The 57671-nt window shown below is 73.7% G+C and carries 48 protein-coding genes and 2 pseudogenes (1 of these 50 running past the window's edge); 19 read left to right on the top strand and 31 right to left on the bottom strand.

Annotated features, from left to right (window positions below; genetic code table 11):
• Nucleotides 1-549 precede the first annotated feature (549 nt).
• Complete coding sequence (locus FF36_RS09645) at nt 550-2031, top strand: P-loop ATPase, Sll1717 family (protein ID WP_044884677.1); 1482 nt, start codon at nt 550-552, stop codon at nt 2029-2031.
• A 200-nt stretch (nt 2032-2231) separates the two neighbouring features.
• The gene (locus FF36_RS09650) at nt 2232-2870 is read left to right on the top strand and encodes a hypothetical protein (protein ID WP_044884678.1); all 639 of its coding nucleotides are present in this window, start codon (nt 2232-2234) and stop codon (nt 2868-2870) included.
• Here the strand turns inward: FF36_RS09650 and FF36_RS09655 are convergent.
• The 8 genes from FF36_RS09655 to FF36_RS09690 all read right to left on the bottom strand — a co-directional run bounded on the left by FF36_RS09655 (nt 2831) and on the right by FF36_RS09690 (nt 11208).
• Nucleotides 2831-3166, bottom strand: coding sequence for a hypothetical protein (locus FF36_RS09655; RefSeq protein WP_044884765.1), 336 nt, complete (start codon nt 3164-3166; stop codon nt 2831-2833). The genes FF36_RS09650 and FF36_RS09655 overlap by 40 nt on opposite strands.
• Nucleotides 3167-3465: 299 nt before the next feature.
• Nucleotides 3466-4860 (bottom strand): alpha/beta hydrolase family protein, encoded by a 1395-nt coding sequence (locus FF36_RS09660; RefSeq protein ID WP_242418514.1) that lies wholly within the window; start codon nt 4858-4860, stop codon nt 3466-3468.
• Nucleotides 4861-5088: 228 nt separating this feature from the next.
• Nucleotides 5089-5283: a (2Fe-2S)-binding protein gene (locus FF36_RS09665; protein ID WP_044884679.1), complete on the bottom strand. Its 195-nt coding sequence runs from the start codon at nt 5281-5283 to the stop codon at nt 5089-5091.
• A 270-nt stretch (nt 5284-5553) separates the two neighbouring features.
• The gene (locus FF36_RS09670; protein ID WP_044884680.1) at nt 5554-6372 is read right to left on the bottom strand and encodes a family 1 encapsulin nanocompartment shell protein; all 819 of its coding nucleotides are present in this window, start codon (nt 6370-6372) and stop codon (nt 5554-5556) included.
• A complete protein-coding gene (locus FF36_RS09675) occupies nt 6369-6779 on the bottom strand; it encodes an encapsulin-associated ferritin-like protein (protein ID WP_044884681.1) in 411 nt (136 codons plus the stop codon). The genes FF36_RS09670 and FF36_RS09675 overlap by 4 nt, the downstream gene beginning before the upstream one ends.
• A 71-nt stretch (nt 6780-6850) precedes the next feature.
• Nucleotides 6851-8032, bottom strand: a complete 1182-nt coding sequence (locus FF36_RS09680; RefSeq protein ID WP_044884682.1) for an OmpA family protein — start codon at nt 8030-8032, stop codon at nt 6851-6853.
• Nucleotides 8033-8301: 269 nt separating this feature from the next.
• Nucleotides 8302-9489 carry a phosphatase PAP2 family protein gene (locus FF36_RS09685; RefSeq protein WP_044884683.1) on the bottom strand — a complete coding sequence of 396 codons (1188 nt, stop codon included), beginning with the start codon at nt 9487-9489 and terminating at the stop codon, nt 8302-8304.
• Nucleotides 9490-10011: 522 nt separating this feature from the next.
• Nucleotides 10012-11208, bottom strand: coding sequence for a L,D-transpeptidase (locus FF36_RS09690; RefSeq protein ID WP_044884767.1), 1197 nt, complete (start codon nt 11206-11208; stop codon nt 10012-10014).
• A 1030-nt stretch (nt 11209-12238) separates the two neighbouring features.
• On the opposite strand from FF36_RS09690, the gene pucL reads away from it, so the two are divergent.
• Complete coding sequence (gene pucL / locus FF36_RS09695) at nt 12239-13132, top strand: factor-independent urate hydroxylase (protein ID WP_044884684.1); 894 nt, start codon at nt 12239-12241, stop codon at nt 13130-13132.
• Between the two features lie 86 nt (nt 13133-13218).
• Here the strand turns inward: pucL and FF36_RS09700 are convergent, their stop codons facing one another.
• Both FF36_RS09700 and FF36_RS09705 read right to left on the bottom strand, forming a co-directional pair.
• Nucleotides 13219-14061 carry an SAM hydrolase/SAM-dependent halogenase family protein gene (locus FF36_RS09700; RefSeq protein ID WP_044884685.1) on the bottom strand — a complete coding sequence of 281 codons (843 nt, stop codon included), beginning with the start codon at nt 14059-14061 and terminating at the stop codon, nt 13219-13221.
• On the bottom strand, nt 14058-14612 hold the full coding sequence (locus tag FF36_RS09705; protein ID WP_044884686.1) for a DUF3099 domain-containing protein: 555 nt from the start codon (nt 14610-14612) through the stop codon (nt 14058-14060). Before FF36_RS09705 ends, FF36_RS09700 begins: the two co-directional genes overlap by 4 nt.
• Before the next feature lie 286 nt (nt 14613-14898).
• On the opposite strand from FF36_RS09705, the gene FF36_RS09710 reads away from it, so the two are divergent.
• Genes FF36_RS09710 through FF36_RS09725 form a run of 4 tightly spaced genes read left to right on the top strand, consistent with a single transcriptional unit; the run spans nt 14899 to nt 19190 of the window.
• Complete coding sequence (locus FF36_RS09710; protein WP_199865364.1) at nt 14899-16314, top strand: glycosyltransferase family 4 protein; 1416 nt, start codon at nt 14899-14901, stop codon at nt 16312-16314.
• Nucleotides 16311-17504 (top strand): glycosyltransferase, encoded by a 1194-nt coding sequence (locus FF36_RS09715; RefSeq protein ID WP_044884769.1) that lies wholly within the window; start codon nt 16311-16313, stop codon nt 17502-17504. Before FF36_RS09710 ends, FF36_RS09715 begins: the two co-directional genes overlap by 4 nt.
• 13 nt (nt 17505-17517) lie before the next feature.
• Nucleotides 17518-18366: an SGNH/GDSL hydrolase family protein gene (locus tag FF36_RS09720; protein ID WP_044884687.1), complete on the top strand. Its 849-nt coding sequence runs from the start codon at nt 17518-17520 to the stop codon at nt 18364-18366.
• 29 nt (nt 18367-18395) lie between these two features.
• Nucleotides 18396-19190, top strand: coding sequence for a hypothetical protein (locus tag FF36_RS09725; RefSeq protein ID WP_173667302.1), 795 nt, complete (start codon nt 18396-18398; stop codon nt 19188-19190).
• A gap of 115 nt (nt 19191-19305) precedes the next feature.
• Here the strand turns inward: FF36_RS09725 and FF36_RS09730 are convergent, their stop codons facing one another.
• The 4 genes from FF36_RS09730 to fabG form a co-directional block, all read right to left on the bottom strand.
• On the bottom strand, nt 19306-19821 hold the full coding sequence (locus FF36_RS09730) for a DUF3090 domain-containing protein (RefSeq protein WP_011605634.1): 516 nt from the start codon (nt 19819-19821) through the stop codon (nt 19306-19308).
• Nucleotides 19822-19837: 16 nt separating this feature from the next.
• Nucleotides 19838-21013, bottom strand: a complete 1176-nt coding sequence (locus FF36_RS09735) for a ferrochelatase (protein ID WP_044884688.1) — start codon at nt 21011-21013, stop codon at nt 19838-19840.
• Nucleotides 21010-21315 carry a hypothetical protein gene (locus FF36_RS09740; protein ID WP_044884689.1) on the bottom strand — a complete coding sequence of 102 codons (306 nt, stop codon included), beginning with the start codon at nt 21313-21315 and terminating at the stop codon, nt 21010-21012. Before FF36_RS09740 ends, FF36_RS09735 begins: the two co-directional genes overlap by 4 nt.
• Before the next feature lie 377 nt (nt 21316-21692).
• On the bottom strand, nt 21693-22409 hold the full coding sequence (gene fabG, locus FF36_RS09745) for a 3-oxoacyl-ACP reductase FabG (protein ID WP_035920461.1): 717 nt from the start codon (nt 22407-22409) through the stop codon (nt 21693-21695).
• 238 nt (nt 22410-22647) lie between these two features.
• On the opposite strand from fabG, the gene FF36_RS09750 reads away from it, so the two are divergent.
• Both FF36_RS09750 and FF36_RS09755 read left to right on the top strand, forming a co-directional pair.
• Complete coding sequence (locus tag FF36_RS09750; protein WP_044884690.1) at nt 22648-22974, top strand: DUF167 domain-containing protein; 327 nt, start codon at nt 22648-22650, stop codon at nt 22972-22974.
• Between the two features lie 262 nt (nt 22975-23236).
• Entirely contained in the window at nt 23237-26128 is a 2892-nt protein-coding gene (locus FF36_RS09755) for a pyruvate dehydrogenase (protein WP_422615082.1), read from the top strand.
• 98 nt (nt 26129-26226) lie between these two features.
• Here FF36_RS09755 and fabI read toward each other — a convergent pair whose 3' ends face one another.
• The 3 genes from fabI to FF36_RS09770 form a co-directional block, all read right to left on the bottom strand.
• Entirely contained in the window at nt 26227-27000 is a 774-nt protein-coding gene (gene fabI, locus FF36_RS09760) for an enoyl-ACP reductase FabI (protein ID WP_044884692.1), read from the bottom strand.
• 178 nt (nt 27001-27178) lie between these two features.
• Entirely contained in the window at nt 27179-28360 is a 1182-nt protein-coding gene (locus FF36_RS09765) for a cation:proton antiporter (protein ID WP_044884693.1), read from the bottom strand.
• A gap of 21 nt (nt 28361-28381) precedes the next feature.
• A complete protein-coding gene (locus tag FF36_RS09770; protein ID WP_044884694.1) occupies nt 28382-28864 on the bottom strand; it encodes a cation:proton antiporter regulatory subunit in 483 nt (160 codons plus the stop codon).
• A 359-nt stretch (nt 28865-29223) separates the two neighbouring features.
• Between FF36_RS09770 and FF36_RS09775 the strand changes: the two genes are divergently transcribed.
• From FF36_RS09775 to FF36_RS09805, 6 genes are all read left to right on the top strand, one after another.
• The gene (locus FF36_RS09775; RefSeq protein WP_044884695.1) at nt 29224-29742 is read left to right on the top strand and encodes a PGPGW domain-containing protein; all 519 of its coding nucleotides are present in this window, start codon (nt 29224-29226) and stop codon (nt 29740-29742) included.
• Between the two features lie 746 nt (nt 29743-30488).
• Complete coding sequence (locus FF36_RS09785) at nt 30489-32375, top strand: glycoside hydrolase family 15 protein (RefSeq protein WP_044884697.1); 1887 nt, start codon at nt 30489-30491, stop codon at nt 32373-32375.
• Nucleotides 32376-32589: 214 nt separating this feature from the next.
• On the top strand, nt 32590-33873 hold the full coding sequence (gene lhgO / locus FF36_RS09790) for an L-2-hydroxyglutarate oxidase (RefSeq protein ID WP_044884698.1): 1284 nt from the start codon (nt 32590-32592) through the stop codon (nt 33871-33873).
• A 68-nt stretch (nt 33874-33941) separates the two neighbouring features.
• Entirely contained in the window at nt 33942-35111 is a 1170-nt protein-coding gene (locus FF36_RS09795; protein ID WP_052681029.1) for an aminotransferase class V-fold PLP-dependent enzyme, read from the top strand.
• A gap of 103 nt (nt 35112-35214) precedes the next feature.
• Nucleotides 35215-36363 carry a DUF5685 family protein gene (locus FF36_RS09800; RefSeq protein ID WP_044884700.1) on the top strand — a complete coding sequence of 383 codons (1149 nt, stop codon included), beginning with the start codon at nt 35215-35217 and terminating at the stop codon, nt 36361-36363.
• 213 nt (nt 36364-36576) lie between these two features.
• Nucleotides 36577-37257 carry a response regulator transcription factor gene (locus FF36_RS09805; protein WP_044884701.1) on the top strand — a complete coding sequence of 227 codons (681 nt, stop codon included), beginning with the start codon at nt 36577-36579 and terminating at the stop codon, nt 37255-37257.
• A gap of 416 nt (nt 37258-37673) precedes the next feature.
• Here FF36_RS09805 and FF36_RS09810 read toward each other — a convergent pair whose 3' ends face one another.
• The 3 genes from FF36_RS09810 to pyk form a co-directional block, all read right to left on the bottom strand.
• Nucleotides 37674-38489 (bottom strand): hypothetical protein, encoded by an 816-nt coding sequence (locus FF36_RS09810; RefSeq protein WP_052681030.1) that lies wholly within the window; start codon nt 38487-38489, stop codon nt 37674-37676.
• A 169-nt stretch (nt 38490-38658) separates the two neighbouring features.
• The gene (locus FF36_RS09815) at nt 38659-39636 is read right to left on the bottom strand and encodes a hypothetical protein (protein ID WP_242422407.1); all 978 of its coding nucleotides are present in this window, start codon (nt 39634-39636) and stop codon (nt 38659-38661) included.
• Nucleotides 39637-42311: 2675 nt separating this feature from the next.
• Nucleotides 42312-43727, bottom strand: coding sequence for a pyruvate kinase (pyk, locus tag FF36_RS09820; RefSeq protein ID WP_044884703.1), 1416 nt, complete (start codon nt 43725-43727; stop codon nt 42312-42314).
• Nucleotides 43728-43998: 271 nt separating this feature from the next.
• On the opposite strand from pyk, the gene FF36_RS09825 reads away from it, so the two are divergent.
• Nucleotides 43999-44178 carry a hypothetical protein gene (locus FF36_RS09825; protein ID WP_044884704.1) on the top strand — a complete coding sequence of 60 codons (180 nt, stop codon included), beginning with the start codon at nt 43999-44001 and terminating at the stop codon, nt 44176-44178.
• A gap of 74 nt (nt 44179-44252) precedes the next feature.
• On the opposite strand, the gene FF36_RS37585 is transcribed toward FF36_RS09825, so the two are convergent.
• From FF36_RS37585 to FF36_RS09840, 4 genes and pseudogenes are all read right to left on the bottom strand, one after another.
• The coding region (locus tag FF36_RS37585) for an ABC transporter ATP-binding protein (protein ID WP_242422409.1) at nt 44253-45417 on the bottom strand (1165 nt) is incomplete at its 5' end.
• 1 nt (nt 45418) lies between these two features.
• Nucleotides 45419-46184: pseudogene (locus tag FF36_RS37590) on the bottom strand (ABC transporter transmembrane domain-containing protein); the annotation flags it as partial.
• A 226-nt stretch (nt 46185-46410) separates the two neighbouring features.
• A complete protein-coding gene (locus FF36_RS09835; protein ID WP_044884706.1) occupies nt 46411-47259 on the bottom strand; it encodes an enoyl-CoA hydratase/isomerase family protein in 849 nt (282 codons plus the stop codon).
• Between the two features lie 2 nt (nt 47260-47261).
• Nucleotides 47262-47480, bottom strand: coding sequence for a helix-turn-helix domain-containing protein (locus tag FF36_RS09840; protein ID WP_009399485.1), 219 nt, complete (start codon nt 47478-47480; stop codon nt 47262-47264).
• A gap of 638 nt (nt 47481-48118) precedes the next feature.
• On the opposite strand from FF36_RS09840, the gene FF36_RS09845 reads away from it, so the two are divergent.
• Nucleotides 48119-49705, top strand: a complete 1587-nt coding sequence (locus FF36_RS09845; protein ID WP_044884707.1) for a hypothetical protein — start codon at nt 48119-48121, stop codon at nt 49703-49705.
• A gap of 56 nt (nt 49706-49761) precedes the next feature.
• Here the strand turns inward: FF36_RS09845 and FF36_RS09850 are convergent, their stop codons facing one another.
• From FF36_RS09850 to FF36_RS09870, 7 genes and pseudogenes are all read right to left on the bottom strand, one after another.
• Nucleotides 49762-50727, bottom strand: a complete 966-nt coding sequence (locus FF36_RS09850) for a cation diffusion facilitator family transporter (RefSeq protein WP_044884708.1) — start codon at nt 50725-50727, stop codon at nt 49762-49764.
• Nucleotides 50728-50907: 180 nt separating this feature from the next.
• On the bottom strand, nt 50908-51378 hold a 471-nt coding region (locus tag FF36_RS37595; RefSeq protein ID WP_242422411.1), incomplete at its 5' end, for an ATP-binding cassette domain-containing protein.
• 1 nt (nt 51379) lies between these two features.
• Nucleotides 51380-52521 (bottom strand): annotated as a pseudogene (locus tag FF36_RS09855) (ABC-F family ATP-binding cassette domain-containing protein); the annotation flags it as partial.
• 187 nt (nt 52522-52708) lie between these two features.
• Nucleotides 52709-53554, bottom strand: a complete 846-nt coding sequence (locus FF36_RS09860) for a transglutaminase family protein (protein WP_044884772.1) — start codon at nt 53552-53554, stop codon at nt 52709-52711.
• Complete coding sequence (locus FF36_RS34860) at nt 53551-53736, bottom strand: hypothetical protein (protein WP_128423287.1); 186 nt, start codon at nt 53734-53736, stop codon at nt 53551-53553. Before FF36_RS34860 ends, FF36_RS09860 begins: the two co-directional genes overlap by 4 nt.
• Nucleotides 53733-54680 carry an alpha-E domain-containing protein gene (locus FF36_RS09865; protein WP_044884710.1) on the bottom strand — a complete coding sequence of 316 codons (948 nt, stop codon included), beginning with the start codon at nt 54678-54680 and terminating at the stop codon, nt 53733-53735. Before FF36_RS09865 ends, FF36_RS34860 begins: the two co-directional genes overlap by 4 nt.
• On the bottom strand, nt 54674-56272 hold the full coding sequence (locus FF36_RS09870) for a circularly permuted type 2 ATP-grasp protein (RefSeq protein ID WP_044884711.1): 1599 nt from the start codon (nt 56270-56272) through the stop codon (nt 54674-54676). Before FF36_RS09870 ends, FF36_RS09865 begins: the two co-directional genes overlap by 7 nt.
• Before the next feature lie 240 nt (nt 56273-56512).
• Between FF36_RS09870 and rfbB the strand changes: the two genes are divergently transcribed.
• A complete protein-coding gene (gene rfbB / locus FF36_RS09875) occupies nt 56513-57517 on the top strand; it encodes a dTDP-glucose 4,6-dehydratase (RefSeq protein ID WP_044884712.1) in 1005 nt (334 codons plus the stop codon).
• Nucleotides 57518-57639: 122 nt separating this feature from the next.
• Nucleotides 57640-57671 carry the 5' end (the start) of a hypothetical protein gene (locus FF36_RS09880; RefSeq protein WP_044884713.1) on the top strand. Its footprint extends 886 nt past the window's final position, so the window shows 32 of its 918 coding nt (coding positions 1-32); its start codon is at nt 57640-57642; its stop codon lies off the right edge, out of view.

The raw sequence follows: 57671 nt of genomic DNA on the forward strand, positions 1-57671 counted from the left end.
ACCCACCACCCCCCTCGACCTCCTCGGCGACTAGACCCCACACCGAGTCACCCACAGTCACCGAGCCACCCGGACATCGAGGCACCCGGACATCGAGGCACCCGGACATCGAGGCACCCGCGGATCACGTGCCGGTCCCGCGGGGCTCGGCCAGGCCTGGGGAGGCCGTGACCGACCCGGCCGGCCGGGTCGGCCGGGTCGCCGTGACCGGCCCGACATTCCCGGCGCGCGAAACCGCAGGCCCGAAGCACGCGGGAGTCTCGGGCCGGACGTCGTCGTCAATGCGGACTTTTTTGCAGATTCCGGGAGCGGCCGCCGACTGCTCCGGCCGCCTTCCCGTAGCCGGCGGAGGCAATCCCGCACCGGATCGACCCGGCCCGCCGGGGCTCCGACCTGCATGAACGCCGACCGGATCGGTGGAACCACGCAGTGGTGGGGACGTCAAACGCGTATACGAGAGAAATTCGCCCGCAATGCGACGGTGTTCGCGGTATCGTCGTGAGCGTTCAGACTCGGACCATGCGTCGGCGTTCGGCCGAAAGGGTTCTGATGGTCGATCTTGCCCGGCTCAGCTTCGGCGCGGCCGCCGCGGAACGAGACATCCGTCGGGGGCTCGACTCCTATTTCATCGAGTCCTCCGCATACAACCAGGTGAACTCGGGGACGAAGACGATCCTGGTCGCGAACCGGGGCGCCGGCAAAAGTGCGATCTTCAAGACCATGGCGCATCGACAGCGGGACGCGGGCCGCTCGGTGATCGAGCTGGCCCCGGAGGATTACTCCTACGAGTTCCTCAGCTCCGCCATGACCCGGGAGCTGGACGGCGCGTGGGCGAAGCTGGGCGCCTATGCGACGGCCTGGAAGTACCTGATCCTCATACTGATCATGAAGGAGCTGACCCGTCGCCACGGCCGGCTGCGCCGTGGCGCGGAGAGCCAGATCCACACCTACCTGCGGGACCATCACGCGGGCGGCACGACAAGCGCCTTCGATGCCTTCGTCTCCTATCTTCGCCGGATCGAGTCGGTGAAGATAGGCCGGTACGAGGCGGGTGTGCGCACCCGGGAGCTGCAGTACCTGTACAAGCTCCAGGAGATCGAACATCTACTGCCCCCGCTGGTCCGCCTGTGCGAACGCAGCCGGGTGACGGTGCTCGTCGACGAGCTGGACCGCGGCTGGGACGCCTCCGAGGACGCCCAGGCGTTCGTCGCCGGCCTGTTCCAGGCCTGCATGTCGATCAATGATCTCTCGCCGCACCTGCGGATCTGCATGTCGCTGCGACAGGAACTCTACGACAGCATTCCCGCGATCTACGACGATGCCCAGAAGTTCCGCGATCTCATCGAGGTGATCTCCTGGGATGAGGAAGGGCTCTGGAAGATGATAGCCGGCCGCATCCGGCATACGGTCCCCGACATGAGGAGCCGCACCGACAATGACTGCTGGGGCGCGGTCTTCACTCGGCCACTGTGGTCCTTCCGGTACATGACAGACCGTTCACTGTGTCGCCCCCGGGAAATCATTCAGTACTGCAGCCACGCGCTCGACCACGCCCGTACCCACAGCCCCCGCAAGTCGGTCAGAATCACCCCGCGGGACATCCAGGCAGTCGAATCGACGTATTCGGCCGAACGGTCGCGCGACATCGCGGCCGAATACCGGTTCCAGCATCCCGGCCTGCTCGGCGTCTTCCAGACGTTCCGCGCCGGGCCGCCCGTCTGGGGCCGGGCGGACCTGGAACTGTTCCTGCTGGACCTGGCCACCGGGGCGGTCCACACGGCCCCGGAGGCCCGCTCCTGGGTCGACAGCCGAGAACCGGAGGTGATCCTCGAGGTGCTGTGGAACGTCGGTTTCCTCGTCCCCGTCGGGGACACCGCCGCCGATCCCGAGCGGGTGCCGGTCGGCGCCGCGCCCCAGCCGGCGGCCGGGACTGGCGAGGTCCGCCGGCCCCGGCGTCCGCGGCCCGCCCTGCACAGCGTCACCGAGTTCACGATCCACCCGATGTTCCACCGCTACGTCGTCGATCGGTGAGTCGATCGGTGAGTCGATCGGTGAGTCGATCGGTGAGTCGATCGGTGAAAAGTCGGCGTCCGCGAATGGGCGTGCATGACGGCGAGATGACGGTGCCGGATGCCGACGGGAAGAAAGGGCCGGGGCGGCCGCACAACCATTTTCACACCGTGCAGCCAACACCCTGGTTTAGCCTTGTTACTGGGGTTACCGTGGGCCGCATGCCATCGGCGGGTCTGGCCTGGCAGACCCTTTCCGACCCCGGGGCGCTCGCGCTCGTCGACGCCGACTCCGGCCGAGCTGCCGCGCTGGCCCGACCCCATCCCGCCGACCTGCCGATGGTCCAGATCGTCGACATCGAACGCCTCGCCTGGGGCTGGTTGGCGCCGGCGAGCCGGCCACAGTCCGAGCGGCATCTGTCCGAGCAGGTCGCCGCCGATCCGCTGAACACGATGCGCGGGCTGTGCTGGCTGATGGCGATGTGGGTCGTGGCCGTGCATCTACGCACCGGCCGCCAGCCGACCGTCCTCGTTGCGGAACTGCGCGTGCCGGGGATCTGGCAGGGACCCGAGACGCCGGCGAGCACGGCGGTCTGGGAGGACCTGGAGGATCGCATCAGGCTCGGCATCCTCGCCGCGCTCACCAGCGACGCCGACGCCGACACGCGGTTTGTGGAGACCCTTCGCCATCCCGCGGGCATCGCGCCCGTGCTGCTCGGCTACGCGCTGCGCATGCTCACGGATCTACACCGGCAGATGCTGGACCACGGCATCGATCCGCGGGAGATGGCGGGCACCCTGGCGCTCTACACCGTCGATCCTCAGGACCGCGCGACCGCCTGCTTCCGTCCGTTGACCTGACCTCCCGCCCGGCAGGCCGGGCCGAGAGGGTCCGGCGGCGTCACCGTGGAGCGCGCAGGAGGAGCCTGGTCGGCCGCGTCGATGTAGACCACCCGGGTCGTCCCACCGTGCCCGTGGATGGCGAGCAGGGTCTCCATCGTCGGATAGATCGCGATGGAGTCGTGCTCGGAGTCCCACCACAGCACGCAGGTGCCGTCGGGCGCCTGCGCCCCAAATGCCACCGCGCCCGTCCCGGACACCCCCGAGACGTCGACCTCACGCTCCAGCTCGAACCGCCGCACCTGGCGAGCAGACATCGCCACGACCTCCTTGCGGGGCACCGCACCGTACCCGTAGGCATCGCCCGTGATCCGGTTCGGCGGGCGACTCGGGCACCGGGTCCGGGTGAGGCGCCGACGCGATCGGATCAACCGGCCGACGCTGCGCATCGTGACGCCCGCCGGCCGGTTGGCCAACGGTAGCCGCTGATGTCGGGGTGGGTCACCTGTATGCCTTCATAGCACCGTCCGGGTAGCCCGACCGGGGTAGTACCTCCGGGGAAGGCCACCGGCCGGGCCTGCACCCGGCGACGCCGACCGCCTCCCCCGCGCGACGGTCAGGGACTCGAGCGGACGGTCGCCAGCCGCGCGTCCCCTGCCTCCGGGGACGTGAGGTAGCGCGCGTAGCCGGGTTCTCCCCGCAGGTGCAGCGCGAGGAAGGCCACGGTGTAGCGGTCCGCGAGCCGGTGGGCGTCGGCGGGGGCGATCCGCGGCCACCAGCAGGTGGCCGCGGAGGTCAGCGCGACCTGCATGCCCAACACGGCCGGGATCCCGGCGGCGCCGAGCAGCCCGGCCTGCCGGCAGATCTCGGTGAACGAGTTGTGCACGGCGCCGGTGACGGCGACGGTCATCCGCGGGTGGGAGTCGACCAGGAGGTTGAACGCCCGGTCGACGTTCCGGGCGATCGGCACGTTCACGTCCCGGGTACCGCCGATGAGCAGCGTCGGCACGCGCACCTGGGCGAGTGACGCCGCGGGCAACGGGGAGGTCGCCGCCGCGATCCCCACGGACGCCCGGATGCGCCTGTCCGCCGGCGCGGACAGGACGCCGATGCTGGACACGACCGCGGTGAAACCGCCGAAGGAGAAGCCCACGACGCCGATCTCGTCGCGCCGGACCCGCGACGCGACCAGGCAGGACCTGGCGGTCAGCGCGTCGATGACCGCGGAGACGTCGCGGGGCCGATCCGTCGCCAGGGCGAGCTGGCGCTCCTCCCGGCCCGCCGCGGCGTCGGTCATCGTGTCGCCGGGATGGTCGGGGGCGGCGACGAGGAAACCGTGGCTGGCCAGCGCCTCCATCAGGTAGGCCGACTGGACCCGGCTGCCGGCGCTGCCGTGGGAGAACACGACGAGGGCGAACCGACCCGGGGCCGGGGCGGCGTCCGTCACGGCGCTCGCCGAGGGGAACCCGACGTTTCCGACCAACGGGTAGAACGCCGGCCGGCCGGGCCCGCCGAGACCCGCCGGGCCGGCGGCCGCGACCTCGGGGCAGGCTCCACCGGCGCCGGATTCGGTCGCCGCGCGCGGCCCGCCGCTCGGGCCGTTCGTCCCGTTCACCCCGTTCACTCCGCTCGTCCCGGGAAGGGGCGTGCCGGGGGCGGCGGACGCGTCCGGGCGGGCCGGGTACCACAGCGAGGTCACGAGAACACGGCCCGGGCGGCTGGAGTCGACGATCCGCACCGTGCGGTAACCGATCTGCCAGGGCCCCGGCAGGTCCGGGTCGGGCCCGGCAGCGTCGGCGGCGACCGGCGGCGGATCAGCCGGAGCTGCCGCTGCCGCTGCCGTTGCGGCTGCGGCTGCGCGCGGATCGCGGTCGCTGCCGGGCGGTCCGCCGCCTGCGCTCGCCGGCGCCGCCGGGCCCACCACGCAGCCCAGCAGGGCCAGCAACGCCAGCAGGACGACGGGCAGGGCCGCCGGGCGCCTCGCCGACGGCGTCGCGGTCCGGCGCGTCACCACGCATCCGATCACGCTACGCATCATGGCGATGACACTACCGAGTGTGTCGGAACGTCGCCGACGCATCGCCTGGGCCGGTGGCCGCATGTCGCTCGACGCACGGATTCACCGGATCCTCGTCGACGTCACCGAGCCTTCGGCGCCGCTGTGCCGGCGGCCCTGGACGGCCAAGGTCCTACGTGGTCCGTGGGGCCCTTTACCTGGTCCGTGGCCCTTTACGCCCAGCTAGCTGGCCCTGGCGATCAGACGGGCGCAGCGGGGGGCGAAGGCGTCCAGCAGGTCCTCGATCTCCTCGACGCAGCCGCCGCAGCCCGTGCCAGCGTCGCAGCGCGCGCCGATCTCGTCCACGTCGCGAGCACCGGCGGCGATCACTGTGCGCAGCGTCCGGTCAGACACCGCGAAGCATGAACAGATGAGCACCGCACCTCACCAGCCCGAGGCGGCCAGCCCACCCGGGGTTGGCCGGCAGTTGGCAGATCCTGCCGGGAGGCCGCGGCGCCAGCCCAAGCGGACCGATGCCTTAGCTAAGGCTTCCCTAATTGCAGGGTGCCATGCGGCGCCCCCTCGGCGCAAGACGGCCGTATCGCCCGTCACGGCCGGGCGCAAAGGCCCCCGCGGCCCCGGCGCGACGGCCCGGCGCGGTGCGACACGGGGGACGAACGGGCCGTCCGTCCCCCGTCCCACCATCGGCTACGCGCCCCCGGCGGCCGGCACGAGCGCGACGGCCGCGTCGGGCTCGGTGACCCGGAAGGTGAAGCTCTCCTCCAGGTACAGGTCGACGGTGTCCGCAGTGTGGGCCGCATACCCGATCGAGAGGTCCTGGCCCGACTCGAGCACGAAGTCGCCGCCACGCAGGCTGAGCACGACCGCTCCGGTGACGCCGGGGGCCTGCACGACGGGCCCGTCGAGGATGTGCTGGAGGTGGGTGAGCAGCAGGTAGCCGCCGTGCTCGGCGGTCTCGATCACCGCGGTGTAGCTGTCCGGCTCGAGGGCCAGGGCGTACGGTCCGGCGATGCCGGCGCGGCGCAGCAGGGCGACGGCCTTGGCCACGGTGCGCGGGTAGGTGTCGGTCCCCGCCGCCAGCGGGAGCTGGGGATGTGCCGACGCCTGCGTGATGCCGACCAGGCCGGCCTCCTGGTAGCCGTGGAAGACCACCGAGTTCTCGGTGACGGCGATGCGGCGCACCGCCTCCTCCAGCGGCGCGAGATCGAGGTCGTCGGCGCCGCGGTCGGCGTCGGCGAGCTGGGCGCGATCGAGGGTGAAGCCGACGCGCAGCTCGATGACCGGCTGCACCTGGCGGACCCGGGCCTGCACCCCGGCCGCCGGCGGCGAGGACAGCGCCGCCACCCGACCCAGCGGGGTGGCGGAGTACTCCCAGCCGTGCGGCCCGGCGAAGTCCACCACCTTGCGGGCGGCCAGGTTCGTCGTGAGGCGGGCCTTCGCCTCGTCGTCCACCGCCTTCCAGGCAGCGTCCGTCAGCGGGGCGTGGCCGCGCAGCAGATGATTCACTCGCCTACACCTTTCAGACTGCCGATTCCGAGGGAGCCGTCACCGGGCCCCGCCGCCTGCCGCTCCGTCACCGCGCCCGGGTCGCCGGAGCCGCCCCGATCCATGGCCTCCTGTTCGACCTCGGTCACCGGTCCGGAGGTGAACAGGTAGGTCCGTAGCTGGGTGTCCAGCACGGGATCGTGGCGACGCAGCCATTCCAGCGTCATCGCCGCGTGTTCCTTCTCCTCGTCCCGGTTGTGCGCCAGCACCTGGGCCAGTTCCGGGTCCGTCGCGGCGTCGACCCGCTGGTCGTACCAGTCGACCGCCTCGAGCTCCTCCATCAGCGAGACGATCGCCCGATGCCGGTCGACCGTCTGCGCGGAGAGCTTGTCGGGCTGCTCGTGCAGCCCCATGCTTGAGTCGCCCATGGCGTCTGCCTACCACGCCGGCCCGGCGTTACGCCGGCACGGGTGCGGTCTCGCACCCACGGTCACCGCCGTCAGCGCGACGGCAACGGGATGATCTCGACGCGACGGTTGGCGGCGCGGCCCTGCAAGGTGCCGTTGCTCGCGACCGGTTCGCGGGAGCCGAAGCCCGCGACCCGCACGAGGTCTGCGGGGACACCCCGGCTCGTCAGGTAGTCGGCGGCGGCCTGGGCCCGGTTCAGTGACAGCGCCTGGTTCAACGCGGACGGCCCCGAGGTGTCGGTGTAGCCGCCGACGAGGACGGCGAGATCCCCGCCGCGCAGGGTGCTGGCGACCTTGTCCAGGCTGGCCTGCGCCGACGGGCTCAGCCGCGCCCCGGACACCGGGAAGGTGACGTCGTGACCGTCAAGGACCGCCCGCAGGGCCGCCAGGGTTCCGGCCGTCCCGGCGGACGCCCCTGAACCAGCGGACACCCCTGAACCAGCGGAGGTGTCGCCCGGCGCGGCCGATCCCGACTGCCGGCTCCCGGCCGCGGCGCGACCCGGCCTGGCGGCGGCACCGGACCCGGTGCGGGTGACGACCAGATGGTCCGCCAGCGTGGCGCCGGGGACGGTGGCGGCGGTCGCGGCCAGCACCGCCGCGCCGAGCCGGCGGCGGGCCGCCTCGTCGGGAGTGCCGCCGGCGAGGGCGACGGTCGAGCCGGACACTGTCGCGGAGTGCTCCCCCGCCACCCCGCGCAGCGCCGTGGCGAGGGCGGCAACGGCCTCCACCGGCGGCTCGGCGACCGCCGGGTCGACGAGCACCTGGCCGCGCACCGTGCCATCGGCGGCGTCGGCCACGGCGGCCAGCAGCGCGGCGCGGCTCGCCGCGTCCGGCACGGTCGCGGTGACCGACAGGCCCTGCCCGGCCACGGCGAGCACCAGCGGCCTGGCCGGCTGGGTGGCGATGACCACGTCGTCGCCGAGGCGGGCCGACGTGGTGCCGGAGACCGCGGCCGAGGCCCGCGCCTGCTCCGCGGCCGCCGCGCTGGGGAAGCGCCCGGTGACGATCGCCTCCCGCCCCTCGATGCGCACCTGGGCGTGCACACCGCCGACAGCCCGGACGGCCGCCGTCGCCCGGGCGGCCAGGTCATCCTGGATGGGCCCGCGGCGCAGCGCGAAGGCGATCAGGGCGAGCAGCAGCCAGGCCAGCACCAGCGACACGACGAACGCGAGCGGGCGAGGACGGTGCAGCCGCGCGGCCAGGGACGGGGACATCGATCGGACTCCGAGCGGGATCGGACCGGACGCGCAACCCGGGGACGGCGCGGAAGGGTCGGACGTGCATCTTTCGCGACGCTGCCCGGACAGGCGAGGTAGGGAGGGTGCGCGGCCGACGCCGGCCGCGGCACAACCTTCGCACATCGCCCACCCAGGCAACACACCGGGGGTCGCAAACCGCCCATCCTGGACACCCCGCCACGGCGTGGCCCCACCGGCAGGCGGGGCGCCGCGCCGCTTGGTCGCCCGGACGAGGCCCGTCCGAATCAGACCGCGCGCGCACCGTCCGGACGGATGGCCCGGTCCGATCGCAGGGAGTGCTCAGGCGCGGCGGGGGCCGGCACAGGGGGCACGGGCGCTGTGGCCGGTGGGCCCTGCCGATCGGGGGCCGGCGCCGCCCGTGCCGAGGAAGCGGGTTCCGCCGGCGGGGCGGGCTGGGCCGCGGTGGGCTCCGCCGGCGACTCCGGCGACTCCGGCGAGGGGGGCGACTCCGGCGAGGGGGGCGACTCTGGCGAGGGGGGCGACTCGGCCGCCTCGACGGCGCCCGAACCGGCGGTGGGATCGCGGCCGGCCGCCGTCGAGGCGGCGAGCACGACCGGCACCGGGCCTGACCCACCTGCGTTCGCAACGGCGACCGGGGCCGCCGAGCCGGCCGGTCGGGCCGACTCCCGCGGCGGCACCGGCACCGGCACGGCACCGACCGGGACCGTCGGGACCCGCCGCCGCCAGGCGAACACCAGCGCGACGGAACCGGCGGCGACGCCGAGGACCATCCAGCCGGCCACCGCGTCGAGCAGATAGTGGTTGGCGGTCGACATGACGACGAAGAACGTGGCCGCCGGGTAGAGCACCCCGAGGATCCGGGTCACCGGCCGGCGCCCGAAGCGCACGAGCAGGAACCCGCACCACATCGACCAGGCGCAGTGCAGCGACGGCAGCGCCGCGTACTGGTTGGTGATGCCTTCCAGTCCGTTCGGGGCGGCGCTGGCGGTCCCGGTCCACCAGCCCCAGCCCGCGAAGTGCGACATGGTGTCGGTGTACGAGGTGCCGGTGAGCAGGCGGGGCGGCGCCGTCGGGAACAGGAAGAACCCGACCAGGCAGATCAGCGTGGTCACCACGAGCGTCCAGCGGATCTGTGCGTAGTGCCGGGTGTGCCGGCGGTGCGTCCACACCAGCAGTCCCGGCGTCACCACGAAGTGCAGTGTCGCGTAGTAGTAGCAGCACACCACCGCCAGCACCGGGACGCTCTGCAGCCACCGGTTGAGGCTGAGCTCGATGTCGAGGTGCAGGAAGGTCTCGAACCGCACCAGGTCGTGGCCCATCCGCATCGCCTCGCCGGCCGAGGCGTCGGCGACGGAGCGGGTCCCGGTGTACGAGTAGTACAGGACGGCCAACATCAGCAGCTCGAGCCACCAGACCGGCAGACCGGTGGCCTGGTTGCGCAAGCGCCTCACGATGCACCTCTCGAACGTCGCACTCTTCCCAGCCGTCGCACTCGTTCGCGACGTCGTACTTTTCCCGGACGCCGCGGCCATTCCGGACGCCCCACTCTTCCCGGAGGTCGCGATCTTCCCCGAGCGTCGCGACAGCCGCAGCCGCCTCGGCGGGCACGGCCGCCGCGCGAGCCGCGGACGTCGGCCCCACCCGGTCGCGGCCCGCCGGGGCGCCGCGCCAGCGCGCACTTCATGCTTCCACTCAACAGCATGGGCCGGTTGGTGCCGTCACGGGCCGATGCGTGACCGGGTTCGGCGGGAAATTCACCGACTTCTTGCGTGCCCGTCGCCACGGCCCGTGCCTTCCCGGCCGGGTCCGCCCGCGTCGACGGGGCACGTCCCGGGACGGCGCGGGACGCCCCGGGACGGCGCGGGACCGGTGGGCCGGCCGGGCTCGCCGCGACGCCGGCGCACCCCGCAGACGCCGACGAGCCGGTCACCACCCGCGTGGGCGGTGACCGGTCGGCGCCGAGGCGGGGCCGGTCAGGCGCCGCCGGCCGCCGAAGCACCGGGGCCGCCGGCCGCCGAGGCCCCGGGGCCGCCGGGGGCGCTGGGAACGGCGGTGCTCGCCGCCGGCGGAGTGGTGGGAGCCGCCGTCTCGGGCTGGTCCGACACGGGCAGGGCACTGCCCGCCTTCCAGACCGACCACGGTACCGACCAGAAGTTGCCGAGCTGGCTGGTGTCCGGCGGGCGGCCGCTGTTGACGATGTCGACGATGTCACCAAGCCGGCTGATTCCGTAGAACCACTGGGCGTCGGCCGGGGAAGCGTTCACGCAGCCGTGGGAGACGTTCGTCCGCCCCTGAGAGGCCACCGACCAGGGCGCGGAGTGCACGTACTGCCCGCCGCTGGTGTAGTTCACCGCCCACTGGACCTTTTCGTAGTAGTAATCCGGGTTGCCCTTGGGGATGCCCACCGTCGCCGAATCCATAATCACCTCGGGCGACTTGCCGAGGACGTTGTGGGGGCCGTCCATCGACGGGGTTGTGGGCTTGCCGAGGCTCACCGGCATCGTGCGCAGCAACTGACCGTTGCGGAACACCTGCATGATGTGGGTGGCGGCGTCGACCTTGGAGATCTGCGCCGAGCCGACGACGAAGTCCATCGCCCGGTCCTTCACGCCGAGGCGTCCCCCGCCCGCGTCGTACCCGGCGAGGTTCGCCTCCACGTGCACCTTCGTTCCCGGCGTCCAGTACTGCTGCGGGCGCCAGACGACGAGCCGGTTCGAGATCCAGTTCCAGGCGCCGAGGACCGGCGGGTCGGTACGCACGGACAGCATGCGCTGCACGGCGGCGCGGTCCGGTGCGGGGGCGCTGAAGGTCAGGCTGATCGGCGCGCCGACCCCGACCGTCTGCCCGGCGACCGGATCCCAGGAGACCTTGAACGCCTTCTCCGGCACCCCGGTGACGAAACTCGTACGCACCGACTTCGTCCCGACGATCCCCGCCGCGGGGCTGGTGGTGGCGGTGACCTGGTAGCGGGAGTCGGAGTACAGACCGCCCGCGGACGTCCAGGTACGCCGGTCGGCCGAGAACGTCCCGAGCAGCACCCCCGGCTCGGTCTTCTCCGACGCGCTCGCCTCCCGGGCGACGCTCACGTCGGCCAGCGGGGCGTTGGCGTGGACGACGACGTGATCGGTGAGGGTGACGCCCCTGGTGTCGTCGCCCGGGAAGACGGTCACGCTCGCCGCGGGATCCGGCACGGCGACGCCCGCCGGCTTCGACGACCCGCCGCCGGGCGAGCAGGCGGCGACGGTCAGCGCCGTGACGAACGCGAGCGCCCCGCCGACCCACCGGCCACGCCGATGCCCGAAAGTGCCGGCCGGCCGCCGACCCGGACGGCTCGGGTCCCACCCACGAGAAACACGTGAGGGAATCATTACCGAGCGAGACATGTAATGCCCTCTTCCGAAGAACGCGACCGGCATCGTCGCCGGACGGAAGCCTAGGTCTGAACGGTACCCAGGGGTCGGCACCTCGTCCCGTCGATCACCGGACTGGCCGGTGTCAGCCGCCCGACCATCACTCCGCGTCGAGCATATAAATACGGAGGGTAGCACCCTCCGGGCATTCCCCATAAACCCCTCCCCTTTCCCCTCTTCCGACGCGCGGACACCGGATGAGGTTGCCCCCCGGGATGACAATTCGCCGACCCGTCGAAAGCGACGACCTGGACCCATCGCGCCGCCAAAGACGGCGCAACCGGTCACGCCGACGGATGGTTTTCCGCAACTCGGGGACGACCAGACGGGCCATCCGGTCGACACCAACCCAGGACCATCACGGATGATTGCGATGTCGATGGAATTCCGGCGGGAAACGCGGATTCGTTGGGCGATCGGTGATCGATGACCCGCGAACCCGGGGGTGGTGGGGCCGGCGGCGGACTGCGCCCACCCCGGCCACCACGGACCCTCGGGTGGACCCCCGGAGGATCACTGGACGGCCTCGGCACGGACGGCTCGCGGCCGACCGGCGGAAACGGCCACGAAACCCACGGACGGCCCGTGCCGTCACACCGCTGCCGCAGGATGGGCGGGGCCACGGGCCGGGGCTGGGCCACGGGCGGGGCGTCCGTGGACACCGTCGGGCCGCGCGGGTCGCGGCGCCACGTGCCGGGCCGCGCCGGGCCCGGCCGGGGACCGGACCAGACTCGTCGCTGGGCGACCCTCACCGCGAGGGAACGCACGTCCCCGCGACCAGGGAGGCTCGATGGCGATCGTGCTTGGACCGAACCAGTTCGGCAAGGCGGAGATCCGTCTCGTCCACGTGGACCGCACAGGTCCGGTGCATCACCTCACCGACCTGAACGTGTCCACCGCGCTTCGCGGCGACTTCGCCGCGGCACACCTGACCGGTGACAACTCCCACGTCCTCACGACCGATGCGCAGAAGAACACCGTCTACGCCTTCGCGCGGAAGCATGGCATCGGCCAGATCGAGGATTTCGCGATCCGGCTCGGCCGGCATTTCGTCGATTCCTTCCCGTGGATCGACGGCGCCCGGATAGAGATCGAGAAATACCACTGGAATCGAATCCTGGTAGGCGGGACGCCGCACGACCATGCGTTCAGCCGGGCCGGCGGGGAAAGACGGACGACGGTCGTCACGGTGGACGGCGACGCCGCATTCGTCGTTTCCGGACTCGCCGGGCTGGTCCTGCTCAAGTCGACCGGTTCGGAGTTCTGGGGATTTCCCCGCGACGACTACACGACGCTGGCCGAGACCACCGACCGCATCCTCGCGACCGAGGTGACGGCCCGCTGGCGTTACATCGGGGCCGGTCATGACTTCGGGCCGCTGTTCGACGGCGTCCGCGAAACTCTGGTCAGCACGTTCGCCGACGTCCACAGCCTGGCGCTGCAGCAGACGCTCTACCGGATGGGCGAGGCGGCCCTGACCGCCTTCCCGCAGGTCGCCGAGGTACGGATGTCGATGCCGAACAAGCATCACTTCCTGGTCGACCTCGAACCGTTCGGTCTGGACAACCCGGACGTCGTCTACCAGGCACCGGACCGTCCCTACGGGCGGATCGAGGCGACGGTGCTGCGCGACGACGCGCCCGACCCGGGCCCGAGCTGGCAGGCCGTCCCCGGCTTCTGCTGACCCGCGAACGGCCCGGACTGGCCCTGACGCCCACCCAGGCTCGACGCCCGCTCAGGCTCGACGCCCGCTCAGACCCCGGTGCCCGCTCAGACCCCGGTGCCCGCCCGACACAGCGCGAGCCGGTCCGCCGGGGCGACGGCCAGGGTGCGGGCCGCGTCGCCGTCGCGGACCGCGATCGCGGCCATGCCCGCGGCGTCCACGTAGAGCACCAGCTCGCCGGGCGCCACCGACCCGAACGTCACCCCGACCGCCAGCTCCGTCACGGGTGTTCCACCGGCCGCGCCGAGGGATGGGCCGGTGCCGGGGGCGGCGGCCCAGACCAGCGCCCGGCCGGGCGGCCGCAGCCCGGCATCGGCGAGCAACGCCCCCTCGGCCGCGAGCTGCACGTTGCCGAAGGTGTCGACGAGCAGCACCTCGGCCTCGAGCGCCCCGTCCGACCGCAGCCGGGCGTGCAGGGCGGGCAGGCGGACGAGCGTCGCCGGGTCGAGCGGCGCGCCGAGCGCGGTCAGCTCCGTCCCCCGGGCGAGCTCGGCGGCGGCGGGCGCGAACACGTCGCGGCCGTGGAACGTGGCGGGCACTGCGGCCGGCACCGGCAGCGTCACCGCCGCCTCGACGCCGCCGAGCCGCTCGGCCGCCGCGATCAGCAGGCCGTTGTCGGGCCCGACGAGGTCGCCGCCGGCCGCGCGCACCGCCACCGCCCGGCGCGCCGTGCCCACCCCCGGGTCCACCACCGCGAGGTGCACCCCGCGCGGCAGCGAGCCGACGGTCTGGGCGAGCACCGCCGCCGCGCGGCGCACGTCGCCCCGCGGCACGAGGTGGGTAACGTCGATGATGCGGGCCGTCGGCACTGCCCGCAGGATCACCCCGTGGCACGCCGCGACGAAACCATCCGCGAGCCCATAGTCCGTGGTGAAGCTGATGAAGGTCACCGTGACGGGGCGTCGGCCACGGGATCAGCCCGCGCGGAGGCTTCGGCGGGCCCCGGCGGCTCGTTGCCGGGTGTCGACGAGCCCGAGGACGACGAGCCCGAGGACGACGAGCCGGGGGTCGACGCGTCCGCCGGATACTCGGAGGCCGCGTCCGCAGTCGCGGACCACGCGCCGCCCGGCGCCGCCGAGGGCCGGCCGTGGACCCAGCCCGCGTCGTCGACCCAGCCCTCGCTGTCGACCACGCGGTGGGGATCGGCGGTCAGCGCCGCCGGCGCGTCCTGCACCGCCCGCACCGGATCGAAGGTGGCGGGTCGGTCCCGCTCGGGGGGCGGGCCACCGTTGGCGACGACGACCGCGACCCAGGGCAGGATGACGGCGATCGCGACGGCGATGAACCGCAGCCAGCCCTGGAAGGCGACCACGGCGAGCACGAAGCAGATGACCCGGAACAGCATCGAGGCCAGGTAACGCCGCTCCCGGCGGTGGATGTCGGACTGCCGCGACCGGCCGGCGGACGTGATGAGAACCGTCTCCCGGCGTTTGAACATCATCTGTGCACCTCGATGGTTCTCCCTGTCCGGTTCGTCCCCGCCCGCGCCTGCCCTGCCCCTCCCAATATCCTCCTCACCGGGTCGCGGGGAAAACGGCCACGATCGGGCACCGCACTGCGCCAGGGGCCCCGGACCACCCGGACCGCGGCCACCCGGCCCGCGGCCACCCGAACTTCGGCCACCCGGCCTGGGCGACGCTTTCCGGCACGAAGCTGTGCGGGAACGTTCACGTAGCGGTCGGCTGGCCGTCCGCGGGACGGCTCCGTGCCCTGCCACCGTGCTCGGTGTGCGCGTAGCCGTGATCACCGAGTCGTTCCTCCCCCACGTGGACGGGGTGACGAACACGGTGTGCCGAGTCCTGGAGCATCTACGCGACCGCGGGCACGAGGCGATGGTCGTCGCGCCGGCCCCGGCACCGGCCGCCCGGCGCACCGCCCCCCGCGCACACGCCGGCGCGCCCGTGCTGTGGGCGCCGTCGGCGCCGATGCCCGGCTACCCGGCGTTCCGCTTCGCCGTCCCGTGGCCCGCCCTGCCCGCGGCGCTGCGCGAGTTCGACCCGGACATCGTTCATCTCGCGGCGCCGGCCGGGCTCGGCGCGCAGGCGGTGTTCGCGGCCCGGCGGCTCGACGTGCCGAGCGTCGCCGTCTACCAGACCGACATCGCGGCGTTCGCGGCCCGCTACGGCCTGGCCACCGCCGAGCGCACGATCTGGCGCTGGCTCGCCACCGTGCACCGGCTGGCGGCGCGCACGCTCGCGCCGTCCTGGGACTCGGTCGACGCCCTGCTGCGCCAGGGGGTGCAGCGGGTCGCCCGCTGGAGCCGGGGCGTGGATCTCGAACGTTTCGATCCGGGGCACCGCGACGCCGACCTGCGCCGCCAACTCGCCCCGGGCGGCGAGCTGCTCGTCGGCTACGTCGGCCGGCTCGCCCGGGAGAAGCGGGTGGACCTGCTGGGTGCGGTCGCCGACCTGCCGGGCACCCGGCTCGTCGTCGTCGGTGATGGCCCGTCCCGACTGGCCCTCACCCGGACGCTGCCGGACGCCGCCTTCCTGGGCTTCCGCAGTGGCCGCGAGCTGTCCGCCGCGGTGGCGAGCCTGGACGTGTTCGTGCACACCGGCGTGCACGAGACGTTCTGCCAGGCCGCCCAGGAGGCCAAGGCCAGCGGGGTACCGGTGGTCGCCCCGGCGGCCGGTGGGCTGCTCGACGTCGTCGAGCACGGCCGCACCGGCCTGCACTACGCCCCGGGGGATCCGGCGGCGCTGCGCGCCCAGGTCGCCGCGCTGGTCAGCGACCCGCAGCGGCGGGCCACCATGGCGCTGGCCGCGCGGGACTCCGTCGCCGGATGCGGCTGGAGCGCGGTCGGCGACGAGCTGCTCGGCCACTACCGCGACGTCCTCGGCACCGGCGGCGGACAGACCGCGCGTCGCGGCGGACAGGCCGGCCATCGCGCCGGGCCAGGCGCGCACGGGGCGCACGGGGGGCGCGGGGCGCACGGGGGGCATCGGGAGATCGGCGCGCGCGGGGGGCCGGACGGCCGGGCCGGGACGCCCGGACGGCCCGGCCCGGGTGGGTGGGCGGCCCGGCACCTGCAGGCAGGGTCCGGCGGTGGTGCCCGGCGGGGATCGGGGGCGGCCGGGTGGCCGCCGGCAACGGGGGCGGGCGGCCGGGACGCGGCCCGACGAGACGACAGGCGGTCACCATGAAGATCGTGCAGGCGGCGAACTTCGTCGCGCCGGCCTCCGGCGGCATCCGGACGACGCTGCGCCACCTCGCCGCGGGCTACACGGCGGCCGGTCACGAGGTCGTCCAGATCGTGCCCGGGGAGCATGACGAGGTCGAGCAGCGCCCCGACGCGCTGGTGCTGCGGGTTCGGGCCCCCCGCCTGCCCGGCACCGGCTACCGGGTCATCACCCAGCCGTGGCGGGTGGCGGCCCTGCTCGACCGGGAGCAGCCCGACCGGTTGGAGGTCCACGACCGGGCGACCCTGCGTCCGCTGGGCGGCTGGGCGCGCCGGCACGGCGTGCCGTCCCTGGTCGTCAGCCACGAACGGCTCGACCGGCTGCTCGGCACCTGGACGCCGCCGGCGCTGCGGGGCGTGCTGCCGGTGACGGCGGCGGCGGACCGGGCGAACGCCTCGCTCGCCGCCGGGTTCGACACGGTCGTCACGACGACGGCCTGGGCCGCGGCCGAGTTCGTCCGGCTCGGCACGCCGAATCTGTGCCACATCCCGCTCGGCGTGGAACTCGACCGGTTCCACCCCGATCACCGCGACCGCACGCTGCGCCGGGCGTTCGCCCGGGACCGGGAGGCGCTGCTGGTCGTGGCCAGCCGGCTGGCGCCGGAGAAGCGGGTGGACACCGCCGTCGACGCCGTCGCCGAGCTCGTCCGCCGGCGGGTTCCGGTCCGCCTGGTGATCGCCGGCGACGGGGCCCACCGCGGCCGGTTGGAACGGCGGGCCGCCGGGCTGCCCGTGACCTTCCTCGGCTTCGTCGCCGACCGCGAACGGCTCGCCGGCCTGCTCGCCACCGCTGACCTCGCGCTCGCCCCGGGACCGGTGGAGACGTTCGGACTGGCCGCCCTGGAGGCCCTCGCCAGCGGCACGCCGGTGGTGGTCAACCATGCCAGCGCGCTGGCCGAGCTGGTGGTGCCGGGGGTGGGCGCGATCGCCGCCGGCAGCGGGTTCACGTTCGCCGACGCGGTCGTCGACCTGCTGTCGGTGCCGCCGGCCGGGGAGGCCGACCGGCGCGCGGCGGCGCGGGCCCGGGCCGAGCAGTTCACCTGGTCGGCCGCTGTCGCCGGCTTCCTCACCTGCCACGCCGGGTCGCCGACGGCCGACACCGCCACGGTCGCCGCGCCGGCCCCGGTGCCGCCGGCACCGCCCATGGCCGCCTGAAGGCGGCCCACCGATGGCCGCGGCCCGGTCAGGCCGGCGCCCCCCACCGGCGACACGCTTCGTCGCACTGGGCGACAGCATCACCGTCGGGCTGGGTGACGGAGTCACCATGGGCCGCGAGCACCGCCGCACCGCCACCCACGGCCGTGGCTTCGCCGCCCGGCTCGCCGAACGCCTCGGCCCGCCCGACGCCGTCGACTACACCAACCTCGCCACGACCGGCGCGACGGCCCGCGACGTGCGCACCCGCCAGCTACCGGTCGCGCTCACCTGCGACCCGCAGGTGGCCACCGTGATCGCGGGCATGAACGATGTGCTCAAGCGGACGTTCGACCCGCTGCGCGTGCGTCAGGACCTGGTCTGGACGGTGAGCCGGCTGCGCGCCGGTGGGGCGGTCGTGCTTACCGCGACCCTGCCCGACCCCGGCCGGCTGCTTCCGCTGCCGGCGCCGCTGGCCCGCGTTCTCGCCTACCGGGTCGGACGCCTCAACGCCGCCGTGCGCGCCACCGCCCGGGCCGATCCCGGGGTGCTCGTCGTCGACCTCGGCCGTCATCCGGCCGTGCGCCACCGGTCCAGCTTCGACGTCGACCGGGTCCATCCGGGGCCGCACGGGCACCGGCTGATCGCGCAGGCGTTCGCCCACCGGCTCGCCCAGGCCGGGGTACCACTTGTCGGCGCGCCGTCCGGGCCGGATGCCGCGGGCGGCGCGGACGCCGAGGTCACGGCCCCGGGTGCGCTCCGGCACTCCTACTGGCTGCTCAGCGTCGGCCTGCCCTGGCTCGCCGGTCGGTGCCTGGCCGGCGGCGACCGGCACGCCTATCACACGGAAAATCGGCTCGTGAGCCACCCTCGGCGCGCCTGAGACCCCCTCGATTGCCTACGGTAGGCAATGTGCTTCCCGCCCTGTCAGCCTCGCCCCGGTCCGGCGTCCTCACCGGCTGGGGCAACGCATGGCTTGCCGGGCTCGTCGGACTGGACGACGTCATCACGCAGGTGCACCGCGCGCTCGGCGGCGAGGCGGCGCCGCACACCCTCGGCGACGAGCCGCTTGTCCTCGGTCTCGGCGCCCTGCGCACAGCCGGCGCGCAGCGGCTGCGCCTCGTCCTGCCCGCCCCGGGTGACGTCGCCGGCCTGCCCGGCCCGCCGGAGGTGAACCGCGACGCGATCACCGCGGGTGAGGCCGTCCTCGTCGTCGGGCCGACCCCGCCGCTGCTGCTCGTCCCCAGCGTCGTCGTGCACGGTCCGGCGCTGGAGGGCCGGCTGGAGTCGGTGCACTGGCGGGTGCTGCCCGCGGCCAGGGTGCCGCCGCCCGGCGCCGGGCTGCGCGCCGCCGAGCACGACCTCAGCGACGCGATCCGCACGACCACGGCCGCCCTGGTGCATCTGGACATCGCCAGCGCCCGCCCCGAGGTACTCGCCCTGCTGCGCGACCGCGGCGAGGAGGAACCGGGGCCGGGGCTGGGCCCGGGCCACCCGTCTGCCGCCCACGCCCTGCTCGCCCGGGCGGAGCGGCTGTCGACCCTGCTGGACCTGGCGGCCCGCGACGACGGTGCCGCGGTGACGGCCCACGAGATCGCGCGGCGGTCCGCGGCCCTGCGCAGCCTGTCCGCGGCGGTGCGGCGCGCCTACGAGGCCGCCTACGACGCGTTCGACCCGTCCTGCGCGACGGTGCCGCCGCCGCACTGAACCGGCTCGGGCGCGGGCGCGGGCAGCGCGGTCCCGAGGTAACACGGCCTCAGGTGAACCGGGCCGGGAGGACCGGCGCCGCAAGGACCGGCGCCGGGTGAACCGGTGGGGCCGGTCAGTTCAGCCGGGGGCAGAAGTGGCCCGCGGGGTCGTCGGGGCGACCGCACAGGACGCACGCCGGGCGACCGGCGGCGACGATCGTGCGGGCCCGTTCGATGAAGGCCCGGGCCTGCCGGATGGACAGGCCGACCCGCAGCGAGTCGAGCTCGTCCTCGCTCTCGGGCAGCCGGATCTCCCCGGGCGAGATCCCGGCCGCCTCGACGAACACCCGGTGGCCGTCCCAGGAGACGGTGAGCTGCCCCAGGTGGAAGTCCTCCTGGAACGGCGCGTCCAGCGGGGCGAGATCGATCTCGACGTCCGAGGCGGCCGGAAGCGGTATCCCCTGGGTCTGACCGACCTGGCCGAGCAGCGTGTTCAGCCCCTCGGCGAGCGCCGTGACCTCGGTTTTCTCCAAGCCCACGGTCACGACCTGCCCCCGGCCGGCGGCCTGCAGGAAGAAGACCCTGTCACCGGGCTGGCCCACCGTTCCCACCACGAACCGCTCCGGGGATTCGAACACGTAGCGCTGCATATCTCCGATCGCTCCGTTACCTTCGTTCGCCTCGTCGTCCGGTGCTGGTTGCGTCGTTCCCCATCAGTATCGCCGCATCCGCATGCCGTCCACCCTTCGCGGCGTCCTGGATGGCGCCAGGTGACCGCCGCGGCGGCAGGCAGCAGTGCGCGGCGCACCTCTGCGGCCATGGTCCGAACTCGGTCAGCGCCCGGCGGGGCAGGTCCGGATGCCGGATCTCCTCGACGAGCTCCCGCACCATCGCGACGAACCGCGGGTCGGTGCCCACCGTGCCGGCGCGCGCCACCGGCAGCCCGACCTGCGCCGCCCGCTGCGCGGCGAGCACGTCGAGATCGTAGGCGACCTCCATGTGATCGCTGACGAAGCCGAGCGGCACGACGACGGCGCCCACCGCCCCGGCGCCGGCGAGCTCGACCAGCCGATCGCCCACGTCCGGCTCCAGCCAGGGCACCGCCGGCGGTCCGCTGCGGCTGCAGTAGGCCAGCTCGACGGGATGGCGGACCCCGGTGACACGCTCGACCCCGGCGGCGATCACTCCCGCCACGGCGCGTAGCTGGCGCGGGTAGGCGTCGCCGTGGGGACCGCTGGCCCACGCCTGCGACAGCGGCAGGGAATGCGCGGTGAACAGCAGGTGGGCGTCGGCCTGCGCCTTCTCGGGCAGCTCGGCCAGCGCGGCGACGCACCGGTCGACCATCGGCTCCACGAAGCCGGGATGGTCGAAGAACAGGCGCAGCTTGATCAGCTCCGGGGCGGCGAGGGCCGGCGGGAGTGCGGCAAGCGCCGCGGCCAGGTTCTCCCGGTACTGGCGGCAGCCCGAGTACGACGAGAACGCCGAGGTGACGAAGCAGGCCGCCCGGCGGACCCCGGCGGCGGCCATCTCGGCGACCGTGTCGGTCAGGTAGGGCGCCCAGTTGCGGTTGCCCCAGTAGACGGGCAGGCCGGGCAGCTCCGCCCGCAGGGCCTCGGCCAGCGCACGGTTCTGGTCGTTGAGCGGGCTGCGTCCGCCGAACATCCGGTACTGCTCGGCGACGACCTCGAGCCGCGACTGCGGGACATCCCGCCCGGCCGTGACGTTGCGTAGAAACGGCAGCACGTCGTCGGGGCCCTCGGGGCCGCCGAAGGAGACCAGCAGCAGCGCGTCGACGTCGCTGGCGACCCCCAGCGTCCCGGGCGTCGCGGGCGTCACGGTCATCGCGGCACGCGGTTGGCGAGGTCGGCCGGGTAGGTCGGGAAGTAGCGGCCGATGGTCGACAGCTCGAACTCCGGCAGGATCGCTCCCGCCGGTTCCCGGGCCAGCAGGTACTCGAACGACGCGCGGACCAGGGCAATCATCCCCGGCTCGTCGCCGACGTCCGTCCCGCTCGCGGCGAGCACCGCGTCGTCGACGGTGACCCGGAACGAAAAGGAGAGACCGGGCACGCCGGGCGAGGTCTCCTCGGCGGCCTCCACGTCGAAGTCGCGGCCACCACGCGGTTCCACCCGGATCACGCTCATCGGACCCACCCCTTCGTGGCTGTGGCTGCGGCGGCCTCGGCGCCACCGCCCAGGACGAGAGCGGTGGGCCAGGACCGACGCCGGGTGACGCCGGCCGCCGCGCACGGCCACGGCTCGACGGCGCGCAGCAAGGCTTCGCCGCCCACGATATCCGTCGGCGACGTCCCTCACCCACCCGCGGGCCCGGCCGGCGTGCGCCGGCGCAGCCCGGCCCGCGGGCCGGCGCCGTGATGTGCGGCCGCGCGGGTCGGTGACCGGCTTGACGAACTGGTCCTATCGGCCGTCGGACCCGTCCGCGCGGCGGCCGTCGGAACTGTCCGCGCGGCGCGAGGGTGCGGCCGGCCGTGGCGCTCGGCCGCGGTCAACCGGGCTGGGAATCAGTGCCCCATGCTCAGTCCGCCGTCGACCGGAATCAACGCACCGCTGATGTACCCGGCCTGGGGCGAGGCCAGGAAGGCGACGAGGGCGGCGACGTCCGCCGGCTCGCCCATCCGCCCGCCGGGCACCTGGGCGGTGAGCGCCGCCCGCTGGGCCTCGGTCAGCGCGTCGGTCATGTCCGTACGGATCGGGCCGGGGGCGACGACGTTGGCGGTGATGTTGCGGGGTGCCAGCTCCCGGGCGAGGGACCGGGCGAAACCGATCAGGCCGGCCTTGGAGGCGGCGTAGTTGGACTGCCCGGGCCCGCCGGTGGACGCGACGACGGAGGAGACGAAGATGAGCCGCCCGCGGCGCATCCGCATCATCGGCCGCGCCGCCCGCTTGGCCACCCGGTACGCGCCGAGCAGGTTCGTGTCGACGACCTCCTGGAAGGCGTCCTCGCTCATCGTGGCCAACAGGGTGTCGCGCACGATGCCCGCGTTCGACACGACGATCTCGACCGGGCCGAACTCGGCCTCGACCTCCGCGAATGCCTTGTCGACGCTCTCGGTGTTGGCGACGTCCATCCGGACGCCGAGCATGCCCTCGGGGGCGGAGCCGCCGCGGCTGGCGACCGCAACCCGGTCTCCCGCGGCGGCGAGCGCGACCGCGCAGGCGGCGCCGATGCCGCGGTTACCACCCGTCACCAGGGCCACGCGACCCTCGTTTTCGACCATGGCCGGATAGTAGCCGGCCGATCCACCGTCTCCGGACCGTCCCGGCCGACGACACACACATCCCGGAGGACCGCGGGGAACCATCACCCCCGTGGTCACCCCTTGGTGGCATCGTGCCCGCGTCGGCGCCGCAGACGTGCGGTGTCCAGATCACCCTCGTCCTCACGCCGCGACACGAGCTCGCGCGGTGCGGCGGTGCGGCGGTGCGGCGGTGCGGCGGTGCGGCACGATAGCAGTCATGCGGGTGACGATCCGGGTCCAACCGGGCGCCGGGCGAGCCGGCGTGGGCGGGCGCTGGACGGATCCGCGGGCGGGTGCGATGTTGATCGTCCGGGTGACCGAGCGGGCCGTCGACGGCCGGGCGACCGAGGCCGCCCTGCGCGCCCTGGCCGGCGCGCTCGGTCTGCGCCATCCGCAGGTGCGGCTCGTCCGCGGGGCCACGAGCCGGGTCAAGACCGTCGAGCTCACAGCGCCCGAGGCGGACGAACCGGCGCTGCGCGCCCGCCTCGACCGTCTGCTCGCCGCCGACGACCTCAAGGGGACGGCCAGCACCACGACGGACTGACGGGTCTCGCCCGGCCGCACGGCAGAGCCGGGGCGTCGCCGGTGGGGCGCGCACCGGCGACGCGGGGTCGGCGGAGTTCAGCCCGCGGCACCGCAACCGCCCACGGATGCTGAAATGGTGCGACCACCACGAAACGGGACGCCGGACGCGGGCCCGCCGCGCGTAGTGGACGTGTGTCGCCGATCCGGCCGGCGGCACAACCTCCGGCCCGCACCGCACGTCCGGACATTGGGAGGTCGGTGTCGTGGGACGAAGGCCGGTCATGCGCAGGCCGGAAGTCAGACCGGCGGACGCCCTGCGGGCGCATGCGGGTCGGGGGGAGCTGACCATGGGACCAGACATCCCGGATGCTCCCGACGTCCCCGACGTCCCCGACGCCGCGGACGCCGCAGACGCCGCAGACGCCCCGGACACCGCCGCGCCGGACGCCACCCCTCGACCGGGCCAGGAGGACGGCGCGATGGCCCCGGCCCGCCCGCCCCTGCGATCCGGCGCGGACATCCAGCAAGATCGAGACGAGGACTCCATGGTGATGTCGCCGGCCGCCGCTCGCCGCCCCTGGCCCGCCGACGCCGGGGAGCCCGCGGGACCACCGGCGGCGCCGGGCGCCGTGGTGCCGGCCGCGCCCCACGGGCCGGCCACGCCTGGCAGACCGGACCTGATCGCCGGTAGCGCACCGGAACCGGTCACGCCGGGCCCGCCCGGTGGGGTACTCGATCTCGCCGCGCTGGCCGCGGTGGAGCGTCGGCTGCGTGCCACCGCCACCGCGGCCGTCGAGGACGGCGTGCGCTCCGGGCGGCGCTCCCCGGCCGCCGCCCGCAGCGAGCGGGCTGGGGTGGCCGCGGCCTCGAGCATCGCCACCGTCCTGTGGTTCGACTCGCTGCGCGCCGAGGATCGGGTCAGCGTGACGCCCCGGGCCGCCGCGCTGGTCCACGCCGTCCATCACGTGCTCGAGGACGCGCGGGTGGCCGGCGACCCGATCGGCGGGCCGGCGGCGGGCGACCCGCCGGCCGGTTGGCTGCGGCCCGACGGCGCGCCGCCTCTGGCGGACTCCCGCCCCCTGCGCGTGCTGGGCGCCGGCAACGTCGGGCCGAGTGGAACGGTGTGGGCGGCGCTGGCCCGCCGGTACGCCGGCGAGCGCTTCGACCGCACCCCGCGGGGACGCCAGATCTGCCTGATCGACTACGCCGAGCTACGCGACCCGGCCGTCTGGGAGACGATCGCCGACGAGCGGGCCGCCCATCTCGGCGAGCTGCTCTGGGTGGTGATGGTGACCGGGACCAGCGTGTCCGCCGCCACCGGCGGCCCCGGCGGGATCGGCGGGCCGGGCCGTGCGGCGCGGCTGTTCGAGGCGGCCGGCTGGCAGGTCCTGACCGTGCGGTACGGCCGTCGGCTCGAGGCGCTGTTCCGGGCGCCCGGCGGCCACGCGCTGCGGTCCCGACTCGACCTGCTCACTCCGGCCGAGTTCCGGGACCTGCTGCACGCCCGCGGGGCGGACCTGCGCCGCCGCCTCGCCGGGCCGGGCACGGCCGGCGCCGGCATCAGCCGGTTGCTGGATACCCTCACCGACGAGCAGATCCTCGCCTGCCTGGGCGATCTGGGCGGGCACGACATCCCGCTGCTGATCGACGCCTTCGACGAGGTGGCCGCGGACCGGCCCACGGTGCTGTTCGCCTACACCGGCGACCGGCTCGCGCCGGAGGACGGCCCGTACCCGGCCGCGGACACCAGCCGCCGCGACCCACCCGCGCCGGCAGCCGCGCAGCTCGCCTCCCGCAACCTCGCCTCCCGCAACGGGGCCGGTGCGGCGACCGACGTCGACGGGGCGGTTGTCGCCCTGTCCCAGGATCCGGCAGCGCGGCGGCTCGCCCGCCACGTCGCGCGTTATCTCGACCGTGCTCCGGTGCCGCTGCGCAGTCCCGCCCCGGTGCCCGCACACGCGGCTGCCCGCCGCTTCCCGGAGCGGATCTCCACCCAGGAGGCGTTCGGGGACCTGCTGCGAGATCTGCCGCGGCTCGCCCCGCAGGCGGCGGCCGCGGTGGTCACGATCAGCACTCGGGCCGCCGATCCCGTGCTCGCCGGCTGGCTGGCCGCCGCCGGCGGGCCTTCCGGCGGCGGCACGGCGTCGCCCGGCAGCACCACCGACCCCGCCTCCAGGGCGGAACCGGCAATCATCGACGCGGTGGGCGGTGTGGGGGGCGCGACCGACCTGATGCGGCCGGGCGGCGCGGATGACGGCGAGGGCGATGCCCCGGCGGGGCGGCATGTGGCCGGCGGACTGTCGGCGGCGGCCTTCGGCGGGGTTCTCGGCTCGCTGGGGGTGGCGTGGAGCCGGCAGGGTCTGCCGCTGCTGCCCATCGGGGTCGCCGACGAGGTGTCGGCAGGTCGGGTGCTGCCCGGCTGGCTCGCCGCCGGCAGCGCCGACGCCCGCTCGGTGCTGGCGGTGGCCGACACCGGACTCGACCCGATCACCCGCGCTCTGGCCTGGAACGGCGGCGACGGCGCCCCGGCCGGGATCGCGACGACCTGGGTGCCGGCGTTCGCCCACGATCTCGCCTGGTGCCTGCTGGCGGGGCTCGGCCGGCTGGCCCGACTCGACGGTGCCTCCAGCCTGATCCAGCTCTCCGCCCGCCCGGTGGACCAGCGGCTCGCCGAGCTCCCGGTGGACGCGGACGGCTGGCGCCGCCGTCGCGCCCTGGTGCTCGCCGGCGGCTACCGGCTGCACGAGGGCGGGCCGGCAGCCGCGATCACCCTGGTCGGTGTCGGCCCGGTCATGCCGGAGGTGCTGCGCGCCGCGGCGGAGTTGCGCTCCGGGCTCGGCCACGAGGTGACCGTGGTCTGCCTGACCTCGCCGGGAGCCGTCTTCCAGGCGCTGCAGGCCCGCCGCGGGTTGGCCGAGGGGTCGGACGCGCTGCTCGCCGAGCTCTTCCCGGCCGACCGGCGGTGTCCGATGGTCACCGTTGTCGACGGCGATCCGCGGGCGCTGAGTTTCCTGGCGGGCGTGCACGGCGATCCGATCTCGACGCTCGGCTCAGCCACGCCGCCGCCGGACGCCGCCGGGGCGGCGGTCCGGCCGGGGACCGTACCCGTCACCGTGGACGTGATCGTCGGAACGGCGTTGGACCTGCTCGACGAGACGGCGACCGCCGGCTGATCGGCGGCGGGCCGACCTCGGCCACAACGCCCGCCGGTCGGCCCACCACGGCCCGGCGCGGCCCGGCGCGGGCGGCCGCGCGTCAGACGCCGACCGCGTCAGACGCCGACCGCGTGGACGCCGCCGTCGACGTGGACGATCTCGCCGGTGGTCGCCGGGAACCAGTCCGACAGCAGCGCCACGCACGCCTGGGCCGCGGGTGTCGTGTCGTGGACGCTCCAGCCCAGTGGCGCCCGACCGTCCCAGACATCCTCGAACTGGCTGAAACCCGGGATGCTCTTGGCTGCCATCGTGCGCAGCGGGCCGGCCGCCACCAGGTTCACCCGGACGCCGCGCGGGCCGAGGTCGCGGGCGAGGTAACGGGCCGTGGACGCCAGGCCCGCCTTGGCGACGCCCATCCAGTCGTAGGACGGCCAGGCGACGGAGGCGTCGAAGTCGAGGCCCACCACCGACGCCCGGTCCCCGAACAGGGGCAGGGCCGCCCGGGTCAGGGAGGCCAGCGACCAGGTCGACACCTGCAGGGCAGTGCCGACCTCGGACCAGGCGGCCTCGACGAACGGTTTGCCGCCGAGGACCGACTCGGGGGCGAAACCGATCGCGTGCAGCACCCCGTCCAGACCGTCGACGTGTTCGAGCACCCGCCCGGCGAGACCGGCCAACTGCTCCTCGTCGGTGACGTCCAGCTCGACGACCGGCGCCTCGCTGGGCAGGCGCTTGGCAATGCGCCGCGTCAGCGACAGGCCACGTCCGAATCCGGAGAGAACCACCTGCGCGCCCTGTTCCTGCGCGATACGGGCAACGCTGAACGCGATCGATGCTTCCGTGAGAACACCGGTGACGAGAACGCGCTTACCTTCGAGAAGTCCGCTCATGGGCCGCATCCTGCCAAACATGGCCGCCCGAGTGGGCACACCCGGGCCCGGAAGTCTGCCCCCGTTCCGGTTGGACGACGCCGCGGCCGGCGCACGGCACACGGAGGGCCCCACCCGATATCGAGGGAACGTGGACCAACCGTTGCGGGCTCGTCGATGCGGCGCCGCGGTCCGGTGATCAGGAGCGGCCCAGCCGACGGCGGGTGGTGCGGGTCACCGGCTCGACGAAGCGGGCGGCCAGCGGGCCGATAATCGCCATGAGCAGCACATAGCAGGCGGCGAGGGGCCCCAGTTTCGGTTCGATGCCGGCCGCCACGGCGAGGCCGGCGATCACGATCGAGAACTCGCCGCGCGCGACGAGGGCCGCGCCCGCCCGGAACCGACCCATCGTCCCGATCCCGGCGGAGCGGGCCGCCCACCACCCCGTCATGACCTTTGTCACGACGCCGGCAAGCGCCAGCAGCGACCCGGCAAGCAGCGCCGGGGGAATGTCGGCGGGGGCCGTCTGCATGCCGAAGAAGACGAAGAAGACGGCCGCGAACAGATCCCGCAGCGGCCGGAGCACCTCCTGCGCCCCCTCGGCCACGGGACCGGACAGAGCGATGCCGACGAGAAACGCGCCGACGGCGGAGGACACCTGCATCCGCTGGGCGAGGCCGGCCACGAGCAGCGCCAGCCCCAGCGCCCGCAGCAGCAGGACCTCGTCGTCGCGGTCCGCCGACGGGTTGAACACCAGACGGGTCACCTTGTCGCTGTGCCGCAGCGCGACATAGAGGACGGCGACGAGCAGGCCGAGGGCGATCGCCACCGTCAGCGACCCACGGGCGAAGCTGTGGTGGGCCAGCAGCGCGGTCAGGATCGGCAGGTACACGGCCATCGCCAGGTCCTCGAGCACGAGGACGGACAGCACGACCGGCGTCTCCCGGTTACCGAGCCGACCGAGGTCGCCGAGGACCTTCGCGATGATCCCGGACGAGGAGATCGCCGTCACCCCGCCGAGGACCACCGCCGCCGTCGGACCCCAGCCCAGCACGAACGCCGCCACGACGCCCGGGGTGGCGTTCAGGACGAGGTCGAAGACCCCGGCGCGGGCCTGTTTACGCAGGCCGGACAGCAGCTCGCCGGCGGTGTACTCCAGCCCGAGGGTGAGCAGCAGCAGGACGACGCCGATCTCGGCGCCGACGCTGATGAACTCCTCACTGGCGCCGAGCGGCAGCAGCCCGCCGTGACCGAACGCCAGGCCACCGACGAGATAGAGCGGGATGGGGGAGATTCCGACGCGCAGCGCCAGATGTCCGAGGATGCCGAGGGAGAACAGAACTCCCCCGAGCTCGAGGAAGGTCGTCGCGGTGGAATGCACTCGATCCGGCCAACCCGCTCGTCAGCCGGAGTGGAGCAACGCGGCGACGGACGCCGTGTTCTCCGGGGTCCCGACGACGACCACGATGTCCCCGGCCTCGAACCGGAAGTCCGGCCGGGGGGAGGCGTGGACGATCTGGTCACGGACGACGGCGACGATGGAGGCGCCGGTGCGGGTGCGGGCCTGGGTGTCGCCCAGCGGGCGGCCCGCGAAGGGCGAATCGGGCAGGATCGCGATCTGCTCGCCGACCAGCCCGGCGAACGCGCTGCTGATGTCGGCCAGCTTCTCGACGATGTGCGGCGCACCCAGCAGCTCCGAGAGCGCGTCGCTCTCCTCCGCCGTGAGCGGGATGGAGTCCCGGGAGGAGTCGGGATCGTCGGGATCGTAGATGACAAGATCACGCCGCCCGTAATGATGGGACACGACCCCCAGCCGACGGCCACTGCGCGTCTGGAAGTCATGCCGCAACCCGATGCCGGGGAGCGCGGTCTCCTCGATCTCCACAACAACCCTTTCCGCGCCTTGTTGACCCGCTCGTCCGCAGGAAGCTCCTGGTGAGCCGCCTTTGCCACCCTAACCAACGATCCGGGGACGCTCCTGGTTCGCGCCGCGGGCGGGAACGCGGCTCAGCTCACGGAGCCGGACTCGGCGATTCGGGCCACGATTGTGGTGCGCGGCGCGTTGCAACGGGGTAGCGACGACGAGGTCGATGACGCCCGAACGGCATCCGCCCGGACGCCACGGCCGGAACCGGCGCCAGGAACCACCGCCACCAGCAACCACCATGGACCCGTGGGGACCGGCGCGCATCCCGTCCCACCCGCCCCACCCCGTCCCACCCCGTACAGGGAGAGTCGCCGCCTGTGCTGACCCAAAGCGCCCGACTGCTGCGCAGGATCGCCCTCACCGTGCTGGGGATCGTGGTCCTCGGCGTCGGCATCGCGATGCTCGTCCTGCCCGGTCCGGGCTTCCTCGTCGTCGCCCTCGGGTTCTTCGTCCTGAGCCTGGAGTACGAGTGGGCGCGCAGCCGCTTCGAGCGGGCCCGGCGCAAGGCCGCCGACCTCGCCGACCAGGCGGCCGCCAACCGGTTCTCGTCGGCGTTCACGATCCTGTTCGGGCTCGGCATGATCGCCGCGGGCATCGTGTGGATCGTCGTCGACACCCTGCCCGCCTCGTCGCCCTGGAGCGGCGGGAGCCTGATCTTCAGCGGGCTCGTCGTGCTGGCGACGATGATCGTCAGCCTCTGGCAGGCCAAGCAGGCGCGGGACGCCGGTCTACCCACCCCCGCCGAACTCCTCGAGCAGCACGACCAGGAGCAGCGGGATCAGGAGGAGGAGTGGGCGGCCACCGAGCCCGTCACTGGCCCTGGGTCTCCTGGCTGATGCCGACCACGCCCGGCTGGTCGTGCACGCACTTGTACACCGCCGCACGGTCGGCCGTCGACGCCTTCGCGACGTCGTAGCGCAGCGGATACGCCCTGCTGACGGCGAGGTTGTTGCGGTCCTTCNGTTCCTGGATCGCGCGCCCCACCGAGGGACACGCGGCGCGCACGGCCTCCTTCTGCGCCGCCGTCGCCTCCGGGGTGAAGTAGACCACGGCCTCCTGCTTGGGGGGTGGCCCGCTCAGCGTCGCGTAGATCCCGAACACGATCAGACCGACGGCCGCAAGGGTGATCGCCACCACCGCCGTGCGGCGCCGGGGATCGACCAGATACCGCGCGGCGCGGGTGGCGGCGGTGGGCGGCGAAGAGGCCACGTCGTGAGTCCTGTCACATCGGGGAAGGAATTCTGGTCCGGATTACGGGTGGACCACCACGAAGTCCGGACCCCCAAACTAGCCGGCCGGCGCAGTCCGTAAGGTGAACGCCTTTGTGAGGCTCGGCGACCTCCGCCACGTGTGACCGCCTCCTCTGTCCGGCCCATCTGCCGGGCGGGGGGCGCGAGCCCGCCCCGGGCGCGCGCATCGGCACACCGTCGACCGGCGGCGCCCGCCCACGATCGGGTCCAACGACGGGCCACCCGCGATGGGCCACATCCGATGACGCCGGCAACGGCGTTCATCCCACATCCGGCGATCATCACCGTCCGATGATCGCGACCAGCGAAACCATGGGAGCGAGGAACAGGTCGTGCCATCCCTGATCGAGGACTACGCGCTGATCGGCGACACCCACTCCGCGGCACTCGTGGCGCGCACGGGCTCGATCGACTGGCTGTGCCTGCCCCGGTTCGACTCACCGTCCTGCTTCGCCGCGTTGCTCGGTGACGCCGACGACGGGCACTGGCAGATCGCCCCGGTCGAGCCGGTCCTCGGCGTCAGCCGCCGCTACCGCGGCGACACCCTGGTACTGGAGACGGACATGACCACCGCCTCCGGCACCGTGCGCATCGTCGACGCGATGTTTCCCCACGCCGGCACCCACACGGTGCTGCGCCTCGTCGAGTGTCTCGAGGGCGCCGTCCACATGCGCTCGGAGACCCGGTTCCGGTTCGACTACGGCTCGATCGTGCCGTGGGTGCGCCGCGTCGACGAGCACACCATGTCCGCCGTCGCCGGTCCCGACGCCGTCACCCTGCGCACCACCGCCCCGATGGAGGGGCACGACATGGCCACCTACGCCGACTTCCACGTCGCGGCCGGCCAGTCGGTGCCCTTCTCGCTGACCTGGACGCCGTCGCACCAGACGCCACCGCCGGTCCACGACGTCCGCCGCATGATCACCCTCACCGAGGCGTGGTGGTCGGACTGGATGGCCGGCTGCACCTACGACGGCCAGTGGCAGCCCGCCGTGCGCCGCTCGCTGATCACCCTCAAGGCCCTGACCTACGCCCCGACCGGCGGCATCGTCGCGGCCGTCACCACCTCCCTGCCGGAGCACATCGGCGGGGTGCGCAACTGGGACTACCGGTACTGCTGGCTGCGCGACGCGACCATCACCCTGCTCGCCCTGCTCGACGCCGGGTTCACCAGCGAGGCGACCGCCTGGCGGGAATGGCTGCTGCGCGCGGTCGCGGGCGACCCGTCCCGGGTGCAGATCATGTACGGCGTCGGGGGGGAACGCCGACTGCCCGAGTACGAGGTGCCCTGGCTCGCCGGCTACGAGAACTCCTCCCCCGTCCGGGTCGGCAACGCCGCCGTCGACCAGTTCCAGCTCGACGTCTACGGCGAGGTCCTCGACGCCCTGCACGTCGCGCGGGTCGCGGTCGCCAACCGGCGGCCGTCCGTGCCCGGACTCGTCCTGCCCGGCGGGCAGGCGCTCGCCGACCACCACGGCGACGACTCCTGGCCGCTGCAGACCAAGCTGATGGACTTCCTGGAGACCGGCTGGCGCAAGACCGACGAGGGCATCTGGGAGGTCCGCGGGCCACGCCGGCACTTCGTCCACTCGAAGGTGATGGCCTGGGTCGCGGCCGACCGGGCCGTGCGCGGCATCGTCGAGTCCGGACTGCCCGGCCCCGTGGAACGCTGGTCCGCGCTGCGCGACGAGATCCACACCGAGGTCTGCGCGCGGGGCTTCGACTCCGACCGCAACACCTTCACCCAGTTCTACGGCTCCCGCGAGCTCGACGCGGCGCTGCTGTACATGCCGCTGGTCGGCTTCCTGCCGGCGACCGATCCCCGGGTCGTCGGCACGGTCGCGTCGATCGAACGGGAACTGATGGAGGACGGCTTCGTCCTGCGTTACCCGACCGCCGAGGACGGCGCGGTCGACGGGCTGCCCGCCGGCGAGGGCGCCTTCCTCGCCTGCACCTTCTGGCTCGCCGACAACTACGCGCTGTCCGGACGGGTGCACGAGGCCCAGGAGCTGTTCGAACGCCTGCTGTCACTGCGCAACGACGTCGGCCTGCTCGCCGAGGAGTACGACCCCCGGCTCGGGCGGATGACCGGCAACTTCCCGCAGGCGTTCAGCCACGTGCCGCTGGTCAACACGGCGCGCACGCTCACCGACGCGCTGCGCGGGGTGCCCCGCTCGCGCACCGACCGCGCGCACCCGCCGGGCCACTTCTTCGGCTGAGCCGCCCGGCGGCGGCACGGCGGTGGGGTGGTGGCACGGCGGTGGGGTGGTGGCACGGCGGTGGGGTGGTCCTGCGGGTCGTGCCGCCCCGGGTTCGCCGCACGGCCGCCGGCCGGACTACCAGTTCGTCACACAGCGTGCATGCCGATACTTGTTCCGTACTGTCGGCGTGGCGGAGGACTCCAGCCGATCGACGAGGAGCAGGGGGCGGGGCGTGGCAGGTCGGATCGCGGTGATCGGCGGCGGCATTCTCGGACTGGCGGTGGCCCGGCGTCTTGGCCAGGTCGAACCGGGAGCGACGGTGACCGTGTTCGAGAAGGAGCCCGACGTCGCCCGGCACCAGACCGGACGCAACAGCGGCGTCGTCCACGCCGGCCTCTACTACGTCCCGGGCTCGCTGAAGGCCACCCTGTGCCGGCGCGGCGTCGGCCTGCTGCGCGAGTTCTGCGACACCCACGACCTCCGCTACGACGAGTGCGGCAAGGTCGTCGTCGCGGTCGACGACAGCGAACTGGAGCGGTTGGCCGCGATCGAGAAGCGCGCGGAGGCCAACGGAGTCCCCCGGACCCGCATGCTCGACGCCGCCGAGCTGCGGACGATCGAACCGCATGCCCGGGGGGTCGCCGCCCTGCACTCCCCCACCACCGCGATCGTCGACTATCCCGGGGTCGCGCAGGCGCTCCGCAAGGAGATCATCGCCGCGGGCGGCACGGTGCGCACCGGGGCCGAGGTGATCGGCGTCGACGAGCGGCCGGACGGGGTGCACCTGCGCCTGACCGTCGCCGGCTCCGCCAGCGCCCGACCCAACGGCAATCACGAGGTGGCCGCCCAGGACGGCGGGCGGGTCTCGGTCGTCTCCGAGCGCGTCGGTCCGTTCGATCTGCTGATCGCCTGCGCGGGGCTGCAGTCCGACCTGGTGGCGACCTTCACCGGCGAGGACCCGTCCCCGCAGATCGTTCCCTTCCGAGGTGACTACTGGCTGCTGCGCCCGCAGCGGCGGGACCTCGTCCGCGGGCTCATCTATCCGGTGCCGGATCCGCGCTACCCCTTCCTCGGCATCCACCTCACCAAGCGGATCGACGGGGAGGTCCTGGTCGGGCCCAACGCGGTGCTCGCCACCGCCCGCGAGGGCTACACGGTCGGCACCGTCCAGGGCAGCGATCTGCGTCGGACCCTCACCTGGCCGGGCTTCCACAAGATGGCCAGGACGCACTGGAAGACCGGCGCGAAGGAGATCCTGCACACCGTCAGCAAGCGGGCATTCGTCGCGGAGGCCCGGCGCTACGTGCCCGAACTGCGGACCACGGACGTGGTACGCGGTCCGGCAGGGGTGCGGGCCCAGGCCGTGGCCCGGGACGGCAGCCTCGTCGACGACTTCGTCCTGTCGCACACCGGTCGGGTCGTCCACGTGCGCAACGCCCCGTCGCCGGGGGCGACCGCCTCGCTCGCGATCGCGGAGCACATCGTCAGCAAGGTCGTGCCCGAGCGGGCGAGCTGATGTCGGCCACTCACCGGGCAGGAACCGAGCTGTCCCGACGTTGGCGTGCCGCGCGACCGGCCTCAGCGGTGACTCACCTGGACTCGGCCGCCGCCGCCCGGCCCAGCCAGGCGACTCTCGACGCTCAGATCGCCCACCTGCGGCGTGAAGGCGAACGCGGCGCGTACGTCGCCGAGATGGAGGTCGGCGAGGTCCTGCACTCCGCGCGGGCGGCACTCGCCGACCTCCTGGGGCCCGGGCTCGGCCCCGACGAGGTCGCCTTTCACCATTCGGCCAGCACCGCCTTCGCCGCACTGCTCACCGCCTGGCCGCTGCCCCCGAGAGGCAGAGTCGGGATTCTCCCGAGCGAGTACGGCTCCAACACGCTCGTGCTCGAGGCCCGAGCGCGACAGGCTCCACTCGAGCTGATCAATCTGCCCGTCGACCCGCAGGGCGTGATCGACCTCGACGCCCTCGACAGGGTGGGAATGCCCACCCCCGGGGCGGCCCGTCCGCTCGGGCTCGACGAGCTGGATCTCGTCGTCCTGCCGCATGTCCCCAGCCAACGCGGCATCGTGCAGCCGGCCGTCGAGATCGGCCGGCGCTGCGCCGCCGCCGGGGTGCCGCTCATCCTCGACGTCGCCCAGTCGCTCGGCCAGCTCGATGTCTCGCACGTCCACGCCAGCGCCTACGTGGGAACGTCACGCAAATGGCTGTGCGGCCCGCGGGGCACCGGCTTCCTCGCCGTGCGGGGGGACCTGGCCGAGCGCATCAGCGTCGCGGTTCCGAGTCTTTACAGCATGGGTCGGGGCGAGGACGGCCGGCCGATTCCCCTGCCCGGCCTGGCCCGGCTGGGCATCGGTGAAGCCTCGATAGCGTCCCGGGTCGGTCTCGCCCACGCGCTTTCCGAGCTGCTCGCCAGCGATCCCCCGCTCGTGTTCGCCCGCATCGTGTACCTCGCCTCCTATGGGCGACGCGTCCTGGACGGTGCCGGCGCATGGCGGGTGCGCGAGCAGCCGGACTCGCCGACCGGCATCGTCACGCTGGAACCACCACCCGGCGTGGACCCGGTGGCCGTCCGCGATCGTCTCTACCGGCAGGAGGCGATCCTCACCAGCGCCATCCCGGTCCAGCGAAGCCGCGATCTCGAGGGACCGGTGCTGCGGGTGAGCGCCCACGTGTACAACGATCCGGTCGAGTTCGATCGGCTCGCGGCGGCACTCAGCCGTGATCCTGGAAACTCCCCGTCGCACGCCTGAGACGGACGTGATCCCGCCCCGGCGGTTGCACTGTCGCAAGCCAGACAGGGCGACGTGGCCCGCGTGCACGTACCGCCACCCGCCCTTCTGAGAAGGTGCGACCATGTTCGGAGTGGTTCGCCCCTGCCGGCGGCAGTTGTCCGAGGACCTGCACGCGGCGTGGATGTCGCATCTCTGCGGGCTGTGCCTGACCCTCCGCGACCATCACGGCCAGTGGGCCCGGGTCGCCACGAACGTGGACGCGGTTGTCGTGTCGGTGCTCGTCGCCGCGCAGGCCGGCGCGCCGGCAGAGCGCCGCAGGGCCGGGCCGTGTCCGTTCCGCGCGATGCGCCGGATCGAGGTGCCAGCCTCCACCGAGGCGGGCCCGCGGCTGGCGGCCGCGGTGTCCCTTGCCGCCGGCGCGACCGCCGTAGGCGACCACGTTGCGGACGGCGACGGTCTCCTGCGCCGCCGCCCCGCGGCCGCGATCGCGCAGCGGGTGGCCAGCCGGGCCGTCGCAGCCGCCGAGCGCACCGGCTCCGGGGTCGGACTCGGTGTCGCCCTGCTGGAACACGCGGCGGTGGAGCAACGCGCCCGTGAGGGCGCCAGCGGCCGGGGCAGGGCGGCGCTGTTGGACGCGCTGGCTCCGACCGAAGGCGCGGTGTCCGCCGTCCTCGCGCACACCGCCGTCGTGGCCGGGTGCGACGACAACCGCGCGCCCCTCGCGGCGGTGGGGCGACACTTCGGCCGCGTCGTTCATCTGCTCGACGCCGTCACCGATCAGGCCGACGACGCCCGGTCGGGATCGTGGAACCCGCTGACGGCGACGGGAACCAGCCCGACCGAGGCCCGCCGCCTGTGCGAGGACAGCCGGCGGGACCTGGGGCATGCGTTGGCCGAGGTTCGGTTCACCGACACGGTCGATGCCCGGCTCGCCCGTCTCCTCTTCGGCTTCGGGCTCGACCACGCCGTCGACCGGGCCTTCGCGGCCACCGGACCGTCACCTGGGCCGGGCCGCCCCGGCCAGCGGCCGGACGGTCGTCCCGACGGCCGGCCGCCACACCGCCGGCGGACGGGCTCGGCCTGCCTGGTCGCCGCCGGCATGTTCCTGACCTGCCAGATGTGCGGCGAATACACGTCGCCGCTGGACGGGCGGCGAAAGGAGGGTCTGTGCAGCCGGTGCGGCGACCTCGACTGCGACTGCTGTGACTGCTGTGGGTCCTGCGGCGAGTGCGCGGAGTGCGACTGCGGCGGATGCGACTGCGGCTGCTGAGCGAGTCCGATGTTTCGGCCTCGTTGCGCAAAGCGGAACCTGGTCGTGACATCGGGTGGGGATCTGCTGAAATGGTGGACGTCGCGCGAGCGGAGTCCCCGACGCTCCTCGCGGCCGGGGACGCCCCCACGTCCCCACTGGCGGGCACCGACGCCCGTACGGCCGTGTCGAGGTCTGTCATGGCCGCAAGTCCGGGAGAACGACTGGACCACCATGAACGCAGAGGACGACACGACGGTTTCCGACATCATCACGGTTGCGGCGGTCGACGATCATCCGATCGTGCTGCGCGGTCTCGCGGACCTGCTGCACGACGTCAAGGACTTCGACCTGATCGACACGGCCTGTTCGCTCGACGCACTGCTCGCGGGGCCCGGGCGACACGCACAGGTGGTCCTGCTCGATCTCGACCTGGGCGACGGCACCGAGCCCCCGGACAACCTCCGGCGGCTGCTCTCCGACGAACGGGCCGTGGTGGTGTTCAGTGCCGCGGCGGCGCCGGCCACCGTCCGGGACGCGATGCGCGCCGGCGCCTCGGGCTTCGTTCCGAAGACCGACGACGTCGAGGACCTGGCAACCGCGATCCGGGCGGCCGCCGCCGGCACCGGATGGATCTCGCCACAGCTTGCCTTCCTGCTCCTCACCGACGACTCTCCCGACAAGCCGGACCTGTCCCCGAAGGAGATCGAGGCGCTGCGCCTGTATGCGACGGGGATGCCGCTGAAGACCGTGGCACGCAAGATGAACGTCTCCCCGGAGACCGCCAAGCAGTACATCGATCGGGTCCGCCAGAAGTACCGACGGGTCGGCCGAGACGCGGCGACAAAGGTCGACCTGTTCAAGCGGGCGATCGAGGATGGTCATCTCGACCGCCGCGCCGAGGGGATGGCCTGACCGAGGCGTCGGACCACTGGAACCAGCCGATCGTGGGGCGGCGCCCGCCCGCCGCGCCGAGCCCGACAAGGCTTCGATCGGTTTGAAAAGGTGCAGTGGGCGCCGACACCCCCATGTCAGCGCCCACCACCCCGGCGCGCACGAATCCCCGTATGCTGCGCGCGCCCTCGCGCCACCCCCCGCGTGGCGTGAGGGCGCGCGATCCGGTCAAGTGCGGAACATCTCCGGCACGTCCCCCGACCGAGCCTCGCTGCTCCCCCCGTGTGCCCTTGACCTCTGTCAGAGTGCCTGATGTCGTGGTTGCCGTCATGACCCCAAATCGACCGAACCGGGCGTCCCCCTGTTGGGGGTCACCCGCCCCACGATCGGGCCACCGCCAGCCCTGACATCAGGCCGGACGGGACGCCGGTCGCCGATCAGCGCCGCGGCTCGTCGCCGCCGGCCGCAGGCCGATGCGCGAAGCGCGCAGCCAGGCCGACCAGAAGAACAACGAAACCACAACAGGCAATCACCCACAAGCCGGGGCCGACCGTGATCGCCGTGCGCAGCCCGCTGTTGACGAACGGACCTCCCCGGTAAAGCTGGACGAGGTCGACCGCGGCGGCCAGCAAGATCATCAGCCCCGCCATGGTGGCGAGCAGGCGCCCCCACTCCCTGCGTCCGGCGGCGAGGAGAAGGCCCGCGACCACGGCGAGGATGCCGAGCAGCACCGTCAACCGCCCGTGCTGGTCGGGATCGGTTCCCCGCACGGTGAACTCTACGAACCCGTAGGCCCGCACCGTCGCCCACCGCATCCCCGACGCGATGATCACGGCGACGCCGGCGCAGACGGCCAGCGGGCCGGGTAGCCAGGCGCAGTGGGACGCGAACCGGTGCGACCACGAGCGCTCGGCCGAAGCCGCCGTCCGCGCCGACGCAGACGCAGACGTCGACACAGCGGGCGCCGAGGGCAGGTCCCACGGATGTGCGCGGGACGCTGTGGGGGATGACCACCCGTCCGGCGCGGCGCCGCCAGCCGCCGCGCCGACCTGCGGCGCCGCCAGGGAGACCGGGCCGGATCCCGCCAGGGACCAGGCAGGATCAGCCGTCGCCGCGGCCCGTGCCCGCCACGCCCGCAGCTCCGCGGCGACAATGGCCTCACGGTCGTCATCCCCGGGTGGGCGTGGGCCGGCCGCGGGTGGTGGCGTCCCGCCGTCCCCCGCGTCGCCCCGGGTGCCGCCCCCGGCGGCCACAGGTGAACCACCGCCCCCCGGGCGGGCCCACGGACTCTGCTGTTGACCGGTCACCCACGCCACCACCGTCCGACACCCCGGGAGGGGCCTGACGACCGCCCCGCACGGTCGTATCACGCGCGGAAGCCGCCCGCATGGTCGCGAGACAGAACCACCCAAACCGGGCGGATTACCGCCGGGCACCGCCTCCGGTCGGTGCCGAGCGCCGCTGCAGCAGTACGGCGCCGATCAGGGCGAGGATGCCGGACCCGAGCGTGAACATGATCCCGTTCTGCGGATGGATGGAGATCACGTCTGCCGAGATGGCCCGAAAGGACGCGAGTGTCGGCGGTCCGTAGGCCCGATCGAGCCCGGCAATCACCACGATCAGGATGGCGACCACGCGGGCGACCAGGACATCTGCGGCTCCACCGCCGATCGGCCGGCGCGCGAGCCGCGCCGCACCCAGAGCCCCCAGGATGACGGCCAGGACGAGGACAAGCCGGCCGTCCCCGACGACGAGGCCGTTGAAGGTGCGAGTCTCGTCCGCGCTGGACATCTCGCTCCAGGGCAGGACGCTGCCGATGACGCAGCCCACCGCGCCGACGATCATGGCCAGCGCGGCCGCCGGTCGGGTCCGGCCCGGCGCCGTCGCGGACCCGGTCACGGGCTCGCCAGGCCGGGGCACCTCGTGCTCCGGCACCACGCCCGGCTCAGCCGCCGAGTCGTGATCGCGTAGGCGGGACGGCGCGACGGAGCCGGCGCGGCCGCCCTCGAACGCTGCAGACGCCTCGGACGCTGCAGACGCCTCGGACGCTGCAGACACCTTGGAGGCGTCCGGCTCCGGGTGCTGCCCCGGGTCCGTGAGACGCCAGCCGTCGTCGGTCGCCGCGAACCGCTTCGCGGCCGCGCCGTGATCATCACTCCCGCGATCTCGACGCAGTCCGACGCGCATGGTCGGCGGGTCGAGCGCCGAGTGTGCGGTCGGCAGCCGGGCCGTGCCGGCGCCGGCACGGCTCCCGGCGGCGTTTCCGGCTGCCGGTTCAGTCGCGTCGCCGATGCCGGGGGCGGGTGCGCGTTGTGGATCCGCAGTGCCCGGGCGACCGGGCCGGACGACATCCGGGGCGCCGGCGCGGGCCGAGGCCTCCCGGGCGGGCGGCCGTGCCACGGGCAGCTCACCCCCGCGTTCGTCCCCGCGCCTCGGCAGCGGATCGGGGACCCTGGGAGCGGCCGGGGTCTGCTCGGGCCCGCGGCCTCGGGACAGCCCGTCCGTCCGGCCGGCCGACTGGCGATCTGCGACGTCGCGTTCCCCGGACGGCCGGTTCGTCCCCGCGTCGGCGGACCGGACGGGCGATCGTGGCGCCTCGCGCTCGAACCACGTGGGCCGAGGTGCGGCGTCCGCCGGTGCGGAGGCGGACTGAGGCGGCGATGGCGGGGCCGCGGCGGGCGAAGCGACATCGGTCCTCGCCGGCGGCACGGGCGATGCGGGCGGCGTTGGCGGCCCGGGCGCGACGACGTTCGACCGCCCCTGGTCTCCCCCCACGGCGGCGGCAGGCGGCGGCTGCGCGGCAGGCGGCGGCGGCGCGGCGGCGCGGGGCGGGTCCGCCTGCTGGCCGGCGGCCGGTCGGATCTGCGGCGTCCACGGCTGCTGATCGGGGGGACGCGGCAGCTGGTGTCGGCCCGGCGCGGGTGCTGGGCCGAGCCCCGGTCGGCCAGTTCGAGAGCCGGCCTGGGGGGCCGGCGGGGCCGACGCCCGCGTCTGCGCGGCGGATCCCGGCGACGCGCCCGGAGCGGACCGGCCGGGCGCGGGGGGTGGCGCAGAGAGGTCCCGGTCGACGCGCGGTGACTTCGGGGCCCGGTCGCCGGCGCCCTGCGGCCGCGGAGCAGCGCCGGCCGCGGCAGGCGACCCGTCCGGCGCGCCGTTGTCGGCCGAGCCAGCCTGACCCGCGGCCGCCGACCGCGCCCGAGATCCGTCACCCGCGCTTCCTGCCGGTTCGACCGCACCGTTTCCCGCTGGTCTGGCCGCGCCGCCCGCATCGGTCCGGCCAGTACGGGTCGCCGACCCCGGCGACGATGCTCTGCCGGGAGCCCCGGACGACGCGGGTGCCTCGGCCGACCCGGCCGAGGCACCGGACGCGCCCGACGACGCCCCAGCCGCCCGGGACGGGCGCGCCGGTGCGCGGGATCCGGCGCCCTCGTCCTCGCGCCCGCCGCCGAAGGCACCCCCAGCGCCAACACCTCCAGCGTCACCGGAAGCACCACCACCGCCGACAGCACCACCACCGCCGACAGCACCAGCACCCCCGGCGGAACCAGCACCCCCGGCGGCGCCGACGCCACCGGCAGCGCCCTGTCGCCCACCGTCGGCGCCACGCCCGCCAGCCCCACCGTCCGCGTCCCCGCTCGGCGGGACCGGTGACCGCCCGGGCCACGGCCCGGCCGCGGGCGCCACCCGGGCGGTGGGCTGCCCGGAGGCCGGACGCGGCGCGCCGGGCCGGGCGGCCGGCCGCTCACTGGCAGATCCGCCCCGTGGCGTGCCGGCGGCGCTTGGACGTGCGCCGGCGTTCCCCGCCGGCTGCCCCTTGGCATCCGGCGGGAGCCCGGCCCGGCCCTGGCCGGGGGGGCCGGCGGGGCCGGCGGGCGCACCGGCCGCCGGCCGACCCCCGCGTGCGACGGGGTCGGGTGTCTCGCGGACGGGGCCTCCGCCCGGTCCGCGGTTGTCGCGAACGGAGGACGAATCCTGCCGCGTCGGCGGGGCGCCGGTGGGCTGGGACCGGCCTGGGGCGAGCGGCGGACGGATCGGGCTACGGTCACCCTCGGCTGAACGCGCGGCCGCCCCCGGAGGACGGGACGCGCCGGGCCCGCCACCGGCGCCGGACCGGCCGCCAGGAGACCCGGCCGAACCCGACGACCCGGCCGAACCCGATGACCCCGACGGCCCAGGCGAGGCCCCCGAACCAGACCGTCCGGGCGAAGCGCCGGTCGAGGAGGCGCTCGCCGCGATCGCGTTGTCCGGCGGAAGGGGCAAGCCGCCGGCGACGGAGGCGCGGGCGCCGGCGGGCGAGGCAGGACGAGCGGCTGGTCCGGAGACGGCTCGGCCCGCGGGCGCGGCACGTGGCGGGGTACGGGAAGCCGGGGAAGCCGGGACGCCGGCGCCCGGGTGGTCGGCGGCCGCGGCGGGCCGCGACTGGCCGGCGGACGAAGACTGGCCGGCGGGGCGGGACTGCGGCCCGTGGCCGGGCGGGCCGGGGTCGGCCGTCGGCGTGCCCGCTGGTGCCTGATCGTCCGGCCCGCTCCCCTGCTCGACCATGCAACCACTCCCTGACCATGCGCCCTTGCCCGACAGGCTGCCGCCCGATCCGATCCGGACCCGCGTCGCGGGATCCGCCGCGATCCCGGTCGGCGGGTTGGGACGCGGCCGGCATCATCATGACAGCCGCCAGGCGTCCGTCGGACGGGCACGGCGAATCGCTGCACGGCGGGGTCGTCGCCCGCAACCGAGGCGACAGGTGCCCGCGCGGGACTCCATCCCATTACGCGTGGGAGGTCCAAGGATCGCGAACGCGTCCCCGACTCCGTCGCCGTGGCGGCGGGGCGACGGGGCGGGCGCGGACGCCGGGCCCGCCATCGCATCCGAGCGAGGGAGGTGCGGTGGTCCGGGGGTCGGCGTCCGCTCGAGGTGGCGGGGCGCCCGACCGTCGGTCGGCGCGGGTGGGGCCCCGCGGCAACCGCCCGCCGGTCAGGCGTCAGGTCAGGTCAGGTCAGGGAAGACACGTGAAGTCGGGTGGAGAACGACGACGCGACGACGCGACGTCGCATCGTCACGACTGCACGGTGCGGCCGTCAGACCGCCTCGCCGATGCGGTGGACCCGCATCATGTTGGTCATGCCGGCCACGCCGGGTGGGGTTCCGGCGACGACGACCACGAGCTCACCGGGCCGGCAGCGGCCGATCTGGAGCAGGGCGGAGTCGACCTGGCGGACCATCTCGTCGGTGCTCTCCGCGAACGGCACGAGGAAGGTTTCCACGCCCCAGAACAGTGCCATCTGGTTGCGCACGGCGGGGATCGGGGTGAAGGCCAGCACCGGGACCTCGCTGCGGTACCGGGCCAGGCGCCGGGCCGTGTCGCCGCTGAGGGTGTGGGCGACCAGGTAGCGGGCGCCGACGGCGTGCCCGACGGAGGCGGCCGCCTGGGCGATCGCCCCACCGAGGGTCCGTGGCTCGGTGCGCAGCGGCGGGATCCGTCCGAGGTCGGCCTCGGCGGTCTCGATGATCCGCGCCATGGTGGACACCGACTCGATCGGGTAGGCCCCGACGCTCGTCTCCGCGGAGAGCATGATCGCGTCGGCCCCGTCGAGGACCGCGTTCGCGCAGTCGCTGGCCTCGGCGCGGGTCGGCCGCGGCGCGCTGACCATGGACTCGAGTACCTGGGTGGCGACGATCACGGGCTTCGCCCGCTCCCGGGCCTGGCTGACGGCCCGCTTCTGCACCAGCGGCACGTCCTCGAGGGGCAGCTCGACGCCGAGGTCGCCACGGGCGATCATCAGACCGTCGAACGCCTCGATGATGCCGTCGAGGGCGGCGACCGCCTGCGGCTTCTCGATCTTGGCGTGGACCGGGACCCGGGTGCCGACCTCGTCCATGATCGTGTGCACGGCCTTGGCGTCGGCGGCGCTGCGCACGAAGGACAGCGCGATCATGTCGACCCCGAGTTCGAGGGCGTAGCGCAGGTCGTCGGCGTCCTTCTCGCTCAGCGCCGGCACGGTGAGCGCGGCCCCGGGGATGTTCATCCCCTTGTGGTCGCTGACCGGGCCACCGATGACGACTGTGGTGTGGACGTCGGTGTCGGTGACGCCGTCGATCTGCAGGACGAGGCGGCCGTCGTCGACCAGGATGCGGTCGCCGGCCGAGACGTCGGCGGGCAGACCGGAGTACGTGGTGCCGACCTGGTGCTGGTCTCCGGGCACGTCCCGGATGGTGACGGTGAAGCGCTGGCCCGGCAGCAGGGTGACGCCGCCGTCGGCGAAGGTGCCGAGGCGGATCTTCGGGCCCTGCAGGTCGGCGAGGATGCCGACGCTGCGCTCGGCAGCCTCGGCCGCCTCCCGCACCCGGGCGTAGGTGACGGCGTGCTGTTCGTGTGTTCCGTGGGAGAAGTTTAGGCGGGCAATGTCCATTCCGGCGTCGACGAGGGCCCGGACCTTCTCTGGCGAGCTGGTGGCCGGGCCGAGGGTACAAACAATCTTGGCTCTACGTGGCACAGACAAAGCCTAAGTACTGATCGTCGGTCATTGCACACGGGGGCCGCCGAGAGACGCGCGTCGCGCTCCCGGCAGTAGTCAGATCAGGTCGATCAGGTACATGCTGCGCGTGGTCGCCCGGCGGCGTACCGTCCGTCTCGTCCCCCGCGCCACCCCCGTCCGTCGGCGCGCGTGATACGGGAAAGACGGCAAGGGTGCCGACGTTCCTGGGAGCCGCTCCACCCGGACGCGGAAGTCGGTATGACACGGTCGAGCACCCCCGGAGTCGGACATGAATCGAAATCCCGCTATTCACCGTCAGCCGTCCGGTGACATCGACATCGCCGTGGTCGAGATCACCACCGCACCCGAACCCGGCCCCGCCGCCGCGGATCCGCGTCCCGGGCCGGCGCCCGCGCAGTCCGCCGCGCTCGCCGCAGCACCGCCACGTTCGGTGGAACCCGGTACCTGACCGAACGGGTTACCCCGGCGCCTCCCCCGAACGGCGGTGCCCGCGTCTGCGGCGCGGCCGGGTCCCGGGTCGGCTCAGGCGGGGACCGCGGCCGCGGGGTCGACGGTGGGCTCCGTGGACCCCGCGGGCTCTGTGGACTCCGTGGCGGGGCGGAACTGGGTCCGGTACAGCTCGGCGTACAGGCCGCCACGCGCCAGCAACTCGTCGTGGGTGCCGCTCTGCACGATGCGGCCGCCGTCGACGACGAGGATGCGGTCGGCCTCCCGCACGGTGGACAGCCGGTGCGCGATCACCAGCGAGGTACGGCCGGCCAGCGCCGCGCTCAGCGCCTGTTGCACCGCGGCCTCGGACTCGCTGTCGAGATGCGCGGTCGCCTCGTCCAGTACGACGATGCCCGGCGCGCGCAGCAGCAGCCGGGCGATCGCCAGCCGCTGCTTCTCCCCGCCGGACAGCCGGTGCCCGCGGTCGCCGACGACGGTGTCCAGCCCGTCCGGCAGCGTGCGCACCAGCTCCCCGATCCGGGCGGCGTCCAGCGCGGACCACATCTGCTCGTCGGTGGCGTCCGGCCGAGCGAAGGTCAGGTTGGCCCGCACCGTGTCGTGAAACAGGTGGGCGTCCTGAGTGACCACACCGACCGCGGAGCGCAGCGACTGCAGGCTCAGGTCGCGCACGTCGTGCCCACCGACCCGGACCACGCCGGACCGGGCGTCGTACATCCGTGGGATCAGTTGGCTGATCGTCGTCTTCCCGGCACCGGACGGTCCGACCAGTGCGATCATCTGACCGGGATCCGCCCGGAACGTGATGTCGTGCAGCACCGGCGCGGGGATCCTGGTGTCGAGGACCGCGACGGACTCCAGTGAGGCCAGGGAAACCTCGTCCGCGGCGGGGTATCGGAATCCGACGTGATCGAACTCGACGGCCGCCGCGCCCGCCGGCAGATCGACGGCATCAGGCCGGTCGACGATCGCCGGTTCGAGGTCGAGAACCTCGAAGACGCGCTCGAACGACACGAGTGCGGTCATGACGTCGACGTGCACGTTCGACAACTGGGTGAGCGGCCCGTAGAGCCGGCCGAGATACGCGGTGAGCGCAACCAGAGTGCCGACCTCGAGATCTCCCCGGGCCGCGAGACGGCCGCCGACGCCGTAGACGATCGCGGTCGCCAGCGATGCGACGAGGCTGAGCGAGACGAAGAATATTCGGCCGTACATGGCCTGGGTGACCCCGATGTCTCGTNCCCGCCGGGCCCGGCCGCGGAAGTTGACCTCCTCACGTTCCGGGGACCCGTAGAGCTGGGCCAGCATCGCGCCCGACACGTTAAATCGCTCGGTCATGGTGTTGTTCATGTCCGCGTTCAGCCCGTACCGTTCCCGGGTCAGCCGGGCGAGCCGGGGCGCGAACGCGCGAGCGGGAAAGATGAAAACCGGAAGTAACACCAGTGACACAACAGTGATCTGCCAGGACAGTACGAGCATCGCGGCAAGCACGAACCCGGCCGAGAGCACATTCGACAGCACTGAGGACAACGTGTTGGTGAACGCCGACTGCGCGCCGAGCACGTCGTTGTTCAACCGACTGATGAGCGCCCCGGTCTGGGTGCGGGTGAAGAACGCCAGCGGTTGGCGTTGCACGTGCCGGAAGATCTGGCTGCGCATCTCGTAGATCAGGCCTTCGCCGATACGGGCTGAGAACCAGCGCTGGGCGAGGGACAGGCCGGCGTCGAGGAGGGCCAGCGCGGCGACGACCGCCGCCAGTACCTCGACGTAGCCCACCCGGTGACGCCCGATCCCGCCGTCAATGATCTCCTTGAGGATCAGCGGGACGACCGCGCCGAGCGCGGCGCTCACCACGATGAGGAGGAGAAACCAGACCAGATGGCCACGCCAGGGCCGCGCGAAGGCCGCGATGCGGCGCAGCGTCCCCGGCCGCAGCGAGGTCCTCGCCGCCGTGCGGTCGCGGGTGACGGATCGCATGAAAGCCCCACTGTCCGAACCCGGTCTCATCACGCCTCCTACTTCCACTGCTTGCACTGTAAGCAAGTAAGCACACGTGGTTCGCGGTAATTCCCGCCGACCGGTGGCGGGCTCGGACGGTGGCGGGCTCGGACGGTGGTGATCGCGTGGCGGGCCCGCGACCAGGGCGGCCTCGGTCGAATCGGTCGCGGTCAGGGCGGCCTCGGACCGCGCCAGTCGGGGCGCGGGCCGCGATCGGGCGCCGTCCCCGGGCGGATCAGCCCGCGGCGATGCCCCGCGAGGCGTCCAGCAGGTCGAAAAGCGTACGCGCCCACGCCTCACCCTCGGCGTCGGGAAGATCGCGATGGTCGGCAGCGGCCCCGGCCCGCGTCGGGACCACGGATCGGCCGACCGGTCGGGCGCCGCGCAGAAGCGCCTTGACCTCGACGGTGACGGCACGGGATGCGGCGAGCAGGCCCGCGACCACCGTGTCGACCTCGTCGTCCAGGCGCGGGCGGGGTACCAGCCGCTGGGCCAGCCCGAGACGGGCCGCCTCCGCCGCACCAAGCGGCTGCCCCCCGGCCAGGCACAGGTCGAGGGCACGAGACCAGCCGATGAGGTCGGCCAGCCGGGTCAGCGCACCCGCCGCGGGCAGCAGGCCGCCGCGCGCCCAGACGGGGCGCAGCCCCGCGTCGACGGCGAAGATCCGTAGGTCGCAGGCGACCACGAGGGCGGTGCCCACGTCCTCGGTGACCTCCGCCACCGCGGCGATGCTGATGAGGTCGGCTCGCATGGTCAGCCGGTCGAGTGCCTCCCGCCAGACCCGGTACCCCTCGATCAGAGAGGCCGGATCCACTCGCGCGGGCGACGAGGGGAATGGTGCGTTCCTGGCGCCGCCCGGCGGACACGCCGCGGTGTCCGCGGCCGGCGGAACCTGATCGCCCACGCGGAGGACGGCGACCCGGACGTCGCCGCCCATGCGCCGCTGGGCGTCATCAAGGGCGGAGCCGAGACCCTCCAGGGATCCGGGATCACCGGATCCGGACAGCCGGATGGTCGCGACAGGTCCGACGACCTCCACCCGCAGTCCGGCCGCCGCCGATTCGGCGGCGGCCGGCACCGCCATGATCAGGCGCTCTTCTTCTTGGTGCCCCGGGTCGCACCGCCACGGCCGCGCAGGGTCGTGCCGGACTCCGACAGGATCCGGTGGACGAAACCGTACGAACGGCCAGAGGACTCGGCGAGCAGACGGATGCTCTGCCCACCTTCGTACTTCTTCCGAAGTTCGGCAGCGAGCTTGTCCCGCTCGGCGCCGGTGATCCGGGTTCCTTTCCTAAGCTCGGCCAACGTGGCCCCCTCCGTGTTCGATGATCTGCGAACCGATCTTCACTCAGCTCGAGTGAACGCGCCACTCGAAGCAGATGTGATCCATCACACGCGGCGCGCCGGTGCGTGACCGTGCCCTCGCGCTTCCATCTCCACGCCGACGCCAGCGCCGACATGGCCCGGGTCGCACCCGCCCGCACGCACGCCGGGCGTCCACGGCCGACCATGCACGGTGACCAGTGTCCCCAATCCCCTACGCACGGCCTAACAACGGCAACGGCGCGTCGCCGCGAACATCGTCACCAGCATGATCGGCGATCTTCCCTCAACGCAATACCGCAGGTACAACCAACAGTCGATCACTGTACAGAGCCCGCCGACGGACCGCGAACGCCGCAGATCAAACCGACTGATTACTCACACCCGGCACCGGCCCGTGCAGGGCCGTGGCCGGCGGGAAGACCACCGCCGCACGGTGCGTGCCCGCCCCCCGTGGCGCCGGTCCGGCCTGGGCTCGCGCACCCGGAACCCGCGCGCCGATCGGCCCTGGACCTCAGCCGGCAGGAGACTCGTTACCGTGCAGGGGTGGCCCGTGAAGTGATGATCGCCGGTTCGGCGCCGGGTACGTCCCGGGACGCGACGGCCGGCGGGGCGAGGCCGTGAGCGTCACCGGCAGCGCGTCGGAGCGGGCGGGCGTCCCGACGGCCGCGCGGGGATCGGCGGATCGGCGGGCCGGCGCGCCCACGGCGGCGCTCGGGCCGGCGGTGCGCGCGGAGCTCGCCGAGGCCGGGATCTGGCTGGCCCTGGTCGCCTTTGGGCTCGCCGGCACCGCCCTGCTGGCAAGCACCGACGTCGATCTCGGCCTGACGCGCCCCCCGTGGCACGACGGCTGGGAGCCGCGGCTGGACCCGCTCGTCGTGGTCCCGCTCGCGGTCGCCGCGGTCGTGATCGCGCTCACGGCCTGGTGGGCCTCGACGATCCGGCCGCCGGCCCAGCCCGGCGACACAACCCCGACCGCCGACGTCGTTCCGGGGGCCGCCACCGCCCCGGACACAGCGCCATCGGCCGCCTCGACCGCGCCGACCGACAGCTCCACCACCACCACCACCCACACAGCGCCACCGACCACCCCGGCCGCGCGGTCGGTGGTGTTCCGGTTGCCCTGGAGCGTTCTGCTGCTGCTGGGCTATCTCGGTTCGTTGGCATGGAGCCTCGCACTCGCCCTGGTCGCCCCCGGGGATCTCACCGCCGGCCTGCGGGCACCGGCGGACCTGCTCGCGGCGGCCGGCGCGGTCGGCGACGACCCGCTCGGCCTGCTCGCCGCCTACACGACGACGACGCCACACGCGGCCGCCGGCGCAGTCGCCGTGCTGCCGGCGCACCCGCCGGGTCCGGTGCTCGCCACCTGGCTGCTCACCCGGGCGGGGCTGCACGGCGCCGTGGCGATCGGCGTCCTGTTCACCGCGCTCGGCGCGCTGACCGTTCCGGTGGTGTGCGTCGCCATGCGCTCGCTGTGCCACGAGACCGCGGCCCGCCGGCTGGTTCCCGTCCTCGTCCTGGCGCCGTGGAGCGGCTGGCTGGCAGCCTCTCCGGACGCCGTCACCGCCACGCTTGCCGCGCTGGCGGTCGCCGTCGGCGTGGTCGGCTGCGAACCAGAGCGCCGGTCGGTCTGGTGGGCGCTGGCGAGCGGGCTGCTGCTGGGCCTGGCGGCGCTGTTCGGCTATGCCCCGGTGTGGTTGGGGGTGGCGGTCGCGGCCGCCTACTTCGTGCGGCGCCGGCCGCTGCTCAACGTCATCACCGGGCTCGGCGCGCTGCTGCCGCTGTGGCTGTTCTACGCCTGGGGCTTCTCCTGGCCGGACGGGCTGGCCCTGGCCAGCGCGCCGCGACCGTCGGCGGGAGCCGCGCTGGCCTGGATCTTCCTGGACCTGACCGTCCTGGTTCTCGCCACCGGTCCCGTCGCCGTCCGGGCCGCGCGCCGGCTGCGGCTGACGCCGGGCTGGCCGTTCCTGGTCGGTGCCACCGCCACCGTGCTGTTCGCGGTGGCCCTGGGCCTCGCCGAGGGCGGGGTGGAACGGAGCTGGCTGCCGGTGTTCCCCTGGCTGCTGGTCGCGGCGGTGGCACCCCGGCCCCGACCAGCCCGGCCGGGCGACCGGTTGCAGGCCGGCAGCCTGCCCGTCATCCTCGTGTCACTGACTGCGATCGGAGCCCTCGCCCTGCGGCTCTGCCTCGGCGGCCCCCCGGCCTGACCCGCCCCGGAGAAGGCCCGGAACCGCTCCGAACGAGGCGCGTCGGCGGCCGCGCGTCAGACGGCGGGCGCGGAGGTCGCCTCGGTGCCGCCCGCGGACGGTCGGGGCAGCGAGTCGCGGGGGATGTCCGGCTCCAGGAAGATTCGCATCGGGACCGTCAGGGACGCCCGCAGCGCCTCCTCGGCGCCGTCGATGGTCGCGGCGACCTCCCGCATCGTCGCCGTCGGCGCAATCCCGATCTTGGCGGCGACGAGCAGCTCGTCCGGGCCCAGGTGCAGGGTCCGCAGGTGGATGACCTTCGTCACCCCGGGCGCGGCGGCGAGCGTGCCGCGGATCGTCGCGACGGCCTGCGGGGTCGCCGCCTCCCCGACAAGCATGCCGTACGCCTCGGTCGCGACGAGCACGGCGACGACAAGCAGCAGGATGCCGATGGCCAGAGTGCCGGCCCCGTCCCAGATCGGATCGTCGAGCAGCAGGGTCAGCCCGACGCCAAGCAGGGCGAAGATCAGCCCCAGCTCGGCGGCCAGGTCCTCGAGCAGCACGATCGGCAGCTCCGGTGCGCGCGCCTCCCGGATGAACTGCCACCAGGAGCGGTCCCCCCGGGTCTTGCTCGACTCGCGGACCGCGGTGGACAGCGAGTACGACTCCAGCCCGACGGCGATCACCAGGATGACGATCGCGATGAGGCCGCTGTCCAGCTCATGCGGGTGGCGGAGTTTCTCGACGCCCTCGTAGACGGAGAACAGCCCGCCGACACTGAACAGCACGATGGCGACGAGGAAGGCGGCGATGTACCGCGCGCGGCCGTACCCGAAGGGATGCTCCTCGTCGGGCGGGCTGGCCGACTTGCGCTGGCCGAGCAGCAGCAGACCCTGGTTGCCGGAGTCGGCGACCGAGTGAATGGATTCGGCGAGCATCGACGACGACTGCGTGAGCAGGAACGCCACGAACTTCGTCACCGCGATGCCCAGGTTGGCGGCCAGCGCCGCCAGAACCGCCTTGGTGCCGCCCTGCGTACTCACAAAGACTCTCCACTTCGGGTCAGGCCGGTGTCCCCTCCGACCTGACGCCCCAGTCTGGCAAGTCCGCCCCGCCGGTCCTGCGGCGGGTACGGGCGCGCCCGGTGGCGCGAGCGTCTCGGTGTCGCGAGCGTCCCGGGGCGCGGGCGTCCCGACGGGGCGACGGACCGCCCCCGGCGGGCGTCACGCCAGGGTGATCAGCTCCATGAGATCGGGTGACCAGTTGTCCTCGACGCCGTCGGGCAGCATCAGCACCTTCTGCGGGTCGAGCGCCTCGACCGCACCCGGGTCGTGCGTGACGAGCACCACCGACCCCTTGTAGGTGCTCAGCGCGGCGAGCACCTCGTCCCGGGAGGCGGGGTCGAGGTTGTTCGTCGGCTCGTCGAGCAGCAGCACGTTCGCCGAGCTGCACACCAGTCCGGCCAACGCCAGGCGGGTCTTCTCGCCACCGGAGAGGGTCTGCGCGCGCTGCTCCACGGTGTCACCGCTGAACAGGAACGCGCCGAGGATGCGCCGCAGCTCCACGTCGGAGGTGCCCGGCGCGGCGGCCCGCATGTTGTCGAGCACGGAGCGGTCGGTGTCCAGCGTCTCGTGTTCCTGCGCGTAGTAGCCCAGCCGCAGGCCGTGCCCCGGATGCACCTCGCCGGTGTCCGGNCGCTCCTGCCCGGCGAGAATGCGCAGCAGCGTCGTCTTGCCGGCGCCGTTGAGCCCGAGGACGACCACCCGGGACCCGCGGTCGATCGCCAGGTCGACGTCGGTGAACACCTCCAGCGAACCGTAGGACTTCGACAGGCCGGTGGCGGTCAGCGGGGTGCGCCCGCAGGGTGCCGGGTCCGGGAAGCGCAGCTTCGCCACCCGGTCGGCGACGCGGACCTCGGCGAGGCCGGCGGCCAGCCGCTCGGCACGGCGGTCCATCTGGTGGGCGGCGCGGGCCTTGGTCGCCTTCGCCCGCATCTTGTCGGCCTGCGCCTTCAGTGAGTCGATCTTCTTCTCGGCGTTGGCGCGCTCCCGCTTGCGGCGCCGCTCGTCGAGCTCCCGCTGGCTGAGGTACGTCTTCCAGTTGACGTTGTAGACGTCGAGGGCGGCGCGGTTGGCGTCGAGGTGGAAGACCTTGTTGACGCACCGGTCGAGCAGGTCGACGTCGTGGCTGACGACGACGAGGCCGCCGTTGTGCGCGCGCAGGAAGTCGCGCAGCCAGACGATGGAGTCGGCGTCGAGGTGGTTCGTCGGCTCGTCGAGCAGCAGCGTCGCATCCGAGCTGCCGGACCCGGCGAACAGGATCCGGGCCAGCTCCACCCGGCGGCGCTGTCCGCCGGACAGCGTGCCGATGGGCTGGGCGAGCACCCGGTCGGCCAGGCCCAGCGACGAGCAGATCCGGGCCGCCTCCGCCTCGGCGGCGTACCCGCCGAGCGTGCCGAAGCGCTCCTCCAGACTGCCGTAGCGGCGGATCGCCGCGTCCCGGGCCTTCGCGTCGACCAGCTCGGCCATCTCGAGCTGCAGCTTCTCCATCTCGCGCAGCAGGACGTCGAGGCCGCGGGCCGACAGCACCCGGTCGCGGGCGGTGTCGGTCGGGTCGCCGGCGCGCGGATCCTGCGGCAGGTAGCCCAGCTCGCCGCGGACATCGACGCCACCGGCGAACGGAAGGCCCTCGCGCGCCAGCACCTTCAGCAGCGTCGTCTTACCCGCGCCGTTGCGCCCGACCAGACCGATCCGGTCGCCCTGCTGCACCCGGAAGGAGACGGGCTCGATCAGGGTGCGGGCTCCGGCGCGCAGTTCGAGCTCGGACACGATGATCATTGAGGTTGGGCCTCTTTCGGGCTTCCTGGCGACGCCGTGGTGACGTCAGACGGCTACGGACGACGGTGGAAACGCCACCGGGGCGGGACATCATCCGATCACGACACGGCGATGCTCATGCCGTCCAGACTACGGTGCCGTCTTCGGGTGGCGACGCCCTCCGGTCGCGACGTCGCCGCCCGCGAGGTCAGGCCAGGCGCGTCACGGCGACGGTGACGCCGAGGGAGGTGGAGGTGCCGCCGGAGAAGACGCCGCGCACGGGCGGGACGTCGTTGTAGTCACGGCCGCGGGCGACGACCACGTGCTGCTCGCCGGCGGGGACCGCGTTGGTCGGGTCGAAGCCCCACCACTGGCCGAGCCAGCCCTCCACCCAGGCGTGCGACTGCCCCTCGACGGTCTCGCCGACCTCCGCGGCGGCGGAGGGGTGCTGGTAGCCGGAGACGTAGCGCGCCGGCATGCCCGCCGCCCGCATCAGGACCAGCGCGAGGTGGGCGAAGTCCTGGCAGACGCCCTCCCGGCGCCGCCACGCCTCCACCGCGGAGGTGTGCACGCCGGTGGTGCCGCGGCGGTAGGCGAGGCGTTCGCGCACCCAGTCGCCGACGGCGGGGATGAACTCCCGCGGCCCGTGGCGGGCGGCGAGGTCGCGGGCGGCGGCGGAGAGCTCGGGGTGCTCCGGGGTGGACGCCGACGGGCGCAGGTACTCGACGAACTCGTCCGCGACCGGGTCGGCGCCCAGCCGCTCCCAGGTGGGGACGTCGGTTGGGGGCTGCGGCGCCGCGGCGGTCTGCACGATCGACCGGCCCGTGACGACGAGCTCGGTGTGCGGGGTGTGCAGGTCGAACGCGGTGACCTGGGTGCCCCAGTAGTCCCAGTAGCGGTAGGTGGTCGCCGCCGGCTCGGTGCGGACCGTGGCCTCCAGCGTGAGCTGGGACGCGGCGGTCTGCGGGATGATCCTGACCTCGTTGTAGGAGGACAGCACGGGGCTGGCGTAGCGGTAGCCCGTCGAGTGCTCGATGCGGATCTGCCAGCTCACCAGGAGTCCCCTCGGATGGGTCGGGTGGGCCGGGTCGGGCCCACCGAGCGGGTCGGGCTCGCCGGCCGCCCCCGGCGCAGCGCCGGGGCCCGCCGCGTCCACCGGACCGCGGCGTCGCCCCGAGCCGGGTGGACCACCCGGGTGGGGCTGGCCGGGCGAGTCAGCCGCGACGGCCGGCTCATGCCGGCACCTCCATCGCCCAGGACCGCGGCGCCTCCCGGGCGAAGTAGCGAGCCGTCACCTCGCCGCTGACCGACGAGCAGGTGCTCTGCAGGGAGGCGAGCAGGTCCGGCATGTTCTCGACGAGTTCGGCGACGCTGTGGAACTCCAGCTCCGTGCGGGTCCGCCCGACCGTCCGCCGGGCGGCGTCGTCGACGGTGGACCGAGGCCGGCCGCGGCCGCCGTCGAGTTCGGCGAGGATGTCCTCGGCCAGCGCCAGCGACCAGTACACCGAGCGCGGGAACAGCCGGTCGAGCAGCAGGAACTCGGCGACCCGGGCGGCGTCGACGGCGCGCCGGTAGGTCCGCAGGTACGCCTCGTGCGCGCCGCAGGAGCGCAGCAGACTGATCCAGCTCTGCGAGTGCGGGTCGTCGCTGATGCTCGACGACAGCAGCCGGGAGGTCATGTCGACGCGTTCCAGGCTGCGGCCGAGCACCAGGAAGCGCCAGCCGTCGTCACGGGCGAGGGTGGCGTCGACCAGCCCGGCGAGCATCGCGGTGCGCTCGCGGACGTAGCGGAAGAACACGTGCGGGCCGAGGCGGCGGGCCAGCTCCTCGGTGTGCGGCAGGTCGTTCCAGGTGGCGTTGAGGCATTCCCAGACGTCGCTGGAGACGACCACGCGCGCGCTGCGGGCGTTCTCCCGGGCCGCCGAGAGCGCCCCGGTGATGCTGAACGGCCGCGCCGGGTCGTAGGCGAGGGTCTCGGTCACCGTGCGGGAGTCGACCTGCTGGTCGAACGTGGCGGGCTGGCCCATGACGGCGAGCAGCTCGCGGCCGGCGGAGCTCGCGTCGAGCCACGGGTCCTCCAGCACCCGGTGGACGTGGACGTCGAGGATGCGGGCGGTGGACTCGGCCCGCTCCACGTAGCGGCCGATCCAGAACAGCGACTCGGCGATCCGGCTCAGCATCCCCGGCTCCCCGCGGCGATCCCGGCCTGGTTCTGCTGCTGTTGTTGCTGCTGGTCGGAGGAGACCGGGCCGTGGTCCGGGCCGCTGGCGGGGCGGACGGCGGCACCGGGCGGGCGGGCCATCGGCAGCGCCGGTTCGCGCGGGTTGCGCTCGGCGGCGAGCACCCAGGTGTCCTTGGAGCCGCCGCCCTGACTGGAGTTGACGACCAGGCTGCCCCGCGGCAGCGCGACCCGGGTGAGCCCCCCGGGCAGCACCCACACCTTGTTGCCGTCGTTGACGGCGAACGGGCGCAGGTCCACGTGCCGGGGGCCGAGGCGGTCATCGGTCAGCGTCGGCGACGTCGAGAGCTTCACGACCCGCTGGGCGATCCAGCCGCGGGGGTCCTCGCTGACCCGCACCCGCAGCTCGGCGAGTTCGGCGTCGCTGGCCTGGGGCCCGATGACGATGCCCTTGCCGCCGGAGCCGTCGACCGGCTTGACGACGAGGGAGTCCAGGTGGTCAAGGACGTAGGCCCGCTGGTCGGGATCCTCCAGCCGGTAGGTGTCGACGTTCGGCAGGATCGGCTCCTCGCCGAGGTAGTACCGGATGAGCTCGGGGACGTAGGTGTACATCAGCTTGTCGTCGGCGACCCCGTTGCCGACCGCGTTGGCGATCGTCACGTGCCCGCCGCGGGCGGCGTTGACCAGGCCGGCGCAGCCGACCATCGACTCCGGCCGGAAGTGCAGCGGGTCGAGCCAGTCGTCGTCCACCCGGCGGTAGACGACGTGCACCGGCTGCTCGCCCTCGGTGGTCCGCATGGTGACCTTGTTGTCGCGCACCGACAGGTCGCGGCCCTCGACCAGCTCCACGCCCATCTGCCGGGCCAGCAGCGCGTGCTCGAAGTAGGCGGAGTTGTACACGCCCGGGGTGAGCACGACCACCGTCGGGTCGGCGACCTCCGGCGGCGCGGCGGCGCGCAGCGCGTGCAGCAGGTGGGTGGCGTAGTCGGCGACCGGCCGCACCCGGTGGGTGGCGAAGAGCTCCGGGAACACCCGGGTCATCGCCCGGCGGTTCTCGATCACGTAGCTGACCCCGGACGGCACCCGGACGTTGTCCTCCAGGACGCGGAAGCCGCCCTGCTCGTCGCGGATGAGGTCGATGCCGGACACGTGCGCCCGCACCCCGTTCGGCGGGTCGATGCCGTGCGCCGCGCGGTGGAAGTGGGCACTGGTCAGCACGAGCCGGCGTGGCACGATGCCGTCGGCGAGCACCTCGGCCGGCCCGTAGACGTCCGCCAGGAACGCCTCCAGCGCCTGGACACGCTGGGTGACGCCGCGTTCGATGACGTCCCACTCGTCGCCGGCGAGCAGCCGCGGCACGAGGTCCAGGGGAAACGGCCGCTCCTCACCGAAGAGGTTGAAGGTGATGCCCGCGTCCCGAAACGCCCGGTCCAGGGCGACCTTGCGGGCCGCGAGATCTGCGCTGCTGAGGGGTTGCAACGCGTCGTAGAGGGCGGCGTACACGTCCCGGGGGGTGTTCGACGCCTCGAACACCTCGTCCCAGGCCGCCGTGGCCGCCGCCTCTGCCGGATAACCCTCGAACAGGTCCGCCACAGCCCGGAGCGTAATTTGCGCGTGTTACCTCCGCGTGACGTCGCCGACCTGGACCGGGCTGGTCACCCTCACCGGATGGTGGGGTGGGGGCCCCGGCCCTCCCTGCCAACCCGGCGCGGACCGCCTCGACGCGCACCAGGCAGACTTGAACCCGCTTGGCCCGGGCCGCGAGACCATGGCCGCCGACCGCCCATCCCACCGCGTGCGCCGAAGCATGCGGGCCGACCGAAAGGCCGAACGATGTCGACGCTGCTGGTGACCGGAGCCGCCGGGTTCATCGGATCGAACTTCGTCCGCTACTGGCGCGAGCGGCACCCCGCGGACGCCGTCGTGGCGTTCGACGCCCTGACCTACGCGGGCTGCCGGGAGAACCTGGCCGACCTCGCCGAGCGCATCACCTTCGTCCACGGCGACATCCGCAACCGCGAGCTCGTCGAGTCCACGCTGCGCGAGCACTCGGTCGACGTGATCGTGAACTTCGCCGCGGAGTCGCACAACAGCCTGGCGATCATCCGGCCGGGAGACTTCTTCTCGACGAACGTGATGGGCACCCAGGCGCTGCTGGAGGCGGCCCGCACGGTCGGGATCGCCCGCTTCCACCAGATCTCCACCTGCGAGGTCTACGGCGACATGGACCTCAACGACCCGGGCGCCTTCACCGAGGACGCCCCCTACCTGCCGCGCACCCCGTACAACGCGGCGAAGGCCGGCAGCGACCACGCCGTGCGCGCCTACGGCTACACCTACGACCTGCCGGTCACGATCACCAACTGCTCGAACAACTACGGGCCGTACCAGTTCCCGGAGAAGGTCATCCCGCTGTTCGTGACCCGGGCGCTGCAGGGCGAGCAGCTCCCGCTGTACGCGTCGACGACGAACCGGCGCGAGTGGCTGCACGTGATGGACCACTGCCGGGCGATCGACGCCGTACTCGACCGCGGCCGCGTCGGCGAGACCTACCACGTGGGCTCCGGGGTCGAGGCCGACATCTCCACGATCGCCGACACCGTCCTCGCCGAGCTCGGCCTGCCCGCGTCACTGAAGACGATCGTGCCGGACCGGCCCTCCCACGACCGCCGCTACCTGCTGGACTCCACCAAGCTGCGCACGGAGCTCGGCTGGTCGCCACTGATCGACTTCAGCGAGGGGATGCGCTCCACCATCGCCTGGTACAAGGAGAACGAGTCCTGGTGGCGCCCGCTGCTGGGCCGCTCCCCGGTCACCGAGACCGCCTGGAAGAACTGACCACCCGCCACGAGTCGGCAGCGTTACTGCCAGCACACATACTGGCAGCGCACCTTACGGCGATGTGGTCGACAGTGACGCGACGCGCCAGATCTGTCACACCTTCCTGGCATGGTGGCGGCATGCCCACTTCCGCCCACGAGATACCGCTTGA

Origin of the sequence: Frankia torreyi, assembly GCF_000948395.1 — a bacterium.
Lineage (GTDB): Bacteria > Actinomycetota > Actinomycetes > Frankiales > Frankiaceae > Frankia > Frankia torreyi.

What these genes read in the sequence shown, in the direction of transcription:
- FF36_RS09645 (WP_044884677.1), top strand. Translation starts at nt 550, where the DNA reads ATGGTCGATCTTGCCCGGCTCAGCTTCGGCGCGGCCGCCGCGGAACGA.
- FF36_RS09650 (WP_044884678.1), top strand. Translation starts at nt 2,232, where the DNA reads ATGCCATCGGCGGGTCTGGCCTGGCAGACCCTTTCCGACCCCGGGGCG.
- FF36_RS09655 (WP_044884765.1), bottom strand. Translation starts at nt 3,166, where the DNA reads ATGTCTGCTCGCCAGGTGCGGCGGTTCGAGCTGGAGCGTGAGGTCGAC.
- FF36_RS09675 (WP_044884681.1), bottom strand. Translation starts at nt 6,779, where the DNA reads ATGGGCGACTCAAGCATGGGGCTGCACGAGCAGCCCGACAAGCTCTCC.
- FF36_RS09680 (WP_044884682.1), bottom strand. Translation starts at nt 8,032, where the DNA reads ATGTCCCCGTCCCTGGCCGCGCGGCTGCACCGTCCTCGCCCGCTCGCG.
- pucL (WP_044884684.1), top strand. Translation starts at nt 12,239, where the DNA reads ATGGCGATCGTGCTTGGACCGAACCAGTTCGGCAAGGCGGAGATCCGT.
- FF36_RS09705 (WP_044884686.1), bottom strand. Translation starts at nt 14,612, where the DNA reads ATGATGTTCAAACGCCGGGAGACGGTTCTCATCACGTCCGCCGGCCGG.
- FF36_RS09715 (WP_044884769.1), top strand. Translation starts at nt 16,311, where the DNA reads ATGAAGATCGTGCAGGCGGCGAACTTCGTCGCGCCGGCCTCCGGCGGC.
- FF36_RS09720 (WP_044884687.1), top strand. Translation starts at nt 17,518, where the DNA reads ATGGCCGCGGCCCGGTCAGGCCGGCGCCCCCCACCGGCGACACGCTTC.
- FF36_RS09730 (WP_011605634.1), bottom strand. Translation starts at nt 19,821, where the DNA reads ATGCAGCGCTACGTGTTCGAATCCCCGGAGCGGTTCGTGGTGGGAACG.
- FF36_RS09735 (WP_044884688.1), bottom strand. Translation starts at nt 21,013, where the DNA reads ATGACCGTGACGCCCGCGACGCCCGGGACGCTGGGGGTCGCCAGCGAC.
- FF36_RS09740 (WP_044884689.1), bottom strand. Translation starts at nt 21,315, where the DNA reads ATGAGCGTGATCCGGGTGGAACCGCGTGGTGGCCGCGACTTCGACGTG.
- fabG (WP_035920461.1), bottom strand. Translation starts at nt 22,409, where the DNA reads ATGGTCGAAAACGAGGGTCGCGTGGCCCTGGTGACGGGTGGTAACCGC.
- FF36_RS09750 (WP_044884690.1), top strand. Translation starts at nt 22,648, where the DNA reads ATGCGGGTGACGATCCGGGTCCAACCGGGCGCCGGGCGAGCCGGCGTG.
- FF36_RS09755 (WP_422615082.1), top strand. Translation starts at nt 23,237, where the DNA reads ATGCGCAGGCCGGAAGTCAGACCGGCGGACGCCCTGCGGGCGCATGCG.
- fabI (WP_044884692.1), bottom strand. Translation starts at nt 27,000, where the DNA reads ATGAGCGGACTTCTCGAAGGTAAGCGCGTTCTCGTCACCGGTGTTCTC.
- FF36_RS09800 (WP_044884700.1), top strand. Translation starts at nt 35,215, where the DNA reads ATGTTCGGAGTGGTTCGCCCCTGCCGGCGGCAGTTGTCCGAGGACCTG.
- FF36_RS09805 (WP_044884701.1), top strand. Translation starts at nt 36,577, where the DNA reads ATGAACGCAGAGGACGACACGACGGTTTCCGACATCATCACGGTTGCG.
- FF36_RS09825 (WP_044884704.1), top strand. Translation starts at nt 43,999, where the DNA reads ATGAATCGAAATCCCGCTATTCACCGTCAGCCGTCCGGTGACATCGAC.
- FF36_RS09835 (WP_044884706.1), bottom strand. Translation starts at nt 47,259, where the DNA reads ATGGCGGTGCCGGCCGCCGCCGAATCGGCGGCGGCCGGACTGCGGGTG.
- FF36_RS34860 (WP_128423287.1), bottom strand. Translation starts at nt 53,736, where the DNA reads ATGAGCCGGCCGTCGCGGCTGACTCGCCCGGCCAGCCCCACCCGGGTG.
- FF36_RS09865 (WP_044884710.1), bottom strand. Translation starts at nt 54,680, where the DNA reads ATGCTGAGCCGGATCGCCGAGTCGCTGTTCTGGATCGGCCGCTACGTG.
- rfbB (WP_044884712.1), top strand. Translation starts at nt 56,513, where the DNA reads ATGTCGACGCTGCTGGTGACCGGAGCCGCCGGGTTCATCGGATCGAAC.